Annotated in this window: 68 protein-coding genes (2 of these 68 only partly in view); 11 read left to right on the top strand and 57 right to left on the bottom strand. The window is 69.6% G+C overall.

Going from position 1 to position 53285, the window contains the following annotated elements; all coding sequences use genetic code 11:
- The 4 genes in view from LRD69_RS19760 to tsaB are tightly spaced (each overlapping or abutting the next) and all read right to left on the bottom strand, a layout consistent with a single transcriptional unit that may run on beyond the window.
- Nucleotides 1–78 carry the beginning of a hypothetical protein gene (locus LRD69_RS19760; RefSeq protein ID WP_277327881.1) on the bottom strand. 198 nt of this gene lie to the left of the window's left edge, so the window shows 78 of its 276 coding nt (coding positions 1–78); the start codon lies at nucleotides 76–78; its stop codon lies off the left edge, out of view.
- Nucleotides 75–1178 (bottom strand): tRNA (adenosine(37)-N6)-threonylcarbamoyltransferase complex transferase subunit TsaD, encoded by a 1104-nt coding sequence (gene tsaD / locus LRD69_RS19755; protein WP_277327880.1) that lies wholly within the window; start codon nucleotides 1176–1178, stop codon nucleotides 75–77. The genes LRD69_RS19760 and tsaD overlap by 4 nt, the downstream gene beginning before the upstream one ends.
- Nucleotides 1178–1741 (bottom strand): ribosomal protein S18-alanine N-acetyltransferase, encoded by a 564-nt coding sequence (gene rimI, locus LRD69_RS19750; protein WP_277327879.1) that lies wholly within the window; start codon nucleotides 1739–1741, stop codon nucleotides 1178–1180. Before rimI ends, tsaD begins: the two co-directional genes overlap by 1 nt.
- A complete protein-coding gene (gene tsaB / locus LRD69_RS19745) occupies nucleotides 1738–2385 on the bottom strand; it encodes a tRNA (adenosine(37)-N6)-threonylcarbamoyltransferase complex dimerization subunit type 1 TsaB (protein ID WP_277329796.1) in 648 nt (215 codons plus the stop codon). The genes rimI and tsaB overlap by 4 nt, the downstream gene beginning before the upstream one ends.
- A gap of 239 nt (nucleotides 2386–2624) precedes the next feature.
- Between tsaB and LRD69_RS19740 the strand changes: the two genes are divergently transcribed.
- A complete protein-coding gene (locus LRD69_RS19740) occupies nucleotides 2625–3167 on the top strand; it encodes a hypothetical protein (protein WP_277329795.1) in 543 nt (180 codons plus the stop codon).
- 18 nt (nucleotides 3168–3185) lie between these two features.
- Here LRD69_RS19740 and LRD69_RS19735 read toward each other — a convergent pair whose 3' ends face one another.
- The 11 genes from LRD69_RS19735 to LRD69_RS19685 all read right to left on the bottom strand — a co-directional run bounded on the left by LRD69_RS19735 (nucleotide 3186) and on the right by LRD69_RS19685 (nucleotide 12180).
- A complete protein-coding gene (locus tag LRD69_RS19735) occupies nucleotides 3186–3374 on the bottom strand; it encodes a hypothetical protein (RefSeq protein WP_277327878.1) in 189 nt (62 codons plus the stop codon).
- A 125-nt stretch (nucleotides 3375–3499) separates the two neighbouring features.
- Nucleotides 3500–4072, bottom strand: coding sequence for a tRNA (adenosine(37)-N6)-threonylcarbamoyltransferase complex ATPase subunit type 1 TsaE (gene tsaE / locus LRD69_RS19730; protein ID WP_277327877.1), 573 nt, complete (start codon nucleotides 4070–4072; stop codon nucleotides 3500–3502).
- Nucleotides 4041–5306 (bottom strand): alpha/beta hydrolase, encoded by a 1266-nt coding sequence (locus LRD69_RS19725; RefSeq protein ID WP_277327876.1) that lies wholly within the window; start codon nucleotides 5304–5306, stop codon nucleotides 4041–4043. Before LRD69_RS19725 ends, tsaE begins: the two co-directional genes overlap by 32 nt.
- A gap of 78 nt (nucleotides 5307–5384) precedes the next feature.
- Entirely contained in the window at nucleotides 5385–6542 is a 1158-nt protein-coding gene (alr, locus tag LRD69_RS19720; protein WP_277327875.1) for an alanine racemase, read from the bottom strand.
- 91 nt (nucleotides 6543–6633) lie between these two features.
- Complete coding sequence (locus LRD69_RS19715; protein WP_277327874.1) at nucleotides 6634–7014, bottom strand: DUF488 family protein; 381 nt, start codon at nucleotides 7012–7014, stop codon at nucleotides 6634–6636.
- 71 nt (nucleotides 7015–7085) lie between these two features.
- Complete coding sequence (locus LRD69_RS19710; RefSeq protein WP_277327873.1) at nucleotides 7086–8546, bottom strand: NAD(P)H-hydrate dehydratase; 1461 nt, start codon at nucleotides 8544–8546, stop codon at nucleotides 7086–7088.
- Between the two features lie 4 nt (nucleotides 8547–8550).
- Entirely contained in the window at nucleotides 8551–8919 is a 369-nt protein-coding gene (locus tag LRD69_RS19705) for a holo-ACP synthase (RefSeq protein ID WP_277329794.1), read from the bottom strand.
- Between the two features lie 32 nt (nucleotides 8920–8951).
- Entirely contained in the window at nucleotides 8952–10799 is a 1848-nt protein-coding gene (gene glmS, locus LRD69_RS19700; protein WP_277327872.1) for a glutamine--fructose-6-phosphate transaminase (isomerizing), read from the bottom strand.
- Nucleotides 10800–10878: 79 nt separating this feature from the next.
- Nucleotides 10879–11553, bottom strand: coding sequence for a nucleotidyl transferase AbiEii/AbiGii toxin family protein (locus LRD69_RS19695; protein ID WP_277327871.1), 675 nt, complete (start codon nucleotides 11551–11553; stop codon nucleotides 10879–10881).
- Complete coding sequence (locus LRD69_RS19690) at nucleotides 11550–11897, bottom strand: transcriptional regulator (RefSeq protein ID WP_277327870.1); 348 nt, start codon at nucleotides 11895–11897, stop codon at nucleotides 11550–11552. Before LRD69_RS19690 ends, LRD69_RS19695 begins: the two co-directional genes overlap by 4 nt.
- A gap of 19 nt (nucleotides 11898–11916) precedes the next feature.
- Nucleotides 11917–12180: a GntR family transcriptional regulator gene (locus LRD69_RS19685; RefSeq protein WP_277329793.1), complete on the bottom strand. Its 264-nt coding sequence runs from the start codon at nucleotides 12178–12180 to the stop codon at nucleotides 11917–11919.
- 166 nt (nucleotides 12181–12346) lie between these two features.
- Between LRD69_RS19685 and LRD69_RS19680 the strand changes: the two genes are divergently transcribed.
- A complete protein-coding gene (locus LRD69_RS19680; RefSeq protein WP_277327869.1) occupies nucleotides 12347–12631 on the top strand; it encodes a hypothetical protein in 285 nt (94 codons plus the stop codon).
- Nucleotides 12631–12843, top strand: a complete 213-nt coding sequence (locus LRD69_RS19675) for a hypothetical protein (RefSeq protein WP_277327868.1) — start codon at nucleotides 12631–12633, stop codon at nucleotides 12841–12843. The genes LRD69_RS19680 and LRD69_RS19675 overlap by 1 nt, the downstream gene beginning before the upstream one ends.
- A gap of 37 nt (nucleotides 12844–12880) precedes the next feature.
- Here LRD69_RS19675 and LRD69_RS19670 read toward each other — a convergent pair whose 3' ends face one another.
- The 5 genes from LRD69_RS19670 to LRD69_RS19650 form a co-directional block, all read right to left on the bottom strand.
- Complete coding sequence (locus LRD69_RS19670) at nucleotides 12881–13972, bottom strand: hypothetical protein (RefSeq protein WP_277327867.1); 1092 nt, start codon at nucleotides 13970–13972, stop codon at nucleotides 12881–12883.
- 8 nt (nucleotides 13973–13980) lie between these two features.
- Nucleotides 13981–15198, bottom strand: a complete 1218-nt coding sequence (locus LRD69_RS19665; protein ID WP_277327866.1) for an ABC transporter permease — start codon at nucleotides 15196–15198, stop codon at nucleotides 13981–13983.
- Nucleotides 15195–15962 (bottom strand): ABC transporter ATP-binding protein, encoded by a 768-nt coding sequence (locus tag LRD69_RS19660; RefSeq protein ID WP_277327865.1) that lies wholly within the window; start codon nucleotides 15960–15962, stop codon nucleotides 15195–15197. The genes LRD69_RS19665 and LRD69_RS19660 overlap by 4 nt, the downstream gene beginning before the upstream one ends.
- Nucleotides 15959–17398, bottom strand: coding sequence for a hypothetical protein (locus LRD69_RS19655; protein ID WP_277327864.1), 1440 nt, complete (start codon nucleotides 17396–17398; stop codon nucleotides 15959–15961). Before LRD69_RS19655 ends, LRD69_RS19660 begins: the two co-directional genes overlap by 4 nt.
- 396 nt (nucleotides 17399–17794) lie before the next feature.
- Nucleotides 17795–18292, bottom strand: a complete 498-nt coding sequence (locus LRD69_RS19650) for a hypothetical protein (protein ID WP_277327863.1) — start codon at nucleotides 18290–18292, stop codon at nucleotides 17795–17797.
- Between the two features lie 521 nt (nucleotides 18293–18813).
- Between LRD69_RS19650 and LRD69_RS19645 the strand changes: the two genes are divergently transcribed.
- The 3 genes from LRD69_RS19645 to LRD69_RS19635 are packed head-to-tail and all read left to right on the top strand — an operon-like array spanning nucleotide 18814 to nucleotide 21197.
- Complete coding sequence (locus LRD69_RS19645; protein WP_277327862.1) at nucleotides 18814–19218, top strand: hypothetical protein; 405 nt, start codon at nucleotides 18814–18816, stop codon at nucleotides 19216–19218.
- On the top strand, nucleotides 19215–20210 hold the full coding sequence (gene coaA, locus LRD69_RS19640) for a type I pantothenate kinase (RefSeq protein WP_277327861.1): 996 nt from the start codon (nucleotides 19215–19217) through the stop codon (nucleotides 20208–20210). Before LRD69_RS19645 ends, coaA begins: the two co-directional genes overlap by 4 nt.
- A 27-nt stretch (nucleotides 20211–20237) precedes the next feature.
- A complete protein-coding gene (locus tag LRD69_RS19635) occupies nucleotides 20238–21197 on the top strand; it encodes a DUF389 domain-containing protein (RefSeq protein ID WP_277327860.1) in 960 nt (319 codons plus the stop codon).
- A 95-nt stretch (nucleotides 21198–21292) separates the two neighbouring features.
- Here LRD69_RS19635 and glmM read toward each other — a convergent pair whose 3' ends face one another.
- From glmM to LRD69_RS19615, 4 genes are all read right to left on the bottom strand, one after another.
- On the bottom strand, nucleotides 21293–22654 hold the full coding sequence (glmM, locus tag LRD69_RS19630) for a phosphoglucosamine mutase (RefSeq protein ID WP_277327859.1): 1362 nt from the start codon (nucleotides 22652–22654) through the stop codon (nucleotides 21293–21295).
- A gap of 239 nt (nucleotides 22655–22893) precedes the next feature.
- On the bottom strand, nucleotides 22894–23421 hold the full coding sequence (gene rpsI, locus LRD69_RS19625) for a 30S ribosomal protein S9 (protein ID WP_030979658.1): 528 nt from the start codon (nucleotides 23419–23421) through the stop codon (nucleotides 22894–22896).
- Nucleotides 23422–23466: 45 nt separating this feature from the next.
- On the bottom strand, nucleotides 23467–23910 hold the full coding sequence (rplM, locus tag LRD69_RS19620) for a 50S ribosomal protein L13 (RefSeq protein WP_030914195.1): 444 nt from the start codon (nucleotides 23908–23910) through the stop codon (nucleotides 23467–23469).
- A 226-nt stretch (nucleotides 23911–24136) separates the two neighbouring features.
- Nucleotides 24137–25765 carry an ATP-binding cassette domain-containing protein gene (locus LRD69_RS19615; RefSeq protein ID WP_277329792.1) on the bottom strand — a complete coding sequence of 543 codons (1629 nt, stop codon included), beginning with the start codon at nucleotides 25763–25765 and terminating at the stop codon, nucleotides 24137–24139.
- Nucleotides 25766–25823: 58 nt separating this feature from the next.
- Between LRD69_RS19615 and LRD69_RS19610 the strand changes: the two genes are divergently transcribed.
- Together LRD69_RS19610 and LRD69_RS19605 are read left to right on the top strand one after the other, a co-directional pair.
- Nucleotides 25824–26675: a hypothetical protein gene (locus LRD69_RS19610; protein ID WP_277327858.1), complete on the top strand. Its 852-nt coding sequence runs from the start codon at nucleotides 25824–25826 to the stop codon at nucleotides 26673–26675.
- A gap of 17 nt (nucleotides 26676–26692) precedes the next feature.
- On the top strand, nucleotides 26693–28588 hold the full coding sequence (locus LRD69_RS19605) for a hypothetical protein (protein ID WP_277327857.1): 1896 nt from the start codon (nucleotides 26693–26695) through the stop codon (nucleotides 28586–28588).
- A gap of 67 nt (nucleotides 28589–28655) precedes the next feature.
- Here the strand turns inward: LRD69_RS19605 and truA are convergent, their stop codons facing one another.
- The 32 genes from truA to rpsJ form a co-directional block, all read right to left on the bottom strand.
- The gene (truA, locus tag LRD69_RS19600; protein ID WP_277327856.1) at nucleotides 28656–29510 is read right to left on the bottom strand and encodes a tRNA pseudouridine(38-40) synthase TruA; all 855 of its coding nucleotides are present in this window, start codon (nucleotides 29508–29510) and stop codon (nucleotides 28656–28658) included.
- Nucleotides 29511–29597: 87 nt separating this feature from the next.
- On the bottom strand, nucleotides 29598–30092 hold the full coding sequence (gene rplQ, locus LRD69_RS19595; RefSeq protein ID WP_277327855.1) for a 50S ribosomal protein L17: 495 nt from the start codon (nucleotides 30090–30092) through the stop codon (nucleotides 29598–29600).
- Nucleotides 30093–30274: 182 nt separating this feature from the next.
- Complete coding sequence (locus LRD69_RS19590) at nucleotides 30275–31297, bottom strand: DNA-directed RNA polymerase subunit alpha (RefSeq protein WP_031080491.1); 1023 nt, start codon at nucleotides 31295–31297, stop codon at nucleotides 30275–30277.
- Nucleotides 31298–31406: 109 nt separating this feature from the next.
- Entirely contained in the window at nucleotides 31407–32033 is a 627-nt protein-coding gene (gene rpsD / locus LRD69_RS19585) for a 30S ribosomal protein S4 (RefSeq protein WP_277327854.1), read from the bottom strand.
- 29 nt (nucleotides 32034–32062) lie between these two features.
- Nucleotides 32063–32467, bottom strand: coding sequence for a 30S ribosomal protein S11 (gene rpsK / locus LRD69_RS19580; protein ID WP_003956432.1), 405 nt, complete (start codon nucleotides 32465–32467; stop codon nucleotides 32063–32065).
- A 105-nt stretch (nucleotides 32468–32572) separates the two neighbouring features.
- Complete coding sequence (gene rpsM, locus LRD69_RS19575; protein WP_014047799.1) at nucleotides 32573–32953, bottom strand: 30S ribosomal protein S13; 381 nt, start codon at nucleotides 32951–32953, stop codon at nucleotides 32573–32575.
- Nucleotides 32954–33150: 197 nt separating this feature from the next.
- Nucleotides 33151–33264, bottom strand: a complete 114-nt coding sequence (gene rpmJ, locus LRD69_RS19570) for a 50S ribosomal protein L36 (protein WP_003956441.1) — start codon at nucleotides 33262–33264, stop codon at nucleotides 33151–33153.
- Between the two features lie 60 nt (nucleotides 33265–33324).
- Complete coding sequence (infA, locus tag LRD69_RS19565) at nucleotides 33325–33546, bottom strand: translation initiation factor IF-1 (protein ID WP_003956442.1); 222 nt, start codon at nucleotides 33544–33546, stop codon at nucleotides 33325–33327.
- Between the two features lie 243 nt (nucleotides 33547–33789).
- On the bottom strand, nucleotides 33790–34626 hold the full coding sequence (map, locus tag LRD69_RS19560) for a type I methionyl aminopeptidase (RefSeq protein ID WP_277327853.1): 837 nt from the start codon (nucleotides 34624–34626) through the stop codon (nucleotides 33790–33792).
- Between the two features lie 137 nt (nucleotides 34627–34763).
- The gene (locus LRD69_RS19555; RefSeq protein ID WP_277327852.1) at nucleotides 34764–35423 is read right to left on the bottom strand and encodes an adenylate kinase; all 660 of its coding nucleotides are present in this window, start codon (nucleotides 35421–35423) and stop codon (nucleotides 34764–34766) included.
- Complete coding sequence (gene secY / locus LRD69_RS19550) at nucleotides 35423–36742, bottom strand: preprotein translocase subunit SecY (RefSeq protein WP_277327851.1); 1320 nt, start codon at nucleotides 36740–36742, stop codon at nucleotides 35423–35425. Before secY ends, LRD69_RS19555 begins: the two co-directional genes overlap by 1 nt.
- Nucleotides 36743–36965: 223 nt before the next feature.
- On the bottom strand, nucleotides 36966–37421 hold the full coding sequence (gene rplO, locus LRD69_RS19545; protein ID WP_037688017.1) for a 50S ribosomal protein L15: 456 nt from the start codon (nucleotides 37419–37421) through the stop codon (nucleotides 36966–36968).
- Nucleotide 37422: 1 nt separating this feature from the next.
- Nucleotides 37423–37605, bottom strand: coding sequence for a 50S ribosomal protein L30 (gene rpmD, locus LRD69_RS19540; protein WP_030914154.1), 183 nt, complete (start codon nucleotides 37603–37605; stop codon nucleotides 37423–37425).
- A complete protein-coding gene (gene rpsE / locus LRD69_RS19535; RefSeq protein WP_030914151.1) occupies nucleotides 37605–38210 on the bottom strand; it encodes a 30S ribosomal protein S5 in 606 nt (201 codons plus the stop codon). Before rpsE ends, rpmD begins: the two co-directional genes overlap by 1 nt.
- Before the next feature lie 47 nt (nucleotides 38211–38257).
- A complete protein-coding gene (rplR, locus tag LRD69_RS19530; RefSeq protein ID WP_277327850.1) occupies nucleotides 38258–38641 on the bottom strand; it encodes a 50S ribosomal protein L18 in 384 nt (127 codons plus the stop codon).
- Nucleotides 38642–38643: 2 nt separating this feature from the next.
- A complete protein-coding gene (gene rplF / locus LRD69_RS19525) occupies nucleotides 38644–39183 on the bottom strand; it encodes a 50S ribosomal protein L6 (protein WP_030914145.1) in 540 nt (179 codons plus the stop codon).
- 21 nt (nucleotides 39184–39204) lie between these two features.
- A complete protein-coding gene (gene rpsH / locus LRD69_RS19520; RefSeq protein ID WP_005313538.1) occupies nucleotides 39205–39603 on the bottom strand; it encodes a 30S ribosomal protein S8 in 399 nt (132 codons plus the stop codon).
- A 224-nt stretch (nucleotides 39604–39827) separates the two neighbouring features.
- The gene (locus tag LRD69_RS19515) at nucleotides 39828–40013 is read right to left on the bottom strand and encodes a type Z 30S ribosomal protein S14 (RefSeq protein ID WP_003948630.1); all 186 of its coding nucleotides are present in this window, start codon (nucleotides 40011–40013) and stop codon (nucleotides 39828–39830) included.
- Nucleotides 40014–40015: 2 nt separating this feature from the next.
- Nucleotides 40016–40573 carry a 50S ribosomal protein L5 gene (rplE, locus tag LRD69_RS19510; protein WP_037688009.1) on the bottom strand — a complete coding sequence of 186 codons (558 nt, stop codon included), beginning with the start codon at nucleotides 40571–40573 and terminating at the stop codon, nucleotides 40016–40018.
- The gene (gene rplX / locus LRD69_RS19505) at nucleotides 40573–40896 is read right to left on the bottom strand and encodes a 50S ribosomal protein L24 (RefSeq protein ID WP_277327849.1); all 324 of its coding nucleotides are present in this window, start codon (nucleotides 40894–40896) and stop codon (nucleotides 40573–40575) included. Before rplX ends, rplE begins: the two co-directional genes overlap by 1 nt.
- Nucleotides 40897–40898: 2 nt before the next feature.
- Nucleotides 40899–41267 (bottom strand): 50S ribosomal protein L14, encoded by a 369-nt coding sequence (gene rplN, locus LRD69_RS19500; RefSeq protein WP_003966950.1) that lies wholly within the window; start codon nucleotides 41265–41267, stop codon nucleotides 40899–40901.
- Nucleotides 41268–41373: 106 nt separating this feature from the next.
- Nucleotides 41374–41658, bottom strand: coding sequence for a 30S ribosomal protein S17 (gene rpsQ, locus LRD69_RS19495; RefSeq protein WP_030977953.1), 285 nt, complete (start codon nucleotides 41656–41658; stop codon nucleotides 41374–41376).
- On the bottom strand, nucleotides 41658–41882 hold the full coding sequence (gene rpmC / locus LRD69_RS19490) for a 50S ribosomal protein L29 (protein WP_015035581.1): 225 nt from the start codon (nucleotides 41880–41882) through the stop codon (nucleotides 41658–41660). Before rpmC ends, rpsQ begins: the two co-directional genes overlap by 1 nt.
- A complete protein-coding gene (gene rplP, locus LRD69_RS19485) occupies nucleotides 41882–42301 on the bottom strand; it encodes a 50S ribosomal protein L16 (protein ID WP_014047785.1) in 420 nt (139 codons plus the stop codon). The genes rpmC and rplP overlap by 1 nt, the downstream gene beginning before the upstream one ends.
- Before the next feature lie 5 nt (nucleotides 42302–42306).
- Nucleotides 42307–43143, bottom strand: a complete 837-nt coding sequence (gene rpsC, locus LRD69_RS19480) for a 30S ribosomal protein S3 (protein WP_037688007.1) — start codon at nucleotides 43141–43143, stop codon at nucleotides 42307–42309.
- Nucleotides 43143–43490: a 50S ribosomal protein L22 gene (rplV, locus tag LRD69_RS19475; RefSeq protein ID WP_004571827.1), complete on the bottom strand. Its 348-nt coding sequence runs from the start codon at nucleotides 43488–43490 to the stop codon at nucleotides 43143–43145. Before rplV ends, rpsC begins: the two co-directional genes overlap by 1 nt.
- Nucleotides 43491–43530: 40 nt before the next feature.
- Nucleotides 43531–43812: a 30S ribosomal protein S19 gene (rpsS, locus tag LRD69_RS19470; protein WP_003966956.1), complete on the bottom strand. Its 282-nt coding sequence runs from the start codon at nucleotides 43810–43812 to the stop codon at nucleotides 43531–43533.
- Nucleotides 43813–43824: 12 nt separating this feature from the next.
- The gene (gene rplB, locus LRD69_RS19465) at nucleotides 43825–44661 is read right to left on the bottom strand and encodes a 50S ribosomal protein L2 (RefSeq protein WP_093773282.1); all 837 of its coding nucleotides are present in this window, start codon (nucleotides 44659–44661) and stop codon (nucleotides 43825–43827) included.
- Between the two features lie 39 nt (nucleotides 44662–44700).
- Nucleotides 44701–45024: a 50S ribosomal protein L23 gene (gene rplW, locus LRD69_RS19460; RefSeq protein ID WP_037688005.1), complete on the bottom strand. Its 324-nt coding sequence runs from the start codon at nucleotides 45022–45024 to the stop codon at nucleotides 44701–44703.
- A complete protein-coding gene (gene rplD, locus LRD69_RS19455; protein WP_030914133.1) occupies nucleotides 45024–45674 on the bottom strand; it encodes a 50S ribosomal protein L4 in 651 nt (216 codons plus the stop codon). The genes rplW and rplD overlap by 1 nt, the downstream gene beginning before the upstream one ends.
- 4 nt (nucleotides 45675–45678) lie before the next feature.
- The gene (gene rplC, locus LRD69_RS19450; RefSeq protein ID WP_030914132.1) at nucleotides 45679–46323 is read right to left on the bottom strand and encodes a 50S ribosomal protein L3; all 645 of its coding nucleotides are present in this window, start codon (nucleotides 46321–46323) and stop codon (nucleotides 45679–45681) included.
- Between the two features lie 13 nt (nucleotides 46324–46336).
- Nucleotides 46337–46645 carry a 30S ribosomal protein S10 gene (gene rpsJ / locus LRD69_RS19445; RefSeq protein ID WP_003948644.1) on the bottom strand — a complete coding sequence of 103 codons (309 nt, stop codon included), beginning with the start codon at nucleotides 46643–46645 and terminating at the stop codon, nucleotides 46337–46339.
- Nucleotides 46646–47170: 525 nt separating this feature from the next.
- Here rpsJ and LRD69_RS19440 point away from each other — a divergent pair.
- The 3 genes from LRD69_RS19440 to LRD69_RS19430 are packed head-to-tail and all read left to right on the top strand — an operon-like array spanning nucleotide 47171 to nucleotide 52138.
- Nucleotides 47171–48823 carry an RNA ligase family protein gene (locus LRD69_RS19440; RefSeq protein ID WP_277327848.1) on the top strand — a complete coding sequence of 551 codons (1653 nt, stop codon included), beginning with the start codon at nucleotides 47171–47173 and terminating at the stop codon, nucleotides 48821–48823.
- A gap of 2 nt (nucleotides 48824–48825) precedes the next feature.
- Nucleotides 48826–51648 (top strand): poly(A) polymerase, encoded by a 2823-nt coding sequence (locus tag LRD69_RS19435; protein WP_277327847.1) that lies wholly within the window; start codon nucleotides 48826–48828, stop codon nucleotides 51646–51648.
- 31 nt (nucleotides 51649–51679) lie between these two features.
- A complete protein-coding gene (locus LRD69_RS19430; RefSeq protein WP_277327846.1) occupies nucleotides 51680–52138 on the top strand; it encodes a GNAT family N-acetyltransferase in 459 nt (152 codons plus the stop codon).
- Between the two features lie 102 nt (nucleotides 52139–52240).
- Here LRD69_RS19430 and tuf read toward each other — a convergent pair whose 3' ends face one another.
- Nucleotides 52241–53285 carry the 3' portion of an elongation factor Tu gene (tuf, locus tag LRD69_RS19425; RefSeq protein WP_037688003.1) on the bottom strand. The gene runs 149 nt beyond the window's last position, so 1045 of the gene's 1194 nt are visible here — the last part of the coding sequence; its start codon lies beyond the right edge, outside the window — the gene reads right to left on this strand; its stop codon occupies nucleotides 52241–52243.

Here is a 53285-nt window from a genome sequence, read left to right as displayed (position 1 = left end):
CCGTGCCCGAGCCCACTCCAGCAGCTCGGCGCCCCGGCCGTCCACGGCCCGGGCCTCCCACATGAGGGCGACGGTCATGAGTAGAGGTTGTCCTTGCTGATCTCGTGCACATGGTCGTGGTCGTGGTGGTGCGCGCTGCCCGGCACATGTGTGTCCGTCACCGGCAGCGACGAGTCCGCCGACAGCTCCAGGTCCGAGGCCGGCCGATTGCGCGCCACCATCTCGGCACCCAGCGCCGCGACCATCGCGCCGTTGTCCGTGCACAGCCCCGGCCGCGGCACCCGCAGCCGGATCCCGGCCCGCTCGCACCGCTCCTGGGCCAGCGCCCGCAGCCGCGAGTTGGCCGCGACGCCACCGCCGATCATCAGGTGGTCGACACCCTCGTCCTTGCAGGCCCGGACGGCCTTGCGGGTGAGCACATCCACCACGGCCTCCTGGAAGGACGCCGCCACGTCCCGCACCGGCACCTCCTCGCCCGCGGCCCGCTTCGCCTCGATCCAGCGGGCGACGGACGTCTTCAGGCCGGAGAAGGAGAAGTCGTACGCGGCGTCGCGGGAGCCGCTCAGTCCGCGCGGGAACGCGATGGCCTTCGGGTCGCCCTCCTTCGCCAGCCGGTCGATGACCGGGCCGCCGGGGAAGCCGAGGTCCAGCACCCGGGCGATCTTGTCGAAGGCCTCGCCCGCCGCGTCGTCGATGGTCGCGCCCAACGGCCGTACGTCATGGGTGATGTCCGGTGCGAGCAGCAACGACGAGTGGCCGCCGCTGACCAGCAGCGCCATCGTCGGCTCGGGCAGCGGGCCGTGCTCCAGCTGGTCGACGCAGATGTGCGAGGCGAGGTGGTTCACCCCGTACAGCGGCTTGTTCAGCGCGTACGCGTACGCCTTCGCCGCCGAGACGCCGACGAGCAGCGCGCCCGCGAGCCCGGGACCGGCCGTGACCGCGATGCCGTCGAGGTCACGGGCGCTGATGCCGGCTTCCTTCAGGGCGCGTTCGATGGTGGGGACCATCGATTCCAGGTGGGCGCGGGAGGCGATCTCCGGTACGACGCCGCCGAAGCGGGCATGGGTGTCGACGCTGGAGGCGACGGCGTCCGCGAGCAGCGTCGTACCGCGGACGATGCCGACGCCGGTCTCGTCGCAGGAGGTCTCGATGCCCAGTACGAGCGGTTCGTCAGCCATCAGTCAGTCTCTGTCTCTCGTACGAGCTCGTGTGCGGGCTCTTGTACGTGGTCCGGTCCATGGTCCTGTGCGGGCTCGTGCGCATGGTCCTGCACGGTCAGGCGCATGACGAGCGCATCGATGTTGCCCGGCTGGTAGTAGCCGCGGCGGAAGCCGATCGGTTCGAAGCCGAAGCGTTCGTACAGCTTCTGCGCGCGGGTGTTGTCGACCCGCACCTCGAGCAGCACCTCGGCGCATTCGAAGGCCGTGGCGTGCTTCAGCAGATCGGTGAGGAGTTCGGAGCCGAGGCCACCGCCCCAGTGGTCGCGGCTGACGCCGATCGTCTGGACGTCGGCCAGGTCGCCGGCCGCGGCGAGTCCCGCGTATCCGACGATCCGTCCGGTGGCCGGGGACTCGGCGACGACGTAGCGGTGGGTGGCCTGCGGGCCGCGGGCGTGCGCCAGCTCGGACCAGAACATGCCGGCCGACCAGGCGTCCTCGGGGAACAGCTCGTGTTCGAGCTCCAGCACCGGTTCGATGTCCCACCAGCGCATTTCACGCAGTACGGCGGTCGCGGTCGTCACTTCGGGGTGACCACCTTGTAGTTCTTCGGGACCTGGGCATCGGGCCGGCGCAGATACAGCGGCTGCGGCGGCAGCAGCTCCGCACCCGCGGCGAGACGCTCGGCTGCCAGGGCGGCGAGCGCGCCGGCGGACACGTGCTCGGGGGTACGGGCGTCCGGGAACGCCTCGGGGTAGAGCGCCGCGCCCGCCCCGGCCACCGGAAGACCGGCGAGCCGCTCGGCGATGTCGGCGGGACGGTCGACGGCGGGGTCACCGACACGGGTACGGGCGTCCTCGTACCGCGCCCAGTAGACCTCCTTGCGGCGGGCGTCCGTCGCGACGGCGAACGGCCCCTCCAGGCCGGCCTGCCCGGCGGCGTACGCGAGGCCGTCCAGCGTGCACACCCCGTGCACCGGCACGGAGAGCGCCGAGCCGAACGTCGCGGCGGTCACCAGACCGACGCGCAGTCCCGTGTACGGTCCCGGGCCGGCGCCGACGACCACGGCGGTCACCGCGTCGAGTCCCACCCCGGCTTCGGCGAGGACCCGGTCGACAGCGGGCAGCAGCAGTTCCCCGTGCCTTCGGGCGTCGACCTGACTCGACTCGGCGACGACGGAGGTCCCGTCGTGCAGGGCGACGGTGACGGCGGGGGTGGCGGTATCCATGGCGAGCAAGAGCACGCAAACAGCCTACGGCTCCGTCGGCGGCACCGTGGCGCCCCCGTACGGCGTCCCGTTCCCCCCGGGCCCTGCTGCTACCGTCACCGGGTATACGCAGGTGCGGCGTAAAACATGTGTACGACGTACCGCACACGGCACGCGAAGCGCTCGCGCGACACACGGCGGCGACGCGGCACACGACGGCGAAAGGGGCGCGCACGGTGGCAAGGGGCAGCGCGGGAATCGTGTCCGGGCTCACCGCGGCAGCACTCGCCGCGGTCGGTTTCCTGGCCTACCAGGCGTCGGCGAACGTTCCCGCCTCGCTTGCCGCCCCCAAGCCGAAGGCGTCCAGCAGCGCCCCCGCCACCGGCCACGCCGCCAGGCCGAAGGACAAGGACCATCCGCTCGCGGTCCCCGCCGGCTCCGGCAGCGGGACACGGGTCGTGTACGCACTGGGCGACCGCCGGGTGTGGCTGGTCGGCCCGGGCGGCAAGACGGTCCGGACCTTCGCCGTCATGCCGAGCTCCGTGAGCCCGAAGCCCGGGGTCTACAAGGTGAGTTCACGCTCGGGCGCCATCAAGGGCTCGGACGGTGTACCGATCGAGCACGTGGTGCGGTTCGCCGTGGCCGACGGGAACGTGCCCGTCGGGTTCAGCGCGGCGAAGGACGACTCGATGGAGAGCCCCGACCCGTCGCGCAGGACCGGCGGGGTACGGATGAAGCGGGCGGACGGCAACGCGATGTGGACCTTCGCGACCGTCGACGTCAAGGTGGTCGTCGTCCCGTAACGCCCGGGCGGAAGCCCGCTACGCGGCCTCGCGCTGCCCGGCCTCCGGCCGCTCCCCGGACGCCTGGTGCTTCCCGGTCTCCTGGCGTTCCCCGGACGGTGGCGTGGAGACCGCGGTGGCTGCGGCGCAGGCCGCCAGCAGATCCTTCATCGACACCGCGGACGTCACTGGCGGCTGCGGCTGCGCTTCACGCTCGGGCGTCGGCATGGATGCCTCCTGGTGCTCCGGTGGAAGGCGTGGTTAGGTACACCTAACCGGCTCTCGACATCCATGTGACCACGCCCGGCCCACCCCGCGCAACACCATGCCGACACCCTGTCGGAAAACTCCGCTCAGCGGTCCCGGCGCCCCGCTTCCAGCTCCGTCCGCAGCCCGGACCAGCGCGCGCCGATCCCGACCAGCGTCACCGAGCGCCGTTCGTCGTCCGTGTCTCCGACCGCGCGGTGGATCACCACCTGCAGCCGGTCGTCCGACAGGTCCTCGACCTTGCCGTCACCCCATTCCACGACCACCACGGACTCCGGCAGCGAGACGTCGAGGTCCAGGTCCTCCATCTCGTCGAGCCCGCCGCCCAGCCGGTACGCATCGACGTGGACGAGCGCCGGTCCGGTGCCCAGCGACGGGTGGACGCGGGCGATCACGAAGGTGGGGGAGGTGACGGCGCCGCGCACCCCGAGGCCCTCGCCGAGCCCCCGGGTCAGCGTCGTCTTGCCCGCGCCGAGCTCCCCGCTGAGCATCACGAGGTCGCCGGGGCGCAGCAGACCGGCGATCCGGCGGCCCAGGTCCTGCATCTGTTCGGGGGAGGTGACGTCGAGACGGGCGGTGACCGGGGCGTCCCCGGGCGCGGTGTGCGCGACCGGGGCCCGTCCGGGCTCAGCCGCCAGGCTGTTGTGCGCTGCTTCCATGCCCGCCAACGTTAGTCGCTGACGGCACGGCTCCGATCCGCACCAACAGGTCCGCCAGCCGGTCGGTCACCGTCTCCGGGTGCTCCAGCATCACCAGATGCCCGGCGTCCGGAACGATGACCAGCTCCGCCTCCGGCAGGAGGTCGGCGATGGTCTCACTGTGCGAGCTGGGCGTCACCAGGTCCTTGTCGCCCGCCAGGATCAGCACCGGAACGTCGAAGAACGCGGGCAGCGCCGCGCTCTTGTCGTGCTCGGTGAAGGCCGGGTAGAACTCCGCGACCACGTCGATCGGGGTGGACTCGATCAGCCGCTCGGCGAACCGCTCGACCGCCGGGTCCACGTCCCGCGAACCGAACGAGTACCGCTTGATCAGCCCGGCGAAGAGATCGGCGGTCGCCCGCCGCCCCCGCTCCACCAGCTCCGCCTGCGAGCCGAGCGCCTTCAGCACCCCGGGCAGCACCCGGCGCACGGCGTTCACGCCCGCGACCGGCAACCCGAAGCTGACCTCGCCGAGCTTCCCGCTCGACGTTCCGACGAACGCGACCGCGGCGACCCGGTCCCGCACCAGCTCGGGGTGCTGATCGGCCAGCGCCATGATCGTCATGCCGCCCATCGAGTGCCCGACCAGCACCAGCCGGCCCTCGGGGGCGGCTGCGTCGATGACCGCCTTCAGATCCCGGCCGAGCTGGTCGATGCCGACCGTCACGCCGTCGGCCTGCGCCCGGCCGCGCTCGGAGCGGCCGTGGCTGCGCTGGTCCCAGTGCACCGTACGCACCAGCCCGCGCAGCGCCGCCCGCTGGAAGTGCCAGGAATCCTGACTGAGGCAGTAACCATGGCTGAAGACGACGGTGACGGGCCCGGGGGCCTTGCGGCCGAAGAGCCGCCGCCGGCGCGATCCGGTGCCGGTGGCCCCGGCGCTCGCGCCCGGTCCGTTGCCCGCGCCCGTACCGCCGTCCGGCTCGACCTGGTCGACCTCGTAGTACAGCTCGGTGCCGTCGTCGGCGGTGGCCCGGCCGGGCATACCGCGCAGCGAGCCGTACGGTCCTGAGGCGTCCAGCGCCAGCCTGGCCCTCCTGCGCATGCCCCGGCCGACGGTCATCCGCTCGACCGCCACACCGGCCGCCGCACCGGCCGCGATCACGCCTATGGCGGCTCCGGCGATGCCTGCCCGGCGCCAGCCGACCGCCACAGCGGTCACTGTCGCCATCGCATCCCCCGCGCTGCTCTCGCTCACCGGTGCGCGCTCCTCGTCGGTCGTTGTCCGTCAGATCGGGTCAGGACAGGACGTGCAGGACATACAGAACATGCCTGATCAGACCGGATCGGCCGGTGTCTCGTGGAGATAGACGCGCGGTACGCGTCCGCCGATGCGCGTGACGATCTCGTACGCGATCGTGCCGGCGGCCTCCGCCCAGTCCTCGGCGCTCGGCTCACCCCGGTCCCCCGGGCCGAACAGCACCGCTTCGCTGCCCGCCTCGACGACGTCCCCGTCGAGGTCGACGACGAACTGGTCCATCGCCACCCGGCCCGCGATCCGCCGCCGCGCACCGCCGACCAGGACCGGGCCGCGCCCGGAGGCGTGGCGCGGGATGCCGTCCGCATAGCCGAGCGGTACCAGGCCGAGTGTCGTCTCGGCCGATGTCGTGTAGTGGTGCCCGTAACTGACGCCGTGACCGGCCGGTACCTGCTTGACCAGGGCGAGCGACGCCGCGAGCGTCATCACCGGGCGCAGCCCGAAGTCGGCCGGGGTGCCGAGCTCGGGGCTGGGCGAGATGCCGTACATGGCGATTCCGGTCCGTACGAGATCGAAGTGCGACTCGGGGATCGTCAGCGTCGCCGGGGAGTTGGCGATGTGCCGCACCTCGGGTTCGGCCCCTGCCTTCTCCGCGTACGCCACCATGTCCCGGTACACGGCCAGCTGGGCGGCGATCGACGGATGGCCCGGCTCGTCCGCGCAGGCGAAGTGGGACCAGAGGCCGGTGATCCGGACGGTGCCCGCCTCCTCGGCGGTGCGGGCGGCGGCGACCAGCTCGGGCCAGTCGGCGGGCTGGCAGCCGCTGCGGCCGAGGCCCGTGTCGGCCTTGAGCTGGATCCTGGCCGGCCGCCCCGCCTCACCGGCCGCGGCGACGACCTCGCGCAGCGCCCACATGCCGCTCACCGACACGTCGATGTCGGCCTCGATCGCCTCGCGCCAGGGGCCGCCCGGCGTCCACAGCCAGCACATCATCCGGCCGCCGAGCCCGGCGGCGCGCAGGGCCAGCGCCTCGTGCGGCGTCGCGGTGCCGAGCCAGGTCGCCCCGGCCTCGAGCGCGGCCCTGGCGCAGGGCACCGCCCCGTGCCCGTAGGCGTCGGACTTGACGACGGCCATGAGGTGCGCGCCGGCCGCCTTGGCGCGCAGCACACGCACGTTGGCGCGCAGTGCGGCGAGGTCGATCTCGGCTCGGGCTCTCAAGGACGCTGTCTCGTTCATCGCGCCCAGTCTCTCAGAGGCACCCGACAGGGCCTTCAGCCGGCAGGTCCGGCGAGGCGCGTCAGCGGTACCCGGCGCGGCACCACAGGCGTCATCGACGGCGCAGCTCATGTTCCACGTGCTCGACGAGGACCGGGACATGGCTCTTCGGGACGTCCTTCACCGCCGTGACCAGGGTGACCGGTCCACCGCGGACCAGCTCCACCAGCTCGTCGACCGCCGCCGCGCAGGCGGGCCCGGCGAGCTCGGCACGGTAGCGGTCGACGAACTCGTCGTAGCGGGTGCCGGTGCGGTCCTCGTGGTACCAGGAGCGCAGTTCGTTCGTCGGGGTGAGGTCCTTGAGCCACCGGTCGATCGCGGCCCGGTCCTTGGCGACGCCACGGGGCCAGAGCCGGTCGACGAGGACACGGGTCCCGTCACCGTCCTCCTGCGGGTCGTACACCCGGCGTACGCGTAGGGAGCTGTTGCCCACCGCCGACCACTCCTCACCGGCTCTTGTCTGCGGTTCCTTGCCGTTCCTCGTCCGTTGCTGCCCAGAATGGCTCAGGCGCGTACGTCCCGCCACGCCGCGGGGACCGCGTCCGCGACATCCTGTGCGGCGACCGGACCGCCGTCCGAGGCGAGCCGGGCCGCCAGACCGTGCACATACGCGCCCACGGAGGCGGCGTCGCGCGGGGCGAGGCCCGCGGCCAGCAGGGAGCCGGTCAGCCCGGAGAGGACGTCGCCGCTGCCCGCCGTGGCCAGCCAGGAGGTGCCGGTCGGGTTAACCCGGACGGGAGTGTGCTCGGCGTCGGTGGCGACGAGGGTCGTCGAGCCCTTGAGCAGCACGGTGGCGCGGAAGCGGGCGGCGAGCTCCCGTACGGCGGCGAGCCGCCCCGCTTCGACCGCCTCGCGCGGGACGCCGAGCAGCGCGGCGGCCTCCCCGGCGTGCGGGGTCAGCAGCGTCGGCGCGGTGCGCGACCGTACGACGGAGGCGTCGAGCAGCCGCAGCCCGTCCGCGTCCACCAGCACCGGGACCTCGGCGGCCAGCACATCGGCGACCGCCGAGACGGCCGCCGTGCCGTCACCGAGCCCGGGGCCGACGACCCACGCCTGCACCCGTCCCGCCTTCGACGGCGGCCCCGCGTGGACCAGGGTCTCGGGGTGCCGGGCGATCACGGCGTCCGCGCCGGGACCGACGTACCGCACCGCCCCCGCACCGCCGCGCAGCGCCCCGCCGACGGCGAGCACCGCCGCCCCCGGATACCGGGCGGACCCGGCGACGATGCCGACGACCCCGCGCCGGTACTTGTCGCTCTCACTGGCGGGAAGCGGCAGGAGCGCGGCGACGTCCGCATACTGCAGCGCCTCCAGATCGGGAACGTCGGGCAGCTCCTCACCGAGCCCGATGTCGACGAGGTGCAGCGCGCCCGCCCGGTCGGCGGCCGGGTCGACGAGCAGCCCTGGTTTGTACGTGCCGAAGGTGACCGTCGCATCGGCCCGCACGCAGTCGCCGAGCACCTCCCCGGTGTCCGCCTCGACGCCGCTGGGCAGATCGACGGCGACGACCGGCGCCCCGGTCGCCTCGACGGCCCGCACCAGCGCGGCCGCGCCCTCGCGCAGCCCGCCGCGGCCGCCGATGCCGGTGATGCCGTCGACGACGAGATCGACGCGGCCGGCCGGGAACGCGTCGGCGTCCCCGGCGTCCGCCACCCGTCCGCCGGCCGCGCGGAGCGCCGCGACTCCGCCCTCGTGGGCACGGTCCGGCGCGGTCAGCAGCGCGCGGACGCCCGCGCCGCGCCGGGCCAGCCGGGCCCCCGCGTACAGCGCGTCGCCGCCGTTGTCACCGCTGCCGACGAGCAGGACGACCCGGGACCCGTACACCCGGCCGCTCCGCCGCAGCAGATCGGCGCAGGCCGCGGCGAGGCCGGCGGCGGCCCGCTGCATGAGGGCGCCCTCGGGCAGCCGTGCCATCAGGGCGCGCTCGGCGGCCCGCACGGTCTCCACGCTGTACGCAGTTCGCATACGGTCAACCCTCCGCGATCACCACGGCCGACGCCACCCCCGCGTCGTGGCTCAGCGAGACGTGCCAGTGCCGCACGCCCAGCTGGGCCGCGCGCGCGGCGACCGTGCCGACGACCCGCAGCCGGGGCTGCCCACTGTCCTCGACGAACACCTCTGCATCCGTCCAGAGCAGCCCGGCGGGCGCGCCGAGCGCCTTCGCGACGGCCTCCTTGGCGGCGAACCTGGCGGCCAGCGAGGCGACTCCGCGCCGCTCGCCGCTGGGCAGCAGCAGTTCGCTGTCCAGGAAGAGCCGCTGAGCCAGATGCGGCGTACGCTCCAGCGCGGCTTCGAACCGTTCGATCTCCGCCACATCGATCCCGACCCCGATGATCACGCGCTCACTCACTCATTCACTGGTTCATTGATTCACTCGACGGTGACGGACTTCGCCAGATTGCGCGGCTGGTCCACCTCGTTGCCGCGGGCGGTGGCCAGTTCGCAGGCGAAGACCTGCAGCGGCACGGTCGCCACCAGCGGCTGGAGAAGCGTAGGCGTCACGGGAATCCAGATCAGATGATCGGCATACGGAACGACCGCCTCGTCGCCCTCCTCCGCGATGACGACGGTGCGGGCGCCGCGGGCCCGGATCTCCTGGATGTTCGACACGATCTTCTCGTGGAGCACCGACCGGCCACGCGGCGACGGCACGACCACGACGACCGGCAGATCGTCCTCGATGAGCGCGATCGGCCCGTGCTTGAGCTCACCGGCCGCGAAGCCCTCGGCGTGCATGTACGCGAGCTCCTTGAGCTTCAACGCGCCTTCGAGGGCCACCGGATAGCCCACATGGCGCCCCAGGAAGAGGACCGTGTCGTGGTGCGCCAGCGAACGGGCCAGCGCGCGCACCGGCTCCATGGTCCCCAGGACCCGTTCGACCTGCCCGGGGACGTCGGAGAGCTGCCTCACGACGGTCCGGATCTCGTCGCCCCACTTCGTCCCGCGGGTCTGGCCGAGATACAGGGCGACGAGATAGCAGGCGACGAGCTGCGTCAGGAACGCCTTGGTCGAGGCGACGGCGACCTCCGGCCCGGCGTGCGTGTACAGCACGGCGTCGGACTCGCGCGGAATAGTCGACCCGTTGGTGTTGCAGATGGCGAGGACCTTCGCGCCCTGCTCGCGGGCGTGCCGCAGCGCCATCAGCGTGTCCATCGTCTCCCCGGACTGGGAGATCGCGATGACCAGGGTGCGCTGGTCGAGGATCGGGTCGCGGTAGCGGAACTCGCTGGCGAGCTCCGTCTCGCAGGGCAGCCGGGTCCAGTGCTCGATGGCGTACTTGGCGATCATCCCGGCGTGGAACGCGGTCCCGCAGGCGACGATGACGACCTTGTCGACCTCCCGGAGCACATGCGGCGGGATGCGCACCTCGTCGAGGTGGAGCGTGCCGGCGCCGTCGATCCGCCCGAGGAGGGTGTCGGCCACGGCCTTCGGCTGCTCGGCGATCTCCTTGAGCATGAAGTAGTCGTAGCCGCCCTTCTCGGCGGCGGACGCGTCCCAGTCCACGTGGTACTCACGGACGTCGGCGGGCTGCCCGTCGAAGTCCGTGACCGTGACGGACTCCCGGCGCAGCTCGACGACCTGATCCTGCCCCAGCTCGATCGCGGACCGGGTGTGCGCGATGAACGCGGCCACATCGGAGGCCAGAAACGCCTCACCGTCCCCGACCCCGACCACCAGCGGCGAGTTCCGCCGGGCCCCCACCACCACGTCCGGCTCATCGGCGTGCACGGCGACGAGAGTGAACGCCCCCTCGAGCTGCCGGCACACCTGCCGCATCGCCTCCGCCGGATCACCGCTCGACGAGTACGCCTCGGCAAGCAGATGGGCGACGACCTCGGTGTCGGTCTCGGACGCCAGATCGTGCCCGCGCTCGGCGAGTTCGGCACGCAGCGCGGCGAAATTCTCGATGATCCCGTTGTGCACGACGGCGACGCGCCCCGCGTTGTCGAGATGGGGGTGGGCATTGGCATCGGTGGGACCGCCGTGGGTGGCCCAGCGGGTGTGCCCGATGGCGGTGGTACCGGCCGGGAGCGGCTGCTCGCCCAGCGCCTTCTCCAGATTGACGAGCTTCCCGGCCTTCTTCACGGAGGCGAGCCCGCCGTCCGCGAGGACGGCGACGCCCGCGGAGTCGTAACCCCGGTATTCGAGGCGCTTCAGCCCTGCGACGACGACATCAAGCGCGGACTGCCCACCGACGTACCCGACGATTCCACACATAACGCTCCCGATCCTTTCGTGGCCGCCCTCCCCTCACTTCACTCGGCATCGTCGCAGAAGGGGAACGGGGCACCCGGGATCATTCGTCGGCGCAGTCGCCGTATTCCTCTGCCAGCCGCAGCCCCAGATCCGCTTCCCACTCCTGCGCCCACCGCCGGAGCACTGCGATCTCAGGGGCGGTCAGGCCGTAGGCCTCGAACTCGGCGTCGTCGATCCAGTACGCCCCGGCCAGCCGAGCCCGGAGGTCCACGAGGGAGAACTCCTCTCGCGCATGACGGCGACCGAACGCCTCCAGTTCCGCCTCGGGCCAACGGCCGGAGGCTGCGTGAACGTCGATCAGGTCCCGGGGAAGTCCACGGTCGGCCAGGGCGCGCACCTTCGTCCCGACGATATCCTCGACGGCGAGCACGGGACCGTAATCGGTCTGCACAGCCGGATACCAGAGCGCCTCTTTGAGGATGTCCACCTCACACTGCTCACCCGTGCCCGAGTCAGTGACCACGAGCCGCGCGGACAGGGGATCCGTCTCGATCTGCCGGACCTGCCAGCCCCGCCCCTCGAGCCCCGCCCGGAGAGCGGCCGCAATATCGGCCATCCGGGCCGGACTCTCGGTGGCCACGTCGAGATCCTGACTGAGCCGGTCCACCAGACCGTGCGCCTGCACGGCATATCCGCCGGTCAGAACGAGGGGAAAGGGCGCGCCCACGGCGATCACGTCGTCCAGCAGCCGCTTGTGCAGCGGCGGAAGCCTCACGCGGCGGCCTGATCGCCGGCATGCAGCTCGGCGAACGCTTCCTCCCAGACATCGCGTATGGCGCGGCTCACCAGCGTCCGCAGCACCGGCCAGACGGCCACCAACACGTCCCGGTTCACGTACCGGACCAGGTCCTCGCGCATCCCCTCGGCCAGGAGAATCCGGTAGAGACCCATCCTCAGCCGGGGCTCGTCCAGATCGAACCGGCGCAGTCCCGACCAGGCAAGGTGAAGGGGCAGTTCGACGACGCCGTGGTCCGGGCCGACCAGTTCGGAGAGATCTCCGGGCAGTCGCCTCGCAAACTTGGCCCGGCGAAGCTCGGACACGGCGGGTTCAGTGGCCATGCCCGTGATTATCCCGCAGCTACTGGGCCGCGTCCCCCGGATCGGCGTCTTCGCCGTGCCGCCGATCGGCGACGAACGAGCCCATGCCGTGGGACGTGACGATCGCGCCCTCTTCCCGCAGGGCGGCGGTTGCCTTGCGGACGGTGACTCTCGCTACGCCGAACTCCTGCTCCATCTGCATCTCGGAGAGACGGTGGTGCGGCGGATACTCACCGCTCGCGATGCGTGCGCGGATCACTTCGGCGATCTGCATCCACTTCGGACGCGTCGGGTCGTACTTCATCACGCCCGGACCGTACACAGACACGGATACCCGAACACAGGAGCTCACATCACTTGTTCACTATAGACATCTATAGATGTCCTTCATTAGCGTCAGCTTCAGCAACGGATCTCGCGGCAGGGATACACGCCCGGCCGATGCCTCCCGCCGAATCGGAGCTGACGACGTGACCGACCTCGTAGGCCGCCTCATCGCCTGGGCCACGGCCCTGTTCAAACCCCGCCGCGCAGAACCCGGCCGACCCACCGAACGTGGCGCGCGAATCGCCGCTCCCCCACCACCCCACCGACCGCACCCCCTGGACGCACCGCTCGACGGCAGCGCGAGCGCCCTCGTACGCCCGTACCTCACCGCACACGAACAGCGACAGCGCCGCCGGGCCCTGTTCCTCGCCACGATCGGCCTCGACGACGAGGGCCCGTACTGGATCCACGGCATGGAGGTGGCCTGATGCCCGACCCGGTACGCATGTGCCTGCGCTGCCATCGGATCACCGACACCCCCGTCCTGATCCAGGAGATCCACAGCGCCAGCGGCCCCGGCTGGAACGTCTACGCCTGCCCCGACTGCGCACCCCACCTCCCGCCCGCCCCGGACCCCCTCGAAGAACTCGAAGCCGCCCGCCGGCACCGTCCGGCGAAGGAGGAACGGCGCATGCCGTGAGCCGTTCCTCCTCCAGGAGGGCGCCGCGTGAGCGGGTTCAGGAGTCCAGCAGGGTTCCCGGCAGGTCGAACCGCTTCGCCTCGCCCGTGGCGAGGTTCACGCGCGTCACCGTGTTCTCGGTGTAGACGAGCCAGCCCGTCGAGCTGGGGGTGATGTTCAGGGACGCGGCCAGGTCCTTGGTGCGGGCGCGGTGCAACTCCTTGCCGCTGGCGGAATCGACCTCCACCAGCTCCGTGTCGTTGCCCGTGGCCACCGCGACCACGAGGGAGGAGCCCGTCGCCGCCACCGCATCGACCCGGCCACCGTCCACCCGGACCACCGTCTCGGCGGCGCTGCGGGTCAGGGAGACCTTCACGTCGCCGGACCGGCCCGCGGCCGGAGAGCCGACGATGACCGGATGGCCGGACGGACAGGCGAGGTCCTTGACGTCCAGGCCCTTCGGGACGGACACGGAGGTGACCCGCCCGTTGGCCAGATCCGCGACGGAGATCCTGGTGCCACCCGAGTCGCTGCCCAGGCAGATCGTGTCCGAAGCCGGGTCGGAGGCCGCGAGGTCGATGATGCCGGGGACCTTGATCACGCGCTTCGTGGTCCAGTTCGCCGGGTCCCGTACCAGCACGCTGGACTCCGCGGCGCCGCTCGCCGACTTGGTATCGGGCAGCCCCGCGACCTCGGCGACCAGGCTCTTGCCGGGCAGGATCCGGCGCAGCCGTTCGTCGCCCGTCATGCCGTCAAGAGTGTGGTCCTTGCGGTCGATCTCGTACCGCCGGTCCGGCTTGCCGCCCTTGCGAGGGACGGTCAGCAGCCAGCGTCCATCGGCCAGTTCGACGATGTGCGGGCTGATCGCATCGTCGTCGTCGGCCTGCTGGGGCACGACGACCAGACTCTCCGCCCTGGGCTTGTCCGGGTTGATCCCGACGACGGTGACCAGTCCGTCGACGTCGGCGAGCGCAAAGGTCCGGGAGCCCTGCCAGTCGTTGCCCAGGTCCACTCCCCCCGGGCCCGAACAGGCCGTTGTCAGCGCGGCCGTCGAGCCGAACGCAACGAGGAGGAGAGCTGCTCGGGCCGGACCGGTCAGCCGTGCGTGGTGCTCGGAGCGCCGGCTCCTGCGGGTCGTGGGGTACGGCATGGGGGGACTCACCAGTCCTTCATCGCATCGGTGGGGGACATCCTCGCCGCACGGCGCGCCGGGGCCAGCGAACCCATCGCCACCACCAGCACCGTCAGCCCGAGGAGCAGAAGCAGGGTGCCCGCGGGCGGCAGCAGCACCCAGCCCTTCACGTACGGCGCCAGGTCCGCGCTGCCACGCAGCAGCGCCGCGGCGCCACTGCCGAGCACCGCGCCGAGCACGGCGCCGATCAGCGCGGCGACGGCACCGACCAGCGCCATCTCCGCGACCAGCATCGTCAGCACCGACCTGGTGCGGAAACCGACCGCCTTGAGGATGCCGATCTCCTGCGCCCGCTGCCGCGACAACGCGCCGGTCACGGTGACCGCGCCCACGAACGCCAACACCCCGAGCACCCCGAGCAGCACCTGACCGACCGTCTTGATCATCTCCAGGACCGCGGGCAGGGCATCGAGCTGCTGCTGGAGCGTGACCGCCGGATAGCCCAGCTTCTGCACCGCCTTCGTCACGTCCGGCACGTCCGCCGCCGTCCTGGCGACCACGGTCAGCTGGTCGTAGCCGACGGTGCCGAGATAGCTCTTCTCCGGCTGGCCGGCCCGCTGCGCCGCCCATGTGACCACGGTGGCGTCGGCGGCGTACGCGGCATCCGGGTTGTCCAGCTGCCACGTCGGGTCGTACACCCCGACCAGGCGGGCGTGTCCGCCGACTCCGGTCCCCTCGCCCTGTCGTACGAAGCGGGTGGTCTCGATCTCGATCTCCTGGCCCACCAGCTTGCTCAGGTCCACCCCCTGCGACGCGGCCGGTGCCACGATCTCGCCCGGGCGCAGGGGGAAGAGCTCCTTGCGTACGGACTTGGTGACCGGCGGCGTCAGTGCGGGCCGGTAGGTCGTCGCGTAGAGCAGGACGGTGTCTCCCGCCGCGGTCATGACCCCGAACGACACCTGTGCCCGGTGCTGCACCGACTCGACGTGCGGAAGCTTCGCAAGCCGGGCAGCGGTACGGTCCGTCAGCTGCGGGGTGTCGGGGCGCCGGTCGGGGCGGTCGACGGTGATGCTGCGGTTGGCGCTGCTCTCCTTGACGCCCGAGTCGGTGGCGCCCTGCGCCCGGTCGGCGATGCCCAGGGCACCGAGACACACGGCGGCAGCGACCGAGACCAACGCCACCAGGCCGAACAGGCGGCGGTGCAGGGCGCGGACATTCGCCAGCGCCAGACTGAATACGTTCATTCCGCGCTCTCCGTTCCGTGCTCGGCCGGAGCTGCCTCGACGGGCTTGCTCAGGGGCTTCTCGAACGTGCCTTTCTCCAGGCGGTGCACCACGTCCGCGAACTCCGACACCGCCGGGTTGTGCGTCACGAGGAGCACCGCCCGGCCCTCGTCCGCCAGTTCCCGGAACAACCCGAGGAGCGCGTCCTCGCTCTCCGTGTCGAGGTTCCCGGTCGGCTCGTCGGCCAGCACCACGGGCGGATCGTTGATCAGCGCCCGCGCCAGTGCCACCCGCTGCTGCTCACCACCCGACAGCTCTCCCGGCAGATGGTCGGCACGCTCCGCGAGCCCGACCCGCGCCAGCAGTGCGCGGGCGCGTGCCTCACCCTCGCTGCGACGGCCGAGGAACGGCAGGACGACGTTGCGCAGCGCCGAGTGCTGCGGCAGCAGGTTGTACGACTGGAACACGAACCCGAGCCGGCTGCGACGCAGATCAGCCAGCGCTCCGTCCGAGAGGCCCGCCGTGTCGACGGGCCCACTGCCGACGGAACGAGCGGCGTCGGTACCCGTGCCACCGCCGCCTGCGACGAACACCCGGCCGCTGTCCGGCGGGGTCAGCAGCCCGAGAATGTGCAGGAGCGTGGTCTTCCCGGAGCCCGAGTGGCCGACCAGTGCGGTGACCTCGCCTCCCCTCACCGCAAGGTCGACGCCGCGCAGGGCATCGACCCTTCTTCCGCGCAGGGTGTAGGACTTGCCCACACCCTCGGCCCGCAGCAATGCGTTCACCGAACTGTCGCTCGCTTTCCGTTGTTCGCGGTGCCGGTCGGCAGCCCGCCGATGATGCCGTTCAGTTGCCGGTCCAACATCCACACACCCCAGGTGGTCTTCAGATCGCAGGCGGTGTCCCCGCCACCGACCTGGAACAGGTCGGGCAGCCCGGGACAGCCCCGGTACGGCGTGATGCCGCGCCCGACGGCTTCGCGCAGCGTCGTGTCCGGCGCGCCGCCGAGCAGCGAGTACGCCCGTACGACCAGCGCGTAGGTGTAGACGGAGGTGAAGCGGTCCGGATTGCGGGCCCACTGATTCAGGGCGTCGGCGGTGATCCAGGACGGAACACGGTCGCGTCGGCCGCTGTCGGCGAGCCCGACGGCGACCGTCGCCGCCGCCACCACCCGGTCCGGGGTGTCCAGGTTCCAGGTGCCGATCTCCGGGGTGACCGGCGAGGCCCCTGCGTCGGTGCAGGTGAGGGTGGTGCGCTGCCACGGGGTGGCGTTCCGCTCGGTCACCGTGGCGGGCAGCACCTGCGGGTCGGCGCACAGCCGCCGCGCCGGTTCGCTCGTGCCACCGCCCGCGGTGACGTGGCGCAGAGCGGCCCGGTTCAGCCGCTCGGCGTCCTCCTGGCCGGCCTCGCCGGACTTCTCCTCGCGCGCCACCGCCGTCAGCAGCCCGGGGTCCTTGCGCGACCAGCCGGCCAGCGTCCGCAGCCGCTGCACGAAAAGGGAGGCGTCCGGGTCACCGATGTAGGCGTCGGGGTCGCGTACCGTCCCGTCGTCGAGCCGCTCGCCGTCGAGCCTCTTCAGCACCGGTGCGAACACGCTCTTCGGTGATCCGGCCGCTTTCAGTACGTGGACCAGGTCGTAGAGCTGCTCGTACGGGAGTGTCGTGACACCGTCCCGGAGCACCGGCTCCCAGACCGCGCGGTTCACGGCGGGCCGCCTCCCCGCCGCCTCCTGGATCAGCACGTAGCTGTAGGTGTCGGCGAGCCGGGTCGCCCGGGCGTCGGGCGTGAGGGCCGTGAAGTCGTCCGTGCGCGGCGCGGCGATCCGGGTGAGGCCGGCGGGTACGGGCTCGTTCAGCAACCGGAGCGAGCGGGCCAGTGCGCTGCTCCGGTCGAGCGCCCGGGATCTCCCTTCCAGCGAGCGCAGCCAGGCGACGGTGGCGGCCCGGTCCGCCGTCGGAAGGCCGTCCAGCCGCCCGAGTGCACCGAGCACTTCGAGGGCCGCCCAGGTGGCGCCCAGGTGCGCGGCGTCCCCGTCGTCACCGAGGGCGGAGTCGACGTACCAGCCGCCCCTGGCCCGGAATCCGTTCACGTCGTCCGCATCACGGGCGCCCAGGACCTCGCCGGCACCGGCACGCCACAGCGGGATCATCCAGTCACGGCCCCAGAGCGAGGAGGTCTCCAGCGCTCCCCGGCGAAATGAAGTGGCCCGGGCCGAATCCATGCTCGTCCTGGGAGCGCGGCCCAGTTCCGAAAGCGTCCGCAGCGCAAAGGACTGCGCTTGAGGTCCCGCCGGCTGCTGCCGCAGGAACGCATGGTAGTAGTAGCCGTTCTCTGCGCTGACCAGCAGATCGAATTGCCGGGCGGCCGCGGATTCGCGCCCCCCGGACTCACCTGATGTGGAGATGGATGTGCATGACGTCATGAGGGCGGCGCACATGAATGCCCCCACAAAGCGGGACGCCGGCCTGCTGCCACGCGTCACTGCACCGAATGTCACCGAACGCCCCCGTGCGTCGTCCTGCAGGCTCACGAAGAGGTGCCACAACGCCGGGCCCTGACGGTGTGGCACCTCAACTCGTTTCACGCGCCGCATCGGCTCAGCCGAAGCGGCGGATGATCAGGCGGCGCCCGCGTAGGCGCACTTCTCGCTGATGTTGATCGAGTTGGTCACCTTGGCCGAACCGCAGCTCTTGGTCGACACGTACGTGGTGGCGCCACCCGGACGCATCTGGCCGTAGGTGTCGGAGATGTTGGCGTTGGTGTTCTTCCAGCGGACCTCCCCCAGGGACCGGCTCTTCATCGTGAGCGTGGCCTCGGGGTTCTTGGAGATCGTGAGAGAAACGCTGACACCGTGGGCCTGCAGTTCGGCGCGGTTCTGGATCCACTTCGCCTTGCGCGGGTTCGTCCCCGACATCTTCGTGGACGCCTTCCAGTCACAGGCGCTCACGTAGAACCCGCAGTGCCAGGCATTCACCGAGATCTTGTTGCCACCCGGGATGCCCACCGAAGTGGAGGCCGAAGTGGCGTTCGCCGGCGACGCCGTCAGCACGAGGGCCGCGGCCGCGAATACGGCGGCAGTCCCGGACATCAGGCGCATACGTATGCCCTTGTTCATTCGATTGTCTCCCCGTGAATAAAGAAAACGGTTTCCGGTCAAGAAACCGCATGCACGCCACACCCAAATCCCCGAGTGCGGCCTGCTGTTGTCCATTCATACAGGAGGCAATCCCGCAGACCAACCTGACAGGTCAGTGACAAGAATGGTCATGATTACGCCGGTGGAAAGGAACGGGATCCCGGGAAACGGCATCGGGGGCCACTTCGTCAACACCCCTGCCGCTTCCGCCTGTTCGACGGAGCGCCTGGACCGGTCCGGGCCACCCGGCTGACCACCGCCCGCGAGCCGGAACCCGGGCGGAGCGAGGCGCGGCGGCGGTACGACCGGCCCGGCCGCTGACCCGTCCCGACGGCTTCACGGTCAACGTGGAACCGACACCGTACGACCGGCTCCCGGCCCGGACCGGTCGCTGCGGATCGGCCGCGGATGCTGATTCCCGCGGCCGCGGGCAGGGACCCGAGGGTGCATCGCGTGGGCCGCGCCCCGGGCCTCCTTCGCCCCATCGGCCGAAGCGCCCGATGCCGGACAGAACCGCGATCGTGCGGGGGCTGAGCACCGGTACGGGCCTCGTGCTGCTCGTTCCCACGGGGCTGGTCATCCTGCTGCTGGTCCTCCGCTCCGTGCACGTCCCTCCGGAGCCGGGCGGCTCCCCGCTCGCACGGACGAGGAGCCGGCTGCGGGGCCCCTGGCAGGACGGCCACGGCGGGCGGCTGGACCTCGCCGGGAACGGCACGTCCGGCGCCTCGCACCTCTGCGGCGACTGCTCGGACGCCGCCACCGGCACCGGTTCCGGGTTCGGTTCCCCCTCCGCCATGACCGGGTCCGGACCGTGGGCGGCACGCCCGGTACGAGCCCTTTCGTCTCTCCACGTGACCGACCCCACCCCCCACTGCGTGGAAACTCCCGCGACAATGAACCCGTGATCACTTCGCCGCCACGGAGCACCCATCGACGCGCCGAGCCCGCTGCGACGCCGTACGTCGACCTGTCCCGCGCCGAATGGAGTGCCCTGCGCGACAAGACCCCGCTGCCGCTGACCGCCGCCGAGGTGGAGCAGCTGCGCGGGCTCGGGGACGTCATCGACCTCGACGAGGTGCGGGACGTCTATCTGCCGCTCTCGCGGCTCCTCAATCTCTACGTCCAGGCCACCTCCGGCCTGCGCGGCGCCCTCAACACCTTCCTCGGGGACGCGGGCAACGGCCACGGCGCGCAGCGCGGCACCCCGTTCGTCATAGGGGTCGCGGGCAGTGTCGCCGTCGGCAAGTCGACCAGCGCCCGTATCCTCCAGGCGCTGCTGGCCCGCTGGCCCGAGCACCCCCGGGTGGAGCTGGTGACCACGGACGGATTCCTGCTGCCGATGAAGGAGCTCCAGGCGCGCGGGCTGATGTCGCGCAAGGGGTTCCCGGAGTCGTACGACCGGCGTGCCCTGACCCGTTTCGTCGCCGACATCAAGGCCGGCAAGGACGAGGTGACGGCGCCCGTCTACTCGCACCTGATCTACGACATCGTGCCGGGCGAGCGGCTCACCGTGCGGCGCCCCGACATCCTGATCGTCGAGGGCCTCAACGTGCTGCAGCCCGCGCTGCCCGGCAAGGACGGCCGCACCAGGGTCGGGCTCGCCGACTACTTCGACTTCAGTGTGTACGTGGACGCGCGGGCCGAGGACATCGAGACCTGGTATCTCAGCCGTTTCCGCAAGCTGCGCGAGACCGCGTTCCAGGACCCGTCCTCGTACTTCCGCAAGTACACCCAGGTCTCCGAGGAGGAGGCCATGGACTATGCCCGCACCATGTGGCGGACCATCAACAAGCCCAATCTGCTGGAGAATGTGGCGCCCACCCGGGGCCGTGCCACCCTGGTGCTGCGCAAGGGCGCGGACCACAAGGTCCAGCGTCTGTCGCTGCGCAAACTCTGAGTCCCCGAGCGCCCCGGGAGTACCCGCGTGCTGCACCTGCGCCTGATCGTCCCCGCCGACCGCACGGACGAGGTGCTGCACCTCGTCGAGCACACCGTCGGCACCACGCACCTGGTGGTGCTGCCCGCGGCCGCCCGTAACCCGGCGGGCGACGTGGTGCTGTTCGACGTGGCGCGCGAGGCGGGCGACGAGCTGATCTCCGCACTGCGTGGGCTCGGCATCGACAAGTCCGGCTCGATCACCGTCGACAGCACGGACCTGATGCTCTCCGCGCATGCCGACCGGGCCGAGGAGGAGGCGCCGGGCGAGGGCGTCGACGCGGTGCTGTGGGAGGAGCTGACGGACGCGACCCACGAGGAGTCGACGTTCAGCGTCACCTATGCGGCGTTCCTGTCGGTCGCGACGATGCTCGCCGCCTGCGGTGTGATGCTCGACAACGCGATCCTGATCGTGGGAGCGATGGCGGTCGGCCCCGAGTTCGGGCCGCTGGCCGGTATTTCCACGGCGCTGGTGCAGCGCGCCCCCCGTCTGGCGTGGCGGTCGCTGTGGACGCTGGTCGTCGGCTTCGCCGTCGCCATGGCGGTGACGTCCGGCTTCGCCTGGATGATGAACGCCTTCGGCCTGTTCACGTACACGATGATCGAGGCGCCCCGGCCCAACACGGCGTTCATCTGGCAGCCGGACTGGATGTCGTTCGTGGTGGCGTTCCTGGCGGGCATCGCCGGGACTCTCTCCCTCACCTCGGCGAAGTCCGGGGCACTGATCGGCGTCGCGATCTCGGTGACGACCGTGCCGGCCGCGGCCAATGCGGCGGTGGCGCTCAGTTACCGGGATTACGGGCAGACGTCGGGCTCGGTGGGCCAGCTGATGGCGAACCTCGGCGGGATCGTGCTCGCGGGGACGCTGACGCTGCTGGTCCAGAAGGCGCTGTGGGCCGCCCACCGCCGCCTGACCGCCGCCGCGCCCCCCGGCGCCGCTCAGGCCTGATCAGCGGTACGCCGCAGCCCCGGGAAGCAGTGCGCCGGAGGCGCCCGATGCGTGCATCGGGCGCCTCCGGCGCCATGGAACAACAGGACCACGCACTACCCGAGCGCGGACTTCACCACATCGGCGAGCCGCCCGGCCACCGCCCGCGCCTGGTCGATGTCGGCCGCCTCGACCATCACCCGCACCAGCGGCTCGGTGCCCGACTGACGCAGCAGTACACGCCCGGTGTCGCCCAGTTCACGCTCCGCCTCGTCGACCGCGGCCGCCAGCTCCTCCGAAGTGGAGACCCGGGACTTGTCGACGTCCGGAACGTTGATCAGTATCTGCGGGAGCCGCTCCATGACATCGGCGAGCTCCGCGAGCGTGCGGCCGGTGGCGACGACCCGGGCCGCCAGCATCAGGCCGGTCAGCGTCCCGTCGCCGGTCGTGGCGTGGTCGAGGACGATGACATGGCCGGACTGCTCGCCGCCCAGCGCGAAGCCCTCGGCCTTCATCGACTCCAGTACGTAACGGTCGCCGACGGCGGTCTGGACGAGGTGGATGCCCTCCCGCTCCATGGCGATCTTGAAGCCGAGGTTGGACATGACCGTGCCGACCACGGTGTCCTTGCGCAGCTGCCCGGCCTCGCGCATGGCGAGGGCGAGCACGGCCAGGATCTGGTCACCGTCGACCTCCGCGCCCGTGGCGTCCACGGCGAGGCAGCGGTCGGCGTCGCCGTCGTGCGCGATGCCGAGGTCGGCGCCGTGCTCGACGACGGCGGCCTTCAGCAGGTCCAGGTGGGTGGAGCCGCAGCCGGCGTTGATGTTCAGACCGTTCGGGTCGGCACCGATCGTGATCACCTCGGCGCCGGCGCGTGCGAACGCCTCGGGCGAGACCCGGGAGGCCGCACCGTGCGCCTCGTCGAGGACGACCTTCAGCCCGTCGAGCCGGTTCGGGAGGACGGCGATGAGGTGGGCGACGTACCGGTCGAAGCCCTCGGCGTACTCGCTGACGCGTCCCACACCGGCGCCGGTCGGGCGCTCCCACGGCTCACCGGTGCGGTGCTGCTCGTAGACCGTCTCGATCCGGACCTCCAGCTCGTCGGCGAGCTTGTGACCGCCGCGGGCGAAGAACTTGATGCCGTTGTCCGGCATGGCGTTGTGGCTGGCGGAGAGCATCACGCCGAGGTCGGCGCCCAGCGCGCCGGTGAGGTACGCCACCGCAGGGGTGGGCAGCACACCGACGCGCAGGACGTCCACGCCCGCGCTCGCCAGACCGGCCACCACGGCCGCCTCCAGGAACTCTCCGGATGCGCGCGGGTCACGACCGACCACGGCCGTGGGACGCCGCCCCTCGACAAAGGTGCCCGCCTCCGCGAGCACATGCGCCGCAGCGACCGACAGACCGAGCGCGAGCTCGGCCGTCAGGTCCGCATTGGCGACACCGCGCACACCGTCCGTGCCGAAGAGTCGTCCCACTGGTGTCCTCCGAAGATGCTCCGAAACCGAACCGCAAAAGTAAACCGAGCCCATGACTAGTCAAAACGACACAGGGCAGGGCGCAAGGCGAGACGCCGGGCAACGCGAGCAGCGATGCCGACCGGGCGGGCCTATGAACGTCTCATGCCGTTATACGCCCGCAGGCGTCGATAAACGAACGCCCCGGGGGCACAAGGAGTGCCCCCGGGGCGTTCGCGTAAAGCAGGTGAGCAGGCGATTTAGCGCTTGCTGTACTGCGGGGCCTTACGGGCCTTCTTGAGACCGGCCTTCTTGCGCTCGACCGCACGGTCGTCGCGGGAGAGGAAGCCGGCCTTCTTCAGCGGGGCGCGGTTGTTGTCCACGTCCGCCTCGTTCAGCGCACGGGCGACGCCGAGGCGCAGGGCACCGGCCTGACCCGAGACGCCGCCACCCGAGATGCGGGCGATGACGTCGTAGCGGTTGTCGAGCTCGAGCACCTTGAAGGGCTCGTTGACTTCCTGCTGGTGCACCTTGTTGGGGAAGTAGTCCTCAAGGGTGCGACCGTTGATCTTCCACTTGCCGGTGCCCGGAACGATCCGGACGCGGGCGATGGCGTTCTTCCGACGGCCAAGGCCGGCGGCAGGCTGCGGGTCGCCGAAGCGGGACGCCAGCGACTCGCTGGTGTACTCGCCCTCGACGGGAACCTCGGACTCGAAGGTGGTCACCTCGGCGAAGACCTCTTCGCCCTCGGTGCCCTCGATGGGGTTCTCAACAGTGGTCTCGGCCACGATTCTCCTCAGATCTTTCTTTATGTCTTAGGGGGGAGGCCGGAACTACTGCGCGACCTGGGTGATCTCGAACGGGACAGGCTGCTGAGCAGCGTGCGGGTGCTGGTCGCCCGCGTAGACCTTGAGCTTCGAGAGCATCTGACGGCCCAGGGTGTTCTTGGGGATCATGCCCTTGATGGCCTTCTCGACGGCCTTCTCCGGGTTCTTGGAGAGCAGCTCGTCGTAGCGCACGGAGCGCAGACCACCCGGGAACCCGGAGTGGCGGTACGCCATCTTCTGGGTCTTCTTGTTGCCGGAGAGGTGAACCTTCTCGGCGTTGATGATGATGACGAAGTCGCCCATGTCCATGTGGGGGGCGTAAATCGCCTTGTGCTTGCCTCGGAGGAGGTTCGCGGCCGTGGTGGCCAGACGGCCGAGGACGATGTCCTCAGCGTCGATGATGTGCCACTGGCGAGTGACATCGCCGGGCTTGGGGCTGTACGTACGCACTTCGTAGCCTTCGCTTCTTCAGTGGATGAGGTCCAGACACATGGCACCCCTGAAGCGATCATGCAGCTGGGGCTCACAGTGCCGGGAACGCTGCCCGTATGCGAGCCACTGGTAACTGCTCCAGAGAACCTACGTACGGGCTCTTCGCGTAAGCACGAGAGGCCGATACGTATAACAACCCCCGACAGTACCCGTCCCGCCCGGGACGGGTCAAAACGCGCCGGACCTACCGCTGCCGCTCCACCCTGCGCTCGTCCCACACCGGCTCCGTGGTCTCCCGCACCACGCCGTCCGACCCGAAGACCAGATAGCGGTCGAACGACTTCGCGAACCACCGGTCGTGCGTGACGGCCATCACGGTCCCTTCGTACACCTCGAGCCCGTCCTGCAGCGCCTCCGCCGACTCCAGGTCGAGGTTGTCCGTCGGCTCGTCGAGCAGCAGCGCCGTGGTGCCCGCCAGCTCCAGCAGCAGGATCTGGAACCGCGCCTGCTGCCCGCCGGACAGCTTCTCGAAGGGCTGGTCCCCCTGCCGTTCCAGCTCGTACCGGCGCAGTACGGACATGGCCCCGCCGCGGTCCTTCGCGTGCTCGGTCCACAGGATCTCGACGAGCGTGTGCCCCATCAGCTCCGGATGGGCGTGCGTCTGCGCGAAGTGCCCGGGCACGACCCGTGCTCCGAGCTTCCACTCGCCCGTGTGCGCCACCGGCTCCCCTGCGAGCAGCCGCAGGAAGTGCGACTTGCCCGACCCGTTCGAGCCGAGGACGGCGACCCGCTCCCCGTAGAAGATCTCCAGATCGAACGGTTTCATCAGCCCGGTCAGTTCGAGCCCCTTGCAAGTCACAGCCCGCACCCCGGTGCGGCCACCGCGCAGCCGCATCTTGATGTCCTGCTCGCGCGGCGGCTCCGGCGGCGGCCCCGCGTCCTCGAACTTCTTGAAGCGGGTCTGCATCGCCCGGTAGCGCGACGCCATGTCGGGGCTGTTCGCCGCCTGCTGGCGCAGCCGCAGGACCAGCGCCTTCAGCCGGGCGTGCTCCTCCTCCCAGCGCCGCAGCAGCTCCTCGAACCGCGCGAACCGTTCCTTGCGGGCCTGGTGGTACGTAGCGAAGCCGGCGCCGTGCACCCACACATCGCTGCCCGCAGGGCTGGGCTCCACGCTGACGATCTTCTCCGCGGCCCGCGACAGCAGCTCCCGGTCGTGGGAGACGAAGAGCACCGTCTTGCGCGTCTCCTTGAGCTTCGACTCCAGCCACCGCTTGCCGGGGACGTCGAGATAGTTGTCCGGCTCGTCGAGCAGCAGCACCTCGTCCGGGCCGCGCAGCAGCGCCTCCAGCACGAGCCGCTTCTGCTCACCCCCGCTGAGCGTGCGCACCTCACGCCACTGCGCCTTCTCGTACGGAACGCCGAGCGCGGCCATGGTGCACATGTCCCAGACGGTCTCGGCCTCGTAGCCGCGGACCTCCGCCCAGTCGCTGAGGGCCTGCGCGTACGTCATCTGCGCGGCCTCGTCGTCGACGGTGAGGATCAGCTCCTCGGCCCTGTCGACCGCCTGCGCGGCCTCGCGGATGCGCGGCTGCGCGACGGAGACCAGCAGGTCCCTGACCGTACGGTCGTCCCGGACCGAGCCCACGAACTGCGGCATCACGCCGAGCCCGCCGCTCACCGACACGGTGCCCCCGTGCGGCTGGAGGTCCCCGGACAGGAGGCGCAGCAGCGTCGTCTTCCCGGCGCCGTTCGCCCCGACGAGCGCGACGACGGCCCCGTCCGCGACCCGGAACGAAGCATCGCCGAGCAGCACCCGCCCGTCCGGTAGGTAGTACTCCAGATGCCCCGCTTCAAGATGTCCCATGCACAGCATTGTCACGGCCCGCGAAGCCCTGGCCCAACCGGTTTACGTTCCGTCTAGGATTCGCCGCATGAGTTTTGGGCAAGGGGGGCCCTCCTGGGGGCCCGGAGGCAATCAGACTCCGGACTGGGCAGCGCTGGCCGAGGCATCCGCAGCGCGGAGCCGTCGCAAGAAGTGGCTGCTGATCGGCGGCGGCGCGCTCGCCACCGCCGCGGTCGCGGCCATCGTGGCGACGGCGGTCATCTCGACCAACAGCAGCGGCTCCACCGGCTCGGGCAAGGACGCGAGCCAGCTGCCCGGGCCCGCCGATCTGCCGACCGACTCGGCCGAGCCCGAGCCGTCCTTCTCCACGGTGGCGCCTCCGCCCCCGCCGGACCCGAAGGACTACATCTCCGACGTGAAGAAGGACAGGGCGCCGCTCACCGTCGACTCCTTCTACCCCGGCCGGAAGCTGACGATGGGTGACCGCGTCTACGCGAAGGGCGCCACGCACCGCACCACGAAGTGCGCGTCGACCACCCAGGGCGCGCTCGGCTCCATCCTCGTGAACAACGGCTGCGACCAGGTCATCCGTGCCACGTACAGCAGGGCCGGGGTCGCCGTGACCGTCGGTGTCGCGGTCTTCGAGACGGAGGCGCAGGCGAAGAAGGCGGCCCAGCAGGCGTCCGGCGGCCTGGCCTCGCTGAGCGGCTCGGGCGTGCCGACGTTCTGCCGCGGTGGCTCGGTCTGCCGGCGCACCGCCAACTCGTACGGCCGCTACGCCTACTTCACCGTCGGCGGGTTCACCAGCGGCAAGAACGTCACCAAGGCCGACAAGAACGTCTTCGCCGTCGGCGACGACCTGACGAACTTCACGTTCCGTCAGATACGCCACCGCGGCGAGGTCCAGGCCTCCGCGGCGGCCACCGCGCCGACCGGCTGAGCCCTCCTGAGGACGTCGTGCGCCTTCCCTTCCTGCTCACGCTCCCCCGGGTGCTGCGCCACAGTGCGACGATCGGCGCGGATCTGGTGCCGGACGAGGCGGTGGTCGTCGACGCGCCGGACACCGCGCTGCGTACGGCGCTGGCAGCCGCCACCGCGGGCGACCACGGCCCCGCCCGCGGTCTCCTCGCCGCGACCCGCGCGCACGCGCAGTGGGAGCTGAGGGACGGATACGTGGCGCGTCTCGCCGACGCCGCGCTGCACAATCCGGGCTGGCTGGACGCATGGCTGGCCGAGTCGCCCGAGGACCCGGACGCGGCCCTGGTCAAGGCGGACCTCTGCATCGGCCAGGCCTGGGAGATCCGCACCCCGGAGCGCGCCCGGAACGTCTCGCGGGACCAGTTCCAGGCCTTCTTCGCGCTCCTGGAGGACGCGGTCCCGGTGATCGGCGCTGCGGCCGGACTCAACCCGGCCGACCCGGTCCCCTGGCGCATCGCCCTCACCCACGCACTGGGCAGCCAGGCCCCGCGCGCCGTGTTCGACGACTACTGGGCCGAGGCCACCGCCCGCGATCCGCACCACTACGGCTGCCACACGGCGGCCCTGCAGTACCTGTGCGCGAAGTGGTACGGCTCGCACGAGGAGATGTTCGCCTTCGCCGAGGGCGCGGCCGCCACGGCCCCGCCCGGCTCGAAACTGCACGCCCTGCCCCTGTCGGCGGCGCTGGAGTACGAGGTACTCACCGAAGGCCCGTCGTCCGCCGCCCCCGACCCGTTCGCTCCACGCGTGGCGGCGGCCGTCACCCGCGCCCTGGCGCTCTCCGCCCAGTACGCCCCGGGCAGCCGCGAGGCGGCGGGCTTCCGCAACCAGCTGGTCCTGATGCTGTTGCGCGCGGAGCGCTGGCACGACGCCCTCGACACGTTCCGCGCGATCGGCGCCACCGCCACCACATACCCCTGGGCGCACTTCGGCGACGACCCGCGCCAGGAGTTCCTCGACATCCGCTCGGGCGTCCGGATCCATGTGGCGACCAGAACCCCGTTCTTCTCCCGACCCTCGCACCCGCAGGCCGTCGTCCCGGCCCCCGTCTGGACGGAAGGCGCCCCCTGCGCGCTCGCGATAGCGGCGGCCCGCCCGGCGGAGGTGGCCCAGGCGGCCCTGATGTGCGGCGTATCCCTGCGTACGGCGCCGGCATCGGCGACGCACACATACATCGAGGCCGTTCCCGACCCCAGGCCGGCCAAGCGCTCGGTGCTCTCCACGGAGGACCGGCTGACCACCGCGGCCGACAATTTCACCACCGGCGAGAAGTGGCCGACGCTGGTCCTGCGCCGCGCGCCCGAACGCTGCGGCTTCACCCTGTTCCACAAGGGCCGCCCACTCGCCACGCACGAGTGGAACGCCACGTCGCCGGCCCCGGACCACACCGCGGCAGCCACCACGGCCGCCGCCCTGTCCCGGCTCTACGGCCTGGCGGACCCGCGCCCGGTGACCCACATCCTCCGCGCCACGGGGAACCCGGCCCAGCACCAGTCCGACCTGCTGGCCGCCCTCGCCCTCCCCCCGCTCCCCGCGGACTTCGGCACCCGCCCGGAGATCCTGGACACGCTCTCCGGCGCCCGGGTCCTCACCCGCCGGGGCCTGCTCGCAGGCATACGCGACACGATGACGACGCGGGACGGTGCCCACCCGCCGGCCCCCGGCCGTCACGACCCCCGGCCGGCCCGCTGGTGGCTGCTGCGCATCGCGGCTCTGGCGGTGCTCGCAGCGGCCGCGGTCCACGGCTGGTCGAGTCCCGGCACCGGACCGGTCCGTGCGGCGGTGGTGACGCTGGGCGCACTGCTCCTGGCGGGACAGCTGACGAGGGCCTGGTGCCGGCGGCGGGCCCGCACGCCCAGGACACTCCCCCACTGACCTGCTGACCTGCTGACCACCCTTCAGGCCGAGCACCGCACCGGCAGTGCGGCACCACCAGGGGGACTCAGCAGCACCCGCCCCCCGGCAGCGTCCGGACATTGCGCGCTTCCTTGTTGCGCGCCGCGAGCAACTCGGCCGCCGGATAAGCGACTTCCTCCAGCGTCAGCCCGTGCGGCCGCACCACATGCACCCCCGGGTCCCGCACCCCGGCCGCCAGCACCTGGGCCGGCCACGGATCGGGCCGCCGCCCGTCGCCCACGAACAGCATCGCGCCCACCAGCGCACGCACCATGTTGTGGCAGAAGGCGTCGGCCTGCACGGTCCCCGTGATGACGCCGGACTCCGTGTCCCGTACCCAACTCAGCTTCTGCAGCGTGCGGATGGTCGTCGCACCCTCGCGCTTCTTGCAGTACGCCGCGAAGTCGTGCTCCCCGAGCATCCGCGCCGACGCGGCGTTCATCGCTTCCACATCCAACGGCCGGTCGTGCCACAGCACATGTCCACGCGTCAGCGGATCGGCGCCACCGGGCCGGTCGGAGATGCGGTAGGCATACCGCCGCCACAGCGCGGAGAAGCGTGCGTTGAACCCCGCCGGGGCCTCGGTCACCCGCCAGATCCGTACATCGGGCGCCATCCGCCCGGCCATCCGCCGCAGCAGCAGGTCGCGGTGCTCGGCCCACACCTCGATGGGCAGATCGACGTGCGCGACCTGGCCACGGGCGTGCACCCCCGCGTCCGTGCGCCCGGCGACCGTCAGGTCGTACGTCCGCGCCGACCGCGTCACGGTCCGCAGCGCGTCCTCGATCTCCCCCTGCACCGTGCGCCGGGCCGTCTGCTTCGCCCAGCCGGAGAAGTCCTTGCCGTCGTACGCCAGGTCCAGCCGCACCCGTACCGAGCCGGGCTCCACTTCGTCACTCACCGAAAGATCCTCTCAAGCCGGAACATGCGGAACGGGCCCGCACCGCCCCGAAGGGTGATGCGGGCCCGTCCAGTGGTCTCAGAACGCTCAGGCGTCCTTGGACTCCTCCGCCGGAGCGGCGTCCTCGGCGGACTCGGCCGGAGCCGCGTCCTTCTTGAGGGAGTCTTCCTTGACCGCACGCTTCGTCGCGGCCTCGGCCTCACCGGTGGCCTGCTGCGCCACGGTCAGCGCCTCGACCAGCTCGATGACGGCCATCGGGGCGTTGTCGCCACGACGGTTGCCGATCTTGGTGATGCGCGTGTAACCACCGGGGCGGTTCTCGTAGCGCGGGGCGATCTCGGTGAAGAGCGTGTGCACGACGCCCTTGTCCGTGATCGACTGCAGAACCAGGCGACGGTTGTGGATGTCGCCCTTCTTCGCCTTGGTGATGAAACGCTCGGCGACCGGACGCAGGCGGCGGGCCTTGGCCTCGGTCGTCGTGATGCGGCCGTGCTCGAACAGCGACTTCGCAAGGTTGTTGAGAAGAAGCTTCTCGTGCGCGGCGCTGCCGCCCAGACGGGCACCCTTTGCGGGACGCGGCATGGTGTATCTCCTTGTGTGCTGCACCGGCCGTATCAGGTACCGGTGTCAGTTCCCGTGAAGCGGCCGCCTCACGGAAGAACATGGGTCGGCCGGGCTCATCGAGCCCGTCCGGCGATCGAGGGCAGAGCCCTCACTCCGGTCCACGGCGCCCGGAAATCCCGGGCGCCACGGCCGGAGGCGTCCTAGTACTGCTCGGTCTCGACGAAGCCCGCGTCCGCGTCGTCGTCGGCGCCGAAGGCGTCGGCGGCGGCGGTCGGGTCGAATCCGGGCGGGCTGTCCTTGAGCGCCAGGCCCATGCCGGCCAGCTTCGCCTTGACCTCGTCGATCGACTTCGCACCGAAGTTGCGGATGTCGAGCAGGTCGGCCTCGGAACGAGCCACGAGCTCACCCACGGAGTGGATGCCCTCACGCTTGAGGCAGTTGTACGAACGGACCGTGAGCTCGAGCTCCTCGATCGGCAGCGCCAGATCGGCGGCGAGCGCGGCGTCCGTCGGGGACGGGCCCATGTCGATGCCCTCGGCATCGATGTTGAGCTCGCGGGCCAGACCGAACAGCTCGACCAGGGTCTTGCCGGCCGACGCCATGGCGTCACGGGGACGCATGGCCTGCTTGGTCTCGACGTCGACGATCAGCTTGTCGAAGTCGGTGCGCTGCTCGACACGGGTCGCCTCGACCTTGTACGTGACCTTGAGCACCGGCGAGTAGATGGAGTCGACCGGGATACGGCCGATCTCCTGGCCCACCTGCTTGTTCTGGACGGCGGAGACGTAGCCGCGACCGCGCTCGACGGTCAGCTCCATCTCCAGCTTGCCCTTGCTGTTCAGCGTGGCCAGGACCAGGTCCGGGTTGTGGACCTCGACACCGGCCGGCGGGGCGATGTCAGCGGCGGTGACCAGGCCGGGACCCTGCTTGCGCAGGTACATCACGACCGGCTCGTCGTGCTCCGAGGAGACGACCAGCTGCTTGATGTTGAGGATGAGGTCGGTGACGTCCTCCTTGACGCCCGGCACGGTGGTGAACTCGTGCAGGACACCGTCGATCCGGATGCTGGTGACAGCAGCGCCGGGGATCGAGGAGAGGAGCGTACGACGGAGAGAGTTACCGAGGGTGTAGCCGAAGCCCGGCTCCAGCGGCTCGATCACGAACCGGGAGCGGAACTCGTCAACGACCTCTTCGGTCAGCGACGGACGCTGAGCGATAAGCATGCTGCGATCCTTCAGTCGTGGGCGCCCACTATTTGACGCCCCCAGATACTGACAAGGGTACGGGCGGCACGACCCGAAAGAGCCGTACCGCCCGGACCCACGAGCTCTTCTACTTGGAGTAGAGCTCGACGATCAGCTGCTCCTGCACCTGGGTGTCGATCACCTGGCGCTCGGGCAGGGAGTGCACGAGGATCCGCATCGTCGACGGCACGGCTTCGAGCCATGCCGGAACGGTGCGCTCGCCGGCCTCGGCCTGGGCCACCTGGAAGGGGGTCAGGGCCTTGGACTTCTGGCGGACCTCGATGACGTCGTTCGCGGCGACGCGAGCCGACGGAATGTCGGTCTTCGTGCCGTTCACAACAATGTGTCCGTGACGCACCAGCTGACGGGCGTGGTCGCGGGACTTGGCGAAGCCGGCCCGGTACACCACGTTGTCGAGGCGGGTCTCAAGGATGCGCAGAAGGTTCTCACCGGTCTTGCCGGCCTTCTGGTTCGCTTCCTTGTAGTAGTTCACGAACTGCTTTTCAAGAACACCGTAGATCCGCGAGCACTTCTGCTTCTCACGAAGCTGAAGAAGGTACTCGCTGTCCTTGGTGCGCCCGCGTCCGTGCTCACCCGGGGGGTAAGGACGGATCTCGATCGGGCACTTCGCGCTCTCGCACTTGCTGCCCTTGAGGAACAGCTTCTGCTTCTCCCGACGGCAACGCTTGCAGTCGGCCCCGGTGTATCGCGCCATTTTCCAGTTGTCTCCGTTGCTTCAGTGCGTCAGACGCGACGGCGCTTGGGCGGCCGGCATCCGTTGTGCGGAGTGGGGGTGACGTCCTGGATGGAACCGACCTCGAGGCCCGTGGCCTGGAGGGAGCGGATCGCGGTCTCGCGGCCGGAGCCCGGGCCCTTGACGAAGACGTCAACCTTGCGCATGCCGTGCTCCTGCGCGCGGCGGGCGGCCGACTCGGCGGCCATCTGCGCGGCGAAGGGGGTGGACTTGCGCGAGCCCTTGAAGCCGACGTGGCCGGCGGAGGCCCAGGAGATCACGTTGCCCGAGGGGTCCGTGATCGAGACGATGGTGTTGTTGAACGTGCTCTTGATGTGCGCGTGGCCGTGAGCGACGTTCTTCTTTTCCTTGCGACGCACCTTCTTGGCTGCGCCCTGACGACCCTTGGGGGGCATGTCTTGACTCCAGATGGAGAGGGGAGGTGATCGGTCCTACAGCGAAGACCGCTGGATGCTGCGACGTTCCGGGGATCCGGACTGGCGCAGTACGTCCGCTGAGGACTACTTCTTGCCCGGCTTCTTCTTACCGGCGATCGCGCGACGCGGGCCCTTGCGGGTACGGGCGTTCGTGCTGGTGCGCTGGCCGTGGACCGGCAGACCACGACGGTGGCGGATGCCCTGGTAGCAGCCGATCTCGATCTTGCGGCGGATGTCGCCCTGGATCTCGCGGCGAAGGTCACCCTCGGTGCGGAGGTTGGCGTCCACGTACTCGCGGATCTTGACCAGGTCCTCTTCGGCCAGGTCACGAACGCGGGTGTTCGGGTTCACACCCGTGGTGGCAAGGATCTCCTTGGACCGGGTGCGCCCGATACCGAAGACGTAGGTGAGGGCGACCTCCACGCGCTTTTCGCGCGGGATGTCAACACCTGAAACGCGTGCCATTCAATGGCTCCAGTTGTTAATTCGGGGGTCTTCCGCAGTGCCACTCCCGGCCGCCGACCGCCCCGTGGAAGGAGCGGTGGTACGTCCGGGTCCCCGGCCCCCGCCGGAGGTGTCGTCAGCCGTGGCTTGGACGGGCTCTGCGTATGTACGTATTACGTGCGTCGCGCGAAGTACTGCGAGATGCAGGGGGTCGTGCGTCAGCCCTGGCGCTGCTTGTGGCGCAGGTTGTCGCAGATGACCATGACCCGGCCGTGACGGCGGATCACCTTGCACTTGTCGCAGATCTTCTTGACGCTCGGCTTGACCTTCATTGGATGTCAGGTTCTCCGGGTCAGTGCCATCACCCCGCCGGAGCGGGGCGTGGGCAAGATCTACTTGTATCGGTAGACGATCCGGCCACGCGTCAGGTCGTACGGAGAGAGCTCCACCACGACCCGGTCGTCCGGGAGGATTCGGATGTAGTGCATCCGCATCTTGCCGGAGATGTGCGCGAGGACCTTGTGACCGTTCTGGAGTTCCACCTTGAACATGGCGTTCGGGAGGGACTCGATCACGGTGCCCTCAATTTCGATGGCACCTTGCTTCTTGGCCACGCTTCGCCTTTCGAATCGGCTACCTTGATCGACTCTCTACGCCGTATGTGGACACACGGATGCACGAGAGCCGACGAGTCAGTCTACGTCAGCGGACCCCAAAAGACGAATCCGTCAAGTTTGCCCAGCGAAGTAGATCCTTAGACCCGATTCCTGGACGCGGTCCTCGCGGGTTCGACGCCGGGGCGCTCCACAGGCTTCGGACCGCCGTGCCGGGCTCCGCCCGGCCGGTGGCGTCCGGCCTCAGCCCAGCGGGTCCGGCGCCACCTCGACGCCGTACTGCGCGAGCTTCGCGCGGCCGCAGTCGGGGGCCGTCAGCACCAGGGGGCCCTGCTCGGTGAGGGCGATCGAGTGCTCCCAGTGGGAGGACCAGGTGCCGTCCGTCGTGATGACCGTCCAGTCGTCCTGGAGCACCTCGGTCTGCGCCGTACCGAGCGAGACCATCGGCTCGATCGCCAGGCAGACTCCGGGAACCAGCTTGATGCCCTTGCCGCGCTTGCGCGCGACGTAGTTCAGCAGGTGCGGGTCCATGTGCATCTCGGTGCCGATGCCGTGGCCGCCGTAATCCTCGATGATCCCGTACTTGCCGGTGGCCGGGCGGGGCTGGCGGCGGATGTAGGACTCGATCGCCTTCGAGATGTCGACGAGGCGGTTGTTCACCTTCATGGCGGCGATCCCGGCCCACATGGACTCCTCGGTCACCCGGGACAGCTCGATGAGCTCCGGAGCGTGACCGGTGCCGACGAACGCGGTGTATGCGGCGTCGCCGTGCCAGCCGTCGACGATCGCGCCGGCGTCGATGGAGATGATGTCGCCGTCCTTCAGGACGGTCTTCTCGTCCGGGATGCCGTGGACGACGACCTCGTTGACCGACGTGCAGATGGTCGCGGGGAACCCGCCGTACCCGAGGAAGTTCGACTTCGCTCCGTGGTCGGCGATCACCTTGCGCGCCACCTGGTCCAGGTCCAGGGTGGTGGCGCCGGGCACCGCGGCCTCGCGCGTGGCCGCGTGAATGGCAGCGACCACCAGTCCTGCCTCACGCATCTTCGCGATCTGCTCGGGGGTCTTGATCTGCACCATTGCGCGGCGCCTCTCTGCATCTGACGGGTATCGAAGGGTGACGGGTGCTGCGGCGTACTCCACGATACGGCGCAAACAGAGCCGGCCGCGGCGCCCAAGGACGCCGCGGCCGGCTGTACAGCTACTACGGGTGTTTCTCAGTCCTCGCCGGACTTCTTGAGGGCTTCCATCGCCCGCTCGGTCACATCGGTGACCTTGCCGAGCGCGGAGATCGTGACCACCAGGCCCTGGGACCGGTAGTAGTCGATGATCGGCTCGGTCTGCGTGTGGTAGACCTCGAGCCGGGTCCGGACCGTGTCCTCGGTGTCGTCGTCGCGCTGGTACAGCTCGCCGCCGCAGGTGTCGCAGACACCCTCGGTCTTCGGCTGGTTGTACGTGACGTGGAAGACGTGCGAACCGTCGTTCCGGCAGATGCGCCGGCCGGCGATGCGCTTGACCACCTCGTCCTCGGGGACCTCCAGGTCCAGGACCGCGTCCAGCTTGGTGTCCTCGTCCTTGAGCATCGCGTCAAGGGCCTCGGCCTGTCCCACGTTGCGGGGGAAGCCGTCGAGGAGGAAGCCGTTCGCGGCGTCCGGCTGGGCCATGCGGTCCTTGGCCATCCCGATGGTGACCTCGTCCGGCACCAGCTGGCCTGCGTCCATGTAGGCGCGGGCCTGCTTGCCAAGGTCGGTGCCCTGGCTGATGTTGGCGCGGAAGAGATCGCCCGTGGAGATCTGTGGAATCGACAGGTTCTTGGCAAGGTACGCAGCCTGCGTTCCCTTGCCGGCACCGGGCGGCCCGACGAGGACGATTCGCATCAGCGGAGGAACCCTTCGTAATTGCGCTGCTGGAGCTGACTCTCAATCTGCTTCACGGTCTCCAGACCCACACCCACGATGATGAGGATGCTCGTCCCGCCGAACGGGAAGTTCTGGTTTGCACCACCGAAGCCTGCCAACGCCATCGTCGGCACCAGAGCGATCAGACCCAGGTACAGCGAGCCCGGCCAAGTGATCCTGTTGAGCACGTAGCTCAGGTACTCGGCAGTAGGTCGACCAGCCCGGATACCCGGGATGAAGCCACCATACTTCTTCATGTTGTCGGCGACTTCCTCGGGGTTGAACGAAATCGCCACATAGAAGAAGGCGAAGAAGACGATCAACAGGAAGTACGCCGTGATGTAGTACGGGTGGTCGCCCTTGACGAAGTGGTCCTTGATCCATGTCGCCCAGCCCGCAGTGGAGTTGGAGAACTGGACGATCAAGGCCGGGATGTAGAGCAGCGAAGAAGCGAAGATGACGGGAATCACACCCGCCTGATTGACCTTCAGCGGGATGTACGTGGACGTACCACCGTACGACCTGCGGCCGATCATGCGCTTCGCGTACTGGACCGGGATACGGCGCTGGGCCTGCTCGACGAAGACCACGAGGCCCACCATCACGAAGCCGATCAGAATGACCGTACCGAACTCGATCCAGCCGTCGGCCAGCTTGCCGCTCTGCTTGATGGCCCACAGGGCGCCGGGGAAGCTGGCGGCGATCGAGATGAACATCAGGATCGACATTCCGTTGCCGATACCGCGGTCGGTGATGAGCTCACCGAGCCACATGACGGCGGCGGTACCCGCGGTCATCGTGACCACCATCACGATGGTCGTGAAGATGGAGTGGTTCGGAACAATCTGGTCGGCGACCGGGCAGCCGCTGAACAGCGCGCCACTGGTGGCGGTGGCCACCAGGCCGGTGCCCTGGAGGATGGCGAGCGCGACCGTCAGATAACGCGTGTACTGCGTGATCTTGGTCTGGCCGGACTGCCCCTCCTTCTTGAGCGCCTCGAGTCGGGGAATGACCACGGTCAGCAGCTGAAGAATGATGCTGGCCGTGATGTACGGCATGATGCCGAGCGCGAAGATCGTGATCTGCAGCAGTGCACCACCGCTGAACATGTTCACCAGGCCGAAGAGGCTGTTGTTGCCCTTACTGGCCTGATCGACACAGGTCTGAACGTTCTCGTAGCTCACTCCCGGGACCGGGATGTGCGCCCCGAGCCGGTAGAGCACGATGATGCCGAGCGTGAAGAGCAGCTTCTTGCGCAGGTCGGGCGTCTTGAACGCCCGGGCGAACGCGGTGAGCACGGTGCCTCCTGCGACCCCCGCGCAGAGCGAGAGGTGACGGTCTTGAGGATCGACGAATACGTAACAGTCAAAGATTCCCGGGCGTGTGCCCAGGGGTTACCACAGCAACAGTGCTGGCCACCTTACCGGCGACCATGCCCCCCTAGGAACGACCAACCGGGGATGCCTCATACAAGAGGCATCCCCGGTCGGATGTTCAGGCCATCGAGTTGTCCGAGTTGTCTCAGACGAGCTCGGTGACGGTGCCGCCGGCGGCGGCAATCTTCTCCTTGGCGGAGCCGGAGACGGCGTCAACCGAAACCTGCAGCGCCACGGAGATCTCGCCCTGTCCGAGGACCTTGACGAGGTGGTTGTTGCGCACCGCACCCTTGGCGACCAGGTCGGCCACCGTGACCTCTCCACCCTCGGGGTAGAGCGTCGCGAGCTTGTCCAGGTTCACGACCTGGTACTCGGTGCGGAACGGGTTCTTGAAGCCCTTGAGCTTCGGGAGACGCATGTGGAGGGGCATCTGCCCACCCTCGAAGCGCTCCGGAACCTGGTAACGGGCCTTCGTGCCCTTGGTACCACGACCAGCGGTCTTACCCTTGGACGCCTCACCACGACCCACACGGGTCTTGGCGGTCTTGGCGCCCGGGGCAGGCCGGAGGTCGTGGGCCTTCAGCGGGTTGTTCTCCGCCATGTCAGTCGACCTCCTCAACCGTCACGAGGTGGCGGACGGTGTGAGCCATGCCGCGGAACTCGGGGCGGTCCTCCTTGACAACCACGTCGTTCAGGCGCTTGAGCCCGAGCGAACGAAGGGTGTCGCGGTGGTTCTGCTTGCTGCCGATGTACGACTTCGTCTGCGTGATCTTGAGGCGAGCCATTACGCACCCGCTCCCGCACGCGCACGAAGCAGAGCCGCGGGGGCGACGTCCTCGAGCGGCAGACCACGGCGAGCCGCGATCTCCTCGGGACGCTGCAGGCCCTTGAGGGCCGCCACGGTCGCGTGCACGATGTTGATCGCGTTGTCGGAGCCGAGCGACTTCGACAGGATGTCGTGAACGCCGGCGCACTCCAGAACGGCGCGCACCGGGCCACCGGCGATAACACCGGTACCGGGGGAAGCAGGCTTCAGCAGGACGACGCCCGCAGCCTTCTCGCCCTGGATCGGGTGAGGAATGGTGCCCTGGATACGCGGAACCTTGAAGAAGTTCTTCTTGGCTTCTTCCACGCCCTTGGCAATGGCCGCGGGAACTTCCTTGGCCTTGCCGTAACCGACACCGACGGTGCCGTCACCATCGCCCACCACGACCAGCGCGGTGAAGCTGAAGCGACGACCACCCTTCACAACCTTGGCGACGCGGTTGATCGCGACAACGCGCTCAACGTACGCGGTCTTCTCGGCGGCAGCTGCGCCGCCGTCACGGCCCTTCCGGTCCCGCCGCTCGCCGCCACCGGCACCGCTTCCGCGGCGCTGGGGTCCAGCCATTGGATTTACCTCTCTCTGTTACGTCCGCTGTGCGTAGGAACCGGGGCTTAGAACTTCAGCCCGGCTTCACGGGCGGCGTCAGCCAGAGCGGCAATCCGCCCGGCGTACTGGTTACCACCGCGGTCAAACACGACGGCCTCGACGCCTGCGGCCTTGGCACGCTCGGCGACCAGGGCCCCGACCTGCTTGGCCAGGGCGCTCTTGTCACCCTCGCCACCACGGATGGACACGTCCAGGGTCGAAGCCGACGCGAGCGTGTGGCCCGCGACGTCGTCGATGACCTGAGCGACCATGTGGCGGTTGGACCGTGTCACGACCAAGCGCGGACGCTCCGGCGAACCGGAGATGTGCTTGCGGACACGGATGTGGCGACGCTTGAGGGCAGCGCGCTTGTACGCGTCGCCCTTGGCGATCTTTACGCCGTATGCCATGGCTACTTACCAGCCTTTCCGACCTTGCGGCGGATGACCTCGCCGGCGTACTTGACGCCCTTGGCCTTGTACGGGTCAGGCTTCCGCAGCTTGCGGATCTTGGCCGCGGTCTCGCCGACCTTCTGCTTGTCGATGCCCTCGACGGAGAACTTCGTGGGGGACTCCACCTTGAAGGTGATGCCCTCCGGGGCCTCGATCAGGATCGGGTGGCTGTAGCCCAGGGCGAACTCCAGGTTGGAGCCCTTCGCCTGGACGCGGTAACCGACACCGCTGATCTCGAGCGCCTTGGTGTATCCCTGGGTCACACCGGTGATCATGTTCGCCACCAGCGTGCGGGACAGGCCGTGAAGGGCCTTGTTCTGACGCTCGTCGTTCGGGCGGACGACGTTCAGGACGCCGTCCTCACCCTTGGTGACCTCGATCGGCGACGCAACGGTGTGCGAGAGGGTGCCCTTGGGGCCCTTCACTGCGACCGTGCGGCCATCGATGGTGACGTCCACACCGGCGGGAACCTGGATGGGGAGCTTGCCGATTCGCGACATGAGCTATTCCTCCGTTCCCGACTACCAGACGTAGGCGAGGACTTCCCCACCTACGCCCTTCTTCTGAGCCTGCTGGCCGGTCAGGAGACCGTGGGACGTGGAGATGATCGCCACGCCCAGGCCGCCGAGGACCTTCGGCAGGTTGGTGGACTTTGCGTATACACGCAGACCCGGCTTCGAGATTCGCTTGATGCCGGCGATCGAGCGCTCGCGGTTCGGGCCGAACTTCAGCTCGAGGACGAGGTTCTTGCCGACCTCGGCGTCCTCGACCTTCCAGCCGGTGATGAAGCCCTCCTGCTGGAGGATCTCCGCGATGTGCGACTTGATCTTGCTGTGCGGCATCACGACGGAGTCGTGGTACGCCGAGTTCGCGTTACGCAGACGCGTGAGCATGTCTGCGATGGGATCAGTCATGGTCATGAATTGGCCTTCGGCCTCTCTCGCCGGGGTTTCCTGTATGCGCCATCCCTCTCCCCACTCAGTGGCGGGACGGGTGCGGTGCGGGGACCTACGGCGTAGTAAGTCGGTCTTGGGCGGCAGGCGCCCAACCCCACAAGCCTACGGCATGTGAGGCCGGGCTCCTGCCGACCAGATGCTTACCGAGAGCTTCCGTCAATTCCCAACGCCCAGAGGGCGAAGGAGAATTACCAGGAACTCTTGGTCACGCCCGGCAGCTCGCCACGGTGAGCCATCTCACGAAGGCACACGCGGCACAGGCCGAACTTGCGGTAGACGGAGTGGGGCCGGCCGCAGCGCTGGCAGCGGGTGTACCCGCGAACGCCGAACTTCGGCTTACGGGCGGCCTTAGCGATCAGAGCCTTCTTCGCCACGGTCAGTTCTCCTTGAACGGGAAGCCGAGGTGACGAAGGAGGGCACGACCCTCGTCGTCATTGGTCGCCGTGGTGACCACGGTGATGTCCATGCCCCGGACCCGGTCGATCTTGTCCTGGTCGATCTCGTGGAACATGACCTGCTCCGTGAGACCGAAGGTGTAGTTGCCACGGCCGTCGAACTGCTTCGGCGACAGGCCACGGAAGTCACGGATACGCGGCAGCGCGAGCGACAGCGTACGGTCCAGGAACTCCCACATCCGGTCACCACGGAGGGTGACGTGGCAGCCGATCGGCTGACCCTCACGCAGCTTGAACTGCGCGATGGACTTGCGGGCCTTGGTGACGGCCGGCTTCTGGCCGGTGATCGTGGTGAGGTCGCGCACGGCGCCATCGATCAGCTTGGAGTCGCGGGCGGCGTCGCCCACACCCATGTTGACCACGATCTTGACCAGACCGGGAATCTGCATGACGTTCTCGTACGAGAACTCCTCACGCAGCTTGCCGGCGATTTCCTCGCGGTAGCGCGTCTTGAGACGCGGCGCAGTGGTGGCAGTCATCAGATGTCCTCACCGGTCCGCTTGGCAACGCGGATCTTGTTGCCCTCGTCGTCAAAGCGGTAGCCGACGCGGGTGACGACCTTCTTGCCGTCCTTCTCCACAACCAGCTGAACGTTGCTGACGTGAATCGGGGCCTCAGTGGTGACGATGCCGCCGGTCTGCGAACCGCGAGCCGTCTGACCGGCCTTGGTGTGCTTCTTGACCCGGTTGACACCCTCGACGAGGACGCGGTTCTGCACGGGGTAGGCCACGATGACCTTGCCCTGCTTGCCCTTGTCCTTACCGGTGATGACCTGAACCAGGTCGCCCTTCTTGATCTTCATGCTTACAGCACCTCCGGCGCGAGCGAGATGATCTTCATGAACTTCTTCTCGCGCAGCTCACGGCCCACCGGGCCGAAGATACGGGTGCCGCGGGGGTCGCCGTCGTTCTTCAGAATGACGGCGGCGTTCTCGTCGAAGCGGATGTACGAGCCATCCTGACGACGACGCTCCTTGACGGTGCGAACGATGACGGCCTTGACGACGTCACCCTTCTTCACGTTGCCACCGGGGATCGCGTCCTTGACGGTGGCGACGATGACGTCACCGATGCCCGCGTAGCGGCGACCCGAACCACCGAGAACACGGATGGTGAGGATTTCCTTCGCACCCGTGTTGTCGGCGACGCGAAGTCGCGACTCCTGCTGGATCACGTCTATCTCCTGATCGTCTGCCGGTTCCCGGCGGGGTCCGGACCCGATCGGATCCGAACCCCGCCGAGCCTGGCGGAACTTGCCTGAGGGGAATGCCCCTCAGGAATTACTTGGCCTTCTCGAGGATCTCGACGACGCGCCACCGCTTCGTGGCGGACAGCGGCCGGGTCTCCATGAGGAGGACACGGTCGCCGACGCCGGCGGCGTTCTGCTCGTCGTGCGCCTTGAGCTTGTTCGTACGGCGGATGACCTTGCCGTACAGCGCGTGCTTGACACGGTCCTCGACAGCGACGACGACGGTCTTGTCCATCTTGTCGCTGACGACCAGACCCTCACGGGTCTTGCGGAAACCGCGGTCGGTGTTCGTCTCAGTCACAGTCTTCTCGCTCATCAGGCGCTCTCCACCGTCTCGATGCCCAGCTCGCGCTCGCGCATCAGGGTGTAGATCCGGGCGATGTCCTTACGGACGGACTTGAGCCGGCCGTGGTTCTCGAGCTGACCGGTCGCCGCCTGAAAGCGGAGATTGAACAGCTCTTCCTTGGCCTCGCGGAGCTTGTTGAGGAGCTCCTCGTTGCCCAGCTCGCGCAGCTCGGACGCCTTGGTACCGGCCGACATCACGACTCACCTGCCTCGCGCCGAACGATCCGGCACTTCATCGGAAGCTTGTGAGCAGCGCGGGTAAGCGCCTCACGAGCAATCTTCTCGTTCGGGTAGGACAGCTCGAACATCACCCGACCGGGCTTGACGTTCGCGATCCACCACTCGGGAGAACCCTTACCGGAACCCATGCGGGTCTCGGCGGGCTTCTTCGTCAGGGGGCGGTCCGGGTAGATGTTGATCCAGACCTTGCCGCCACGCTTGATGTGGCGGGTCATCGCGATACGAGCTGCCTCGATCTGGCGGTTCGTCACGTACGCCGGGGTCAGCGCCTGGATGCCGTACTCGCCGAACGCAACCTGCGTGCCACCCTTGGACATACCGCTGCGCTTCGGGTGGTGCTGCTTGCGGTGCTTGACCCTACGGGGGATCAGCATTTCGGTCAGGCCTCCGTTCCGGTGCTCTCAGCCGGAGCAGCGGCGGCGGGAGCGTCGGCCTTGGGGGCCTCCGCTGCCGGCGCGGACTGCTGCGGCTTGCGACCGCGACCGCCACGCTCGCCACCACGGCCACCGCGGCCGGCCGGGCGGTCAGCGCCGCCACGGGCCGGGCGGTTGCCAGCGCGGGCAGCAGCGTTCTCGGCGCGGACCTCGGCGATGTTCTTGACGTCGCCCTTGTAGATCCAGACCTTCACACCGATGCGGCCGAAGGTCGTCTTGGCCTCGAAGAAGCCGTAGTCGACGTTCGCGCGGAGCGTGTGCAGGGGCACACGGCCCTCGCGGTAGAACTCCGAGCGGGACATCTCGGCGCCGCCGAGGCGGCCACCGCACTGGATCTTGATGCCCTTGGCGCCGGCCTTCATCGAGCTCTGCATGCTCTTACGCATGGCACGACGGAAGGAGACGCGGGAGGAGAGCTGCTCGGCGACGGCCTGGGCCACCAGCTGAGCGTCCACCTCGGGGTTCTTGACCTCGAGGATGTTCAGCTGGACCTGCTTGCCGGTCAGCTTCTCCAGCTCGCCACGGATGCGGTCGGCCTCGGCGCCACGGCGACCGATGACGATGCCCGGGCGGGCGGTGTGGATGTCAACGCGGACGCGGTCGCGGGTGCGCTCGATCTCAACCTTCGAGATGCCGGCCCGCTCCATGCCCTTCGTCATCATGCGACGAATGGCGACGTCTTCCTTGACGTAGTCCTTGTACAGCTTGTCGGCGTACCAACGGGACTTGAAGTCCGTGGTAATGCCGAGCCGGAACCCGTGCGGGTTTACCTTCTGGCCCATTACCGGGTTCCTTCCTTGCTGCTGACGACCACGGTGATGTGGCTGGTCCGCTTACGGATCCGGTAGGCACGGCCCTGAGCACGCGGACGGAACCGCTTCAGGGTCGGGCCCTCGTCCACGTACGCCTCGCTGATGACCAGCGAAGAGGCGTCGGTGTGGTCGTAGTTGTGTGCAGCGTTGGCGATGGCGCTGTCAAGCACCTTGCCAACCGGCACGCTCGCGGCCTGCGGGGCGAAACGCAGGACCGCCTGAGCCTCCGTGGCATCCATGCCACGGATGAGGTCCACCACGCGGCGGGCCTTCATGGGCGTGACGCGGATGTACCGCGCCTGGGCCCTGGCTTCCATGGTTGTCCCTTCGGTGTAAGTCATAGTCAGTCACCCCGCGTTAGCGGCGCTTCGACTTCCGGTCGTCCTTGACGTGGCCGCGGAAGGTGCGAGTCGGCGAGAACTCGCCGAGCTTGTGGCCGACCATCGACTCGGTGACGAACACCGGGACGTGAATCTTGCCGTTGTGCACCGCGATGGTGTGACCCAGCATGGCCGGGACGATCATCGAGCGACGGGACCAGGTCTTGATGACGTTCTTGGTGCCTGCCTCGTTCTGTACGTCCACCTTCTTGATGAGGTGGCCGTCGACGAAGGGCCCCTTCTTGAGACTGCGCGGCATCTAAACCCGCTCCTAGCGCTTCTTGTTCGTCTTGCGGCGGCGGACGATGTACTTGCTCGATGCCTTCTTCGGCGAGCGAGTACGACCCTCCTTCTGACCCCACGGCGAGACCGGGTGGCGACCACCGGAGGTCTTGCCCTCACCACCACCGTGCGGGTGGTCAACCGGGTTCATCGCGACACCGCGGACGGTCGGGCGAACGCCCTTCCAGCGCATGCGGCCGGCCTTGCCCCAGTTGATGTTCGACTGCTCGGCGTTGCCGACCTCGCCGATCGTGGCGCGGCAGCGGGCGTCGACCAGGCGGATTTCACCCGACGGCATACGAAGGTGGGCCATGGTGCCCTCCTTCGCCAGCAGCTGCACGGAGGCACCCGCGGAACGGGCGAACTTCGCGCCGCCGCCGGGCCGCAGCTCGATGGCGTGGATGGTCGTACCGACCGGGATGTTGCGCAGCGCCAGGTTGTTACCGGGCTTGATGTCGGCCGCGGGGCCGTTCTCGACCCGGTCGCCCTGCGTGAGGCCACGCGGCGCGATGATGTAGCGCTTCTCGCCGTCCGCGTAGTGCAGGAGCGCGATGCGCGCGGTGCGGTTGGGGTCGTACTCGATGTGCGCGACCTTGGCCGGCACGCCGTCCTTGTCGTGACGACGGAAGTCGATCACTCGGTAGGCGCGCTTGTGGCCACCGCCCTGGTGGCGAACGGTCACACGACCGGCGTTGTTACGGCCGCCCTTGCTGTGCAGGGGGCGGACCAGCGACTTCTCCGGCGTGGACCGCGTGATCTCGACAAAGTCGGCGACGCTGGAGCCACGACGGCCCGGGGTCGTCGGCTTGTACTTGCGGATACCCATTTCTCAGTCCTCGTCCGATTCCGGACGACTCGACCTCCGTCAGGAGGTCGGGCCGCCGAAGATGTCGATACGGTCGCCCTCGGCGAGGGTCACGATGGCGCGCTTGGTGTCAGCGCGCTTGCCGAAACCGGTCTTGGTGCGCTTGCGCTTACCCTGCCGGTTGATCGTGTTGACCCCGGTGACCTTGACCGAGAAGACCGCTTCCACGGCCTGCTTGATCTGGGTCTTGTTGGAGCCGGGCGCGACGATGAACGTGTACTTGTTCTCGTCGAGCAGCGCGTAGCTCTTCTCGGAAACGACCGGCTTGACGAGAACGTCGCGCGGGTCCGTGAAGGTCTTGCTGGTTACGGTCGCCTCGCTCATCAGGCGTCGCTCCCTTCGGTCTCATCGGCCTTGGGGCCAGACACGAAGGACTCGAAAGCGGCCTGGGTGAAGACCACGTCGTCGGAGACGATCACGTCGTACGTGTTGAGCTGGCCCGGCTCCAGGATGTGCACCTGGGGCAGGTTGCGGGCGGACAGCCACGCGGCCTCGTCGGCGCGGTCGACGACCAGGAGCAGGTTCTTGCGCTCCGAGATCTTGCCGAACAGCGTCTTGGCGGCCTTCGTGGAGACTGCACCGTCGACCACGCCGGTGACGACGTGGATGCGGGAGTGGCGTGCCCGGTCGGAGAGGGCACCGCGCAGGGCGGCGGCCTTCATCTTCTTCGGGGTGCGCTGCGAGTAGTCACGCGGCTGCGGGCCATGGACGACGCCACCGCCGACGAACTGCGGCGCACGGGTCGAACCCTGGCGGGCGCGGCCGGTGCCCTTCTGGCGGTACGGCTTGCGGCCACCACCACGGACTTCGCCGCGACGCTTGGTCTTGTGCGTGCCCTGACGGGCAGCAGCCAGCTGTGCGACAACGACCTGGTGGATCAGCGGAACGCTGGTCTTCGCGTCGAAGATCTCCGCGGGGAGCTCGACGGTACCGGCCTTGTCGCCTGCCGGCGAAAGGATGTCAATGGTGCTCATTACCTCAAGCCCCCTTGGCCGCGGTACGGACCAGGACGAGGCCGCCGTTCGGACCGGGGACTGCGCCCTTGATGAGGAGCAGACCCTTCTCCGCGTCAACCGCGTGGATGGTCAGGTTCTGGGTGGTGACGCGCTCGTTGCCCATGCGACCCGCCATGCGCATGCCCTTGAAGACACGGCCGGGGGTGGCACAGCCACCGATGGAGCCGGGCATGCGGTGCACACGGTGGGCACCGTGGGACGCCTTGCCACCCTTGAAGTTGTGGCGCTTCATCACACCGGCGAAGCCCTTGCCCTTGCTCTTGCCCGTGACGTCAACCTTGACGCCGGACTCGAACACTGCGGCAGTGACCTCCTGGCCCAGCGTGTACTCGCTGGCGTCAGGGGTGCGGAGCTCCACCAGGTGGCGGCGCGGGGTCACGTCGGCCTTGGCGAAGTGGCCCTTGAGGGGCTTGTTCACCTTGCGCGGGTCGATCTCGCCGAAGGCGATCTGGACCGACTCGTAGCCGTCGCTGTCGTTGGTGCGGACCTGGGTGACGACGCAGGGCCCGGCCTTGACGACGGTCACCGGGACGACCCGGTTGTTCTCGTCCCAGACCTGGGTCATGCCGAGCTTCTCGCCCAGGACGCCCTTAATGTTCTTAGCCATCTCGCGCGTCACCTCAGAGCTTGATCTCGATGTCGACGCCGGCCGGCAGGTCGAGACGCATGAGCGAGTCAACCGTCTTCGGCGTGGGGTCGAGGATGTCGATGAGGCGCTTGTGCGTGCGCATCTCGAAGTGCTCGCGCGAGTCCTTGTACTTGTGCGGCGACTTGATGACGCAGTACACGTTCTTCTCAGTGGGCAGCGGCACCGGGCCTGCGACCGACGCACCAGTGCGGGTCACCGTCTCGACGATCTTCTTCGCCGAGGAGTCGATGACCTCGTGGTCGTAGGCCTTGAGCCGGATGCGGATCTTCTGTCCCGCCATGGCTACTAGTAGTCCTGTCTCTCGTAACGCTCTGGAACCCGGGGGTTCTGGAAACTTCTCCTCCGACCCACGCGGTCGGGCGTGTCGCATCCCCTCTACGCAGAACTCCCGAAGGATTTCCCAACCAAGGGGGTGCGGGCCGTGGACCGCGCTGTGCTCAATAAAGAGCGTCGGGGGCGAAACACCCACCGGGTGCCTGGCCGGTGCCCCACTTACGCTTCCCGAAAGATTCCCGTACGTCCGGCCCGCATGGGGCCGACGAGTACTGTGGGACTCGCTTCCAGTCCTCCCGGCGGGAGGCGCGCAGCATTGACACTCAACCGAGCAACCTGGTCAGTGTGCCATACGCGGCGGGAGCCTGGCCAATCGGGCCGAAGACATTACCCCGCGTGAGTGGCGCGTCAAACCGCGCCTCATGGAACGCCCGGCGACGCGGTGGCGGCGCGCCGGAGGAATATCCGCTGGAACGCCCCTCCCCCGCGCTCCTAGGCTGGCCATGTCAGCGACACGGGGGCCTCGACCGACATGCGTACGCACTATCCACGGACACCGCATCTGCCCTGGTCGCCGGGGGTGACCGACGACGACGTCAGGGTCGCCGACCTGTGCGGGCTCCGCGGCCGCGAGGTCGTCGTCACCGAGAAGCTCGACGGCGAGAACACCACCCTGTACGCCGACGGCCTGCACGCACGTTCCCTCGATTCGGCACACCACCCGTCCCGGACCTGGGTCAAGGCCCTCCAGGGGCGCATCGGCCACGCGATCCCCGCGGGCCGGCGGGTGTGCGGCGAGAACATGTACGCCCGGCACTCGATCGCGTACGAGGACCTGGACAGCTACTTCTACGGCTTCTCCGTGTGGGACGCGGACGGACGCTGTCTGGACTGGGACGAGACCGTCCGCTGTCTGCGGGCGCTCGGCATCCCCGTGCCCCGCGTCCTGTGGCGGGGCACGTTCGACGAGCGGGCGCTGCGGGCGATCGCGGTCGACCGGGGACGCCAGGAGGGATACGTCGTGCGGACCGTCGAAGGATTCGCCGCCGGCGACTTCGTACGGCGCGTCGCCAAGTGGGTCAGGCCCGGGCACGTGCAGACCGGTGCGCACTGGATGCACGCAGCCGTCGTCGCGAACGGCCTGGGCCCGAACGCGCCGCTGTGGGCGGTGCGTTCGGGTGCCGCCGCCGACGCGCGCGAACTGACCGCGGCGCTGGGCGTACCCGGCGGGGACACGGAGGTCCTCGGCCGGCTGGAGACCGCCGGGCTGTGGGGCGACACCCGGCTCTCCGGTGTACTGGCCACCCTGCTGCACGGCAGCCGGCGCTCCTGGCTCGCGCCGAAACTCGTCCCCGCCCTGGGCATGCCGCTCGCCCGGCGTGTCGCCGACCTCGTCGGGCTGCATCCGGCCCTGCACCGGCCGTACCCGGACGAGGAGCGGCGCGCCGGTCTGGTGCGGCTGTCGTACGCCGTCGACCTGGACGTCCTGCACGCCGTCGCGCGGGCGACCGCCCGGAACGATGAGGCGCGCGAGCAGGTGGAGTGGTCCGCGCTGCACGCGGAGGACGCCGGATCGCTCGTGGGGCTGCGGGAGGCGTTCGCCGGGCTGGACGCCGACGCCTCGGCCCGCTGTCTGGCCGAGGCCCGCGAGGCGTACGCGCTCGGACGGATCCGCACGGCCGAGGAGGCGGTCGCGGCCACCTGGCGATGGCGGTCGGACGCCTTCCCGAAGCTGATCCAGATGGTCGGCCCGTCGGGCAGCGGCAAGAGCACGTTCGCCCGGCAGCTGGCCGGGGTGGACACCCTCATCTCCCTCGACGACCTGCGCGAGGCCCGCGGCTCCCGCGCCGACCAGAAGGCCAACGCGGACATCCTGCGCACCGGACTCGACCGGCTGGACGCCGCGCTGGCCGGCGGCGGGACCGTGGTGTGGGACGCGACATCACTCAATCAGCAGCAGCGTTCCCTGGTGCACTCCGTGGCCCGGCACCGCGACGCACTCGTCACCCACGCCGTGGTCCTCGTCGACGAGGACGAGCTGACCCGGCGCAACGCCGCACGCGAGCACCCGGTGCCGGCCCGCGTTCTCGCCGGCCAGCTGCACCGCTTCGGCCCGCCGTACCCGGGCCAGGCGCACCGCACCTGGTACATCGGGGCCAGTGGAACGATCGAGGAGGAGGCGTAGCCGTGCGTACCAGCGAGGAGATCTACCACCGGGTGTGCTGGGACGCGCGCTTCGACCCCGCCCGTTTCGTGGTCGGGATCAACCAGCGCGGCGCCCCGCCCAAGCGCGTCCCGCTGCCCGTGTTCGTGCCGGGCGGCGAGATCCCCTGGCACCGGGTGCTGTTCTTCGAGGCCGACGGCGAGGTCGTGTGGGACCGGGCCACGGGCGTCGACCGGATCGACGAAACGGACGCAGGGCGGGTACGGGAGGCGCGCCGGCTGCGGGCGCCGTTCTTCACCGCCCGCACGCCGTACGCCTGGGACGGCGCCGACTGGGTACCGGCGCGGACGGCCCGGGCCGACGGGCCCGCGGTACGGCTGCGCGTGCTGACCTGGAACACCCTGTGGGACCGCTACGACGCCGACCGCATCGGCACCGCCGCGCGCCGACCGCTGCTGATGACCGCACTGCGCGAGGCCGACGCGGACGTCATCGCGCTCCAGGAGGTGGAGCCCGCGCTGCTCACCCTGCTGCTCCAGGAACCGTGGGTGCGTCAGACGTACACCCTGGGGACGGACCCGGCGGCGCGGGACGTCGACGAGTGCGGCGTGCTGCTGCTGAGCAGGCTGCCCGTACGCGAGGCCGGCCACCACGTCCTCGGCCCGCACAAGGCCGTGGTGGCCGTCGTCGTGGAGACCGGCGCCGGGCCGGTCACGGTCGCCGCGACCCATCTGAGCAGCGACCACTCGGAGGACGGCGCGCAACGGCGCGAGGCCGAACTGGCCCGGATCGCCGAAGGACTGGCATCCCTCGACGGCGATCTCGTCCTCATGGGCGACTTCAACGACGGCACAGGCGCTCCCGGCACGGCGCTCGGCATGCGCGACGCGTGGAGCGAGGCCCACGGCCCCGACGACGCGACCCCGACGTTCGACCCGTGCGTCAATCCGCTGGCCGCGGTCTCCTCGCTGAGCGGGCGGGCGTCCCGGCTGGACCGGGTGCTGCTCCGCGCGGAGGGGCTGCGGGTGCGGCGTGCCGGACTCCGCGGCAACGTCCCCACGGCCGAGGGCCTGTACCTCTCCGACCACTACGGCGTACTGGCCGAACTGGCCCCGGTCGTCGCGGAGAGCGCCGACGTCCTGGACGTACCGCCCACGGCCCGTACCGCACTGGCGTGGATCCCGCCGCAGGAGCTCTGGCCGCCGCTCCAGGCGATCCGGCGGGACCACGACCCGCAGATCCGCCGCTGGCCGCCGCACGTCAATCTGCTGTTCGGCTTCGTTCCCGAGTACGCCTTCGAGCACGCGGCCCCGCTGCTCGCCGCCGCGGCGGCCGCGTGTGCCCCCTTCGATGCGCGGCTGGCAGGTGTGCAGTGGTTCGGGCACCGCGAGGGGGCCACGGTGTGGCTGGACCCGGCGGCCGGGGGCGAGGAGCCGTGGGCCGGACTGTGGGAGGAGCTGGTGCGGCGGTTCCCCGCCTGCCGCGGCCACCACGGGGGCTTCACCCCGCACCTCAGCCTGGGCCGGACCACGGACCCGCACGCCCTGGCCGCCGAATGCGGCTGGCGGCTCGAACCGATGCCGGTCCGGGTCGGGGAGCTGGCGCTGCTGTCGCGCCGCGGCGACGAGCCGATGCGGGTACGGGCGACGGTGGCGCTGGGAACGGGCGAGGTGCGCTGGGTACCGGACGCAGCGACGCCGAACGATCCCCTTGCCCCCGGCAACGAGAACCCCGGCGACGAGAACCCCGGACCGGCCTCGGGTGGCGCCCGCCCGGTCGCGGACGCCACCGGTGTCGTACGCCTCGTCCGCGAAGCACTGGCCGACGGGGTCGTCCATGTCGTCGGCTCGCGGCGCATGGGCTGCGCCCTGCCCGGCGCGGATCTGGACCTGGTGGCGGCACTGCCGGGCGAGGTCGAACTGCCCATCGTACAAGGCCTGTTGGCGGCGGCGCTGCCGGAGGCGACGGACCTCCGGGAGGTGACCGGGGCACGGGTCCCCGGCCTGCGGATGGACATCGACGGTCTGCGCGTGGACGTGGTCGTGGTTCCCACCGGTCCGATGGACCCGTCGGACGCGGTCGAGCGCCGCGCAGAGCTGGGCGAGGCGGCGGCGGTGGCGCTCAGCGCGGTGAGCGACGCGGAGGCGGTGCTCGCCCTCGCGGGCGACCGGCAGGAGGCGTTCGCCCGGCTGGCCCGGGAGGTCAAGGCATGGGCCGGGGCGCGCGGCCTCGACTCGGCGCCGTTCGGCGGGCTCCCCGGCCTGGCCTGGTCCGTCCTGGCGGCCCGCACGGTCCGGGAGTCGGGTGACCTGTCGCCCGACGGGCTGCTGCGGCAGTTCTTCGCGACGTGGGCGGCCTGGGACTGGCGCGTGCCGGTAGGCGCTGCGCGGGTGCAGGGACCGGAACTGCCGGTCACGATCATGACTCCGTCCGAGCCCGTACGCCCCTGCACCGACCAGATCACAGCGGGCATGCGCGACCTGCTCACCCAGGAGCTGTTCCGCGCCTGGGAGCTGCTGGGGACGGACTCCGCCGGGCTGCTGACCCCGCCGCCGCTGCACCGCCGCCACGCGGCCTGGGCCGTCGTGGACGTACGCCCGGGACCGGACGAGGGCCGCGTGCGCGGCCGCATGCGCGCCCTGATCGGCGACCTGTCGGAGGTGGCCCCCGAGTCCCATGCCTGGCCCCGCCCCTACGGCACGGACCCGGTCCGCTACGCGATCGGCCTCGGCCCGACTCCCCCGGACCGCTCGCTGGTCGAGAGGATCGCGGAGCGGCGGCTGCGGGGGCTCACCGGGGTCACGCTGACGCGCGTCGGCGGTGGGGACGTACCGACCCTGCACTGACCGCAACGGCCGCCCTGGGATGATCAAGATCATGTCTACGCTGACCGGCCCGTGCTGGGCCCTGCACCCCGCTGCCCCTTCGGACCTCGAACGCATTGCCGAGCTCCGGGCCGTCGTCATGCGCCCCGACCTGGAACGGCTGGGCCGATACGACGAGCATCGTGTGCGGCAGCGGCTGCGGGACGTCTTCGCTCCGGAACACACCTCGCTCGTCCTCGCGGACGGCGAGTTCGCCGGCAGCGTCACCCTGCGCCCGGTCGAGAGCGGCTGGTGGCTGGAGAACTTCTATCTCTCCCCGGCCGTTCAGGGCCGCGGGATCGGCACCGCCGTCCTGCGGGCCCTGCTGGGGCGCACGGACGCGGAAGGTGCGGACGTCCGCCTCGACGTCCTGCAGGGGAGCCCGGCACGACGGCTGTACGAGCGCCACGGGTTCACGCTGGAGCGTGAGGACCCCATCGACGCCTATCTGGTGCGCCGCCCGCGCACATAGCCGCCGCAGGACGACCGAAGGGCCCCGGTCCACCGCTCACGCGGCGGGCCGGGGCCCTTCTTGGTGCTCTGTGCGGAGCAACCAGGTCAGACCGTCAAGTGATTACTTGAGGATCTTGGTGACCTGGCCGGCGCCCACGGTCCGGCCACCCTCACGGATGGCGAACTTCAGGCCCTCTTCCATGGCGACCGGCTGGATCAGCACGACGTTCATGACGGTGTTGTCGCCCGGCATGACCATCTCGGTGCCCTCGGGAAGGGTCACAACGCCCGTCACGTCCGTGGTACGGAAGTAGAACTGCGGGCGGTAGTTGTTGAAGAACGGGGTGTGACGGCCACCCTCGTCCTTCGACAGGATGTACGACTGGGCCTCGAACTCGGTGTGCGGCGTGACCGAACCGGGCTTGATGATGACCTGGCCGCGCTCGACGTCCTCGCGCTTGATGCCACGGAGGAGCAGACCGACGTTCTCACCGGCCTGGCCCTCGTCGAGCAGCTTGCGGAACATCTCGATGCCGGTGACCGTGGTGGTGGTCTTCTCCTGCTTGATACCGACGATGTCGACGGTCTCGTTGACCTTCAGGACACCACGCTCGATACGACCGGTGACGACGGTGCCACGACCGGTGATCGTGAAGACGTCCTCGATCGGCATCAGGAACGGCTTGTCGACGTCGCGCTCGGGCTGCGGGATCGACTCGTCGACGGCCTTCATCAGGTCGAGGACGGTCTGGCCCCACTCCTTGTCGCCCTCAAGGGCCTTGAGCGCGGAGACCTTGACGACCGGAAGGTCGTCGCCCGGGAACTCGTACTCGGAGAGGAGCTCACGGACCTCGAGCTCGACGAGCTCCAGGATCTCCTCGTCGTCCACCATGTCGGCCTTGTTCAGGGCGACGACGATGTACGGAACGCCGACCTGGCGGGCCAGGAGCACGTGCTCCTTGGTCTGCGGCATCGGGCCGTCGGTGGCGGCGACCACGAGGATGGCGCCGTCCATCTGCGCGGCACCCGTGATCATGTTCTTGATGTAGTCGGCGTGACCCGGGCAGTCGACGTGCGCGTAGTGACGCGACTCCGTCTGGTACTCGACGTGCGCGATCGAGATCGTGATACCGCGCTGGCGCTCCTCAGGAGCCTTGTCGATCTGG

The sequence above is a fragment of the Streptomyces sp. JH14 genome (assembly GCF_029428675.1).
GTDB lineage: Bacteria > Actinomycetota > Actinomycetes > Streptomycetales > Streptomycetaceae > Streptomyces.
This window is presented reverse-complemented; position numbering and strand designations above follow the sequence as displayed.

What these genes read in the sequence shown, in the direction of transcription:
- tsaD (WP_277327880.1), bottom strand. Translation starts at nt 1,178, where the DNA reads ATGGCTGACGAACCGCTCGTACTGGGCATCGAGACCTCCTGCGACGAG.
- tsaB (WP_277329796.1), bottom strand. Translation starts at nt 2,385, where the DNA reads ATGGATACCGCCACCCCCGCCGTCACCGTCGCCCTGCACGACGGGACC.
- LRD69_RS19735 (WP_277327878.1), bottom strand. Translation starts at nt 3,374, where the DNA reads ATGCCGACGCCCGAGCGTGAAGCGCAGCCGCAGCCGCCAGTGACGTCC.
- tsaE (WP_277327877.1), bottom strand. Translation starts at nt 4,072, where the DNA reads ATGGAAGCAGCGCACAACAGCCTGGCGGCTGAGCCCGGACGGGCCCCG.
- alr (WP_277327875.1), bottom strand. Translation starts at nt 6,542, where the DNA reads ATGAACGAGACAGCGTCCTTGAGAGCCCGAGCCGAGATCGACCTCGCC.
- LRD69_RS19710 (WP_277327873.1), bottom strand. Translation starts at nt 8,546, where the DNA reads ATGCGAACTGCGTACAGCGTGGAGACCGTGCGGGCCGCCGAGCGCGCC.
- glmS (WP_277327872.1), bottom strand. Translation starts at nt 10,799, where the DNA reads ATGTGTGGAATCGTCGGGTACGTCGGTGGGCAGTCCGCGCTTGATGTC.
- LRD69_RS19690 (WP_277327870.1), bottom strand. Translation starts at nt 11,897, where the DNA reads ATGGCCACTGAACCCGCCGTGTCCGAGCTTCGCCGGGCCAAGTTTGCG.
- LRD69_RS19685 (WP_277329793.1), bottom strand. Translation starts at nt 12,180, where the DNA reads ATGAAGTACGACCCGACGCGTCCGAAGTGGATGCAGATCGCCGAAGTG.
- LRD69_RS19675 (WP_277327868.1), top strand. Translation starts at nt 12,631, where the DNA reads ATGCCCGACCCGGTACGCATGTGCCTGCGCTGCCATCGGATCACCGAC.
- LRD69_RS19670 (WP_277327867.1), bottom strand. Translation starts at nt 13,972, where the DNA reads ATGCCGTACCCCACGACCCGCAGGAGCCGGCGCTCCGAGCACCACGCA.
- LRD69_RS19665 (WP_277327866.1), bottom strand. Translation starts at nt 15,198, where the DNA reads ATGAACGTATTCAGTCTGGCGCTGGCGAATGTCCGCGCCCTGCACCGC.
- LRD69_RS19655 (WP_277327864.1), bottom strand. Translation starts at nt 17,398, where the DNA reads ATGGATTCGGCCCGGGCCACTTCATTTCGCCGGGGAGCGCTGGAGACC.
- LRD69_RS19650 (WP_277327863.1), bottom strand. Translation starts at nt 18,292, where the DNA reads ATGAACAAGGGCATACGTATGCGCCTGATGTCCGGGACTGCCGCCGTA.
- LRD69_RS19645 (WP_277327862.1), top strand. Translation starts at nt 18,814, where the DNA reads ATGCCGGACAGAACCGCGATCGTGCGGGGGCTGAGCACCGGTACGGGC.
- LRD69_RS19615 (WP_277329792.1), bottom strand. Translation starts at nt 25,765, where the DNA reads ATGCTGTGCATGGGACATCTTGAAGCGGGGCATCTGGAGTACTACCTA.
- LRD69_RS19610 (WP_277327858.1), top strand. Translation starts at nt 25,824, where the DNA reads ATGAGTTTTGGGCAAGGGGGGCCCTCCTGGGGGCCCGGAGGCAATCAG.
- rplQ (WP_277327855.1), bottom strand. Translation starts at nt 30,092, where the DNA reads ATGCCGCGTCCCGCAAAGGGTGCCCGTCTGGGCGGCAGCGCCGCGCAC.
- LRD69_RS19590 (WP_031080491.1), bottom strand. Translation starts at nt 31,297, where the DNA reads ATGCTTATCGCTCAGCGTCCGTCGCTGACCGAAGAGGTCGTTGACGAG.
- rpsD (WP_277327854.1), bottom strand. Translation starts at nt 32,033, where the DNA reads ATGGCGCGATACACCGGGGCCGACTGCAAGCGTTGCCGTCGGGAGAAG.
- rpsK (WP_003956432.1), bottom strand. Translation starts at nt 32,467, where the DNA reads ATGCCCCCCAAGGGTCGTCAGGGCGCAGCCAAGAAGGTGCGTCGCAAG.
- rpsM (WP_014047799.1), bottom strand. Translation starts at nt 32,953, where the DNA reads ATGGCACGCGTTTCAGGTGTTGACATCCCGCGCGAAAAGCGCGTGGAG.
- rpmJ (WP_003956441.1), bottom strand. Translation starts at nt 33,264, where the DNA reads ATGAAGGTCAAGCCGAGCGTCAAGAAGATCTGCGACAAGTGCAAGGTG.
- map (WP_277327853.1), bottom strand. Translation starts at nt 34,626, where the DNA reads ATGGTGCAGATCAAGACCCCCGAGCAGATCGCGAAGATGCGTGAGGCA.
- LRD69_RS19555 (WP_277327852.1), bottom strand. Translation starts at nt 35,423, where the DNA reads ATGCGAATCGTCCTCGTCGGGCCGCCCGGTGCCGGCAAGGGAACGCAG.
- rplO (WP_037688017.1), bottom strand. Translation starts at nt 37,421, where the DNA reads ATGGCGGAGAACAACCCGCTGAAGGCCCACGACCTCCGGCCTGCCCCG.
- rpmD (WP_030914154.1), bottom strand. Translation starts at nt 37,605, where the DNA reads ATGGCTCGCCTCAAGATCACGCAGACGAAGTCGTACATCGGCAGCAAG.
- rpsE (WP_030914151.1), bottom strand. Translation starts at nt 38,210, where the DNA reads ATGGCTGGACCCCAGCGCCGCGGAAGCGGTGCCGGTGGCGGCGAGCGG.
- rplR (WP_277327850.1), bottom strand. Translation starts at nt 38,641, where the DNA reads ATGGCATACGGCGTAAAGATCGCCAAGGGCGACGCGTACAAGCGCGCT.
- rplF (WP_030914145.1), bottom strand. Translation starts at nt 39,183, where the DNA reads ATGTCGCGAATCGGCAAGCTCCCCATCCAGGTTCCCGCCGGTGTGGAC.
- rpsH (WP_005313538.1), bottom strand. Translation starts at nt 39,603, where the DNA reads ATGACCATGACTGATCCCATCGCAGACATGCTCACGCGTCTGCGTAAC.
- rplE (WP_037688009.1), bottom strand. Translation starts at nt 40,573, where the DNA reads ATGACTGCCACCACTGCGCCGCGTCTCAAGACGCGCTACCGCGAGGAA.
- rplX (WP_277327849.1), bottom strand. Translation starts at nt 40,896, where the DNA reads ATGAAGATCAAGAAGGGCGACCTGGTTCAGGTCATCACCGGTAAGGAC.
- rpsQ (WP_030977953.1), bottom strand. Translation starts at nt 41,658, where the DNA reads ATGAGCGAGAAGACTGTGACTGAGACGAACACCGACCGCGGTTTCCGC.
- rpmC (WP_015035581.1), bottom strand. Translation starts at nt 41,882, where the DNA reads ATGTCGGCCGGTACCAAGGCGTCCGAGCTGCGCGAGCTGGGCAACGAG.
- rplP (WP_014047785.1), bottom strand. Translation starts at nt 42,301, where the DNA reads ATGCTGATCCCCCGTAGGGTCAAGCACCGCAAGCAGCACCACCCGAAG.
- rpsC (WP_037688007.1), bottom strand. Translation starts at nt 43,143, where the DNA reads ATGGGCCAGAAGGTAAACCCGCACGGGTTCCGGCTCGGCATTACCACG.
- rplV (WP_004571827.1), bottom strand. Translation starts at nt 43,490, where the DNA reads ATGGAAGCCAGGGCCCAGGCGCGGTACATCCGCGTCACGCCCATGAAG.
- rpsS (WP_003966956.1), bottom strand. Translation starts at nt 43,812, where the DNA reads ATGCCGCGCAGTCTCAAGAAGGGGCCCTTCGTCGACGGCCACCTCATC.
- rplB (WP_093773282.1), bottom strand. Translation starts at nt 44,661, where the DNA reads ATGGGTATCCGCAAGTACAAGCCGACGACCCCGGGCCGTCGTGGCTCC.
- rplW (WP_037688005.1), bottom strand. Translation starts at nt 45,024, where the DNA reads ATGAGCGAGGCGACCGTAACCAGCAAGACCTTCACGGACCCGCGCGAC.
- rplD (WP_030914133.1), bottom strand. Translation starts at nt 45,674, where the DNA reads ATGAGCACCATTGACATCCTTTCGCCGGCAGGCGACAAGGCCGGTACC.
- rplC (WP_030914132.1), bottom strand. Translation starts at nt 46,323, where the DNA reads ATGGCTAAGAACATTAAGGGCGTCCTGGGCGAGAAGCTCGGCATGACC.
- rpsJ (WP_003948644.1), bottom strand. Translation starts at nt 46,645, where the DNA reads ATGGCGGGACAGAAGATCCGCATCCGGCTCAAGGCCTACGACCACGAG.
- LRD69_RS19440 (WP_277327848.1), top strand. Translation starts at nt 47,171, where the DNA reads ATGCGTACGCACTATCCACGGACACCGCATCTGCCCTGGTCGCCGGGG.
- LRD69_RS19430 (WP_277327846.1), top strand. Translation starts at nt 51,680, where the DNA reads ATGTCTACGCTGACCGGCCCGTGCTGGGCCCTGCACCCCGCTGCCCCT.